The organism is Ercella succinigenes, from assembly GCF_900002895.1.
Window position 1 is genome coordinate 1 of sequence record NZ_CDHP01000043.1, and the last position, 57,671, is coordinate 57,671.

Sequence of the window (57,671 nt, forward strand, 5' to 3'; positions counted from 1 at the left end):
ATAAAAGCCTTTAATGACAAAGATTATTTAGTTGGGTAATAATTTTATATAATTTTTTTAACTATTAACTGTTGCGTATTTTTTAAGATTATGATACTCTTTTGTCACAGGAAAAGTACGTAGAATTATTTGGCTTTACTGTAAATATGTTTAAACTGGCAGAAGAAGAAAAATTAGAGGGATACAGAAATGGATGAAATTAAACTCAATCAAGTAATTGCCTATGCGAAATTATGCCATCCAAAAGATGCACTAAGTATTTCAGATGGATTAGATATTTTCAATTTGGCATTAGAGGATTTTCGTGAAAGTATTAATATATCTCTAGCGCAATTTTTAAAAGAAAAAAATTACGTAAAAGTTAGAGAGGTAACTAATGTGTCAGAAATGGTTTCAGAAATACAAGCGATTATCGATGGATACTCTGTTTCTATAGATGTTTTGCTCGATAACGACGAAGAAATCGAGGAAGAAAATATCGTTGAGGAAGAGAAAGTAATTCCGAACTATGCTGAATATGCCGTTGATAATCTAATCCCACGTAGTCTATATGAAAATTTCACACATAAAAAAGCTAAAGCTTTTTCTTTTGCTGGAAAAAGATATGAGGCAAGGGATTGGAAGGACGTACTAATTCAAACTTGCAATTTATTAGCAGATATTGATTCTGAAAAATTTCGCTCATTGGTAAATGATCCAGATATGAAGGGTCGCAAAGTTTCATATTTTGGATATGAGTTAATTGAAACCAATACCGGAATTAAAAATTGTCAGATGAAAAATTTAGATATTTATGTTTGGACAAATTTAAGTGCAAATCAGATAAGAAATCTTATAAGAAAGCTACTTACAAAATATGGTATTAAGATAAGTGGCTTTTACATTTATTTGAGAGCAGACTACAGCCCTCTTCATGAGAATAAATCTATGCATAAACAAATATAAGGACGTTAAATTTAACAAAAAAGTGTTTTAAATTTGTTTAGTATAATTCATTTCGCAACTTCTATTTTAATGTGTTCGCTTGCATATTAAATTTTGCGGTCATGTAATTTGAGTTTTATTATGATGATTTTATATAAATCTTCTGTTTTTAGAACTTTATAAAAGACGATTTCTAATTTTTAAAAAATAAATAATACTATATAAGAATAATACGATATAATAATCTTATTTAATAATATTAATTATAAACGATGCTAGCAAAAAGAAGAGTCTGTGAATTTTTTTAATTTTTATGCTTTCTGACCTTTGAATATAAATATTTTTAGTTAGACTGCGTACTAATGATAAACATGCTAATAGATTAACATAAGTAATACTTTTACTAGCAGCATAGCATTGTAATTGTGGAAACAAATGTTTTTACAGGTGGGAGGTAAATGTGGGATTAATAAATCATGATCAATCAATTGATGAGATCAACGATATCATGAGTGACAAGTTAATGAACTCTCCGATTCGTATCATAGGAGATATACAATTAACAGAAGATGATTTTAAGATTATCGTTCCAAAACTAAGGTTAGCCCTGAAAGCTGATTTTCAACTAAATTCGAAAAAATATTCCGAAAGTCTAATAATATGTCTCGTGTACAATGCGCAATTTTATTTTAGTAATAATGATTATTGGAATCATGTTGAAAACAAGTTCATGCTGTTCTCTCCTGCTCAGCGCCAAATCATTAGCAAGCAATTCAATAATATATGCATACTATATGGTCTGCCTAAATTTGAATATGAGCGTCAACTTGGATATGCTATCATTACACCAATTATTTGCCATGCAGGTATACCAAGGGCTCAAATGGAGGACTTCTTCAATTTATACGAAGAAGCTGTTCGCGAAGCGGAACAAGCTGGAGGTACTGACTTAGTCGAAGGCATCATAGAATATTTTGAAATGAGAGCGCCAGTATATATTCGTAGATTTATAGACTCTTTAAATGATAATCGTTCTTCTTTTTTCTTGCAATGGCAGGATGTAACTCAGGAGCTTTATCATGATCAATCTACTGCAGATGAGCTCGCCAATAAATTAAGAGATTCGTATGAATCTGACGAAGAAATTCTAATTTCTACTCTATTCCTAAGTCAATACTGCGAATGGCGAAATCGTCCTGTTGATACCACAGTAGCAAAAAATACCAGAAAAATTACATTTGCTTCTCCCAAAATTCTTCTTGATGCTGAAGGTATGGGTATTTATTTGAGACTACCACAGCAAAGAATCCAAGGTGAATACCCTGAAGCAAAAATCGACTGGCTCATTCGTTCAGATAATTATGAAAAAACGGTATCCTGTTCTGTGTTTATAGATAAAAATGAAGGGCAAGCATACTCTGAAGAGGCTTTCATTGTTCTTAAACCAGCAAGTTATTATACTGTAGAGCTTTTCATATCCGATTATACTAAGGAACCTACATCAACTTGGACACTAGACCTAATTAAGAAAGACTACTTATCCTTTAAAACAACCGGCGAGTTAATTAAGTCAGATGCCCTATATGGAAGGGAATCAATAATAATAGTTCCAGACCAATATATTTTAAAATCTAGTTGCCATATAAACGAGTTACCTCGAATCCCATACTGGAGCAATTTTCAAGCAGTGCATATTTCTTACCAACCAGAAGATAAAATATCAATTTGCGATAGATCCACTGAACAGCTAATATATACAATTCCTATAACAACTTCAGCAAAACCAGAATTTCATAAAGGTGAGTTGCTTTTTAATAATTCTGGCGTTTATACATCACTTCCATATATCAAAATTCCTCAGCAAATTGATCTAGAATGGAAGATAACACTGGTTAAGGCATCTGGCCGAATTTCTTTCACAAACAAAGAAGAATGGTCTAAAGAAATACCATTAGATGAACTAATATCACCTAATGAGTATGGTCAATTTGATATTCGTTTAAAATGCAGTAACGGAAGTCGATATCAATTACGATTCTATTATGTGCCACAAATTAATATGACTAATGATTCAAGCCGATGGCCGAACCCTTTGTCTGGCTATCATTCAAACAGCTTTCAACTAATTATGCCTGATATTATTGAAGTCAGTCTCGATTATTATAGTATTGAAACTAATTTAGTTCATGAAAATGAACGACGAATGCTCTTTGCGAGCGATGATTCATTTAATTCAGTTAATGGTCGTATCAAAATGATTATTAACGATAAAACACTTAGCGTTTCATTCAAATTAGCGATTCGACCTATTGTTTGGTCAATTGTTGGTTTATCTACAGCCGATTTAGTTCAAATGACAGCAAGAACTCTTCGTGAGGAGAGTGGTAATTTAGTAAATGAGCAAGAATTATATTTATTGATAACTACTGGTGATCTTGGTGCACCAGCACTTCAAAGTCATCTTTTAGCTCAAAAACCAAACGGGGATATGATTCTGGATAAATCAATTCAGCTAAAGAGCGGGAGTCGCTTTAAGCTAAGTCTAATGGATTTGTTACTATCACCGGAATTAACGGACAACAAGCGCCTCACTATAAGCCTAACAATCAAATCTCCAGATCAGTCAATAGAGAGAAACTTTCCACTAATTATCATCAGTGAGCGCATAAAAGTATCTTCTTTGTCGATCGAGAAAGAAGAGTCAATGATTCGTCTTGATTGGCACGAGACGGGAGATAAGATAGATCGCGTCTTAATATGTCAAAATATTGGTGAACCATGGATAACCGATCTTCAATTCCCTGTGATGGACGGTGAAACATCAATGCGCCTGCCCCTAAATATTTTTCGCAAAAGTTCGTATGCTTGCTCCATTGAACCAACACCAGATATTTCGCCTTTTAGTTTTTTGGAATACAAGCCTGCATCTCTTTCCGAGAAAAAAACATTCTCTCTAGGAAGTGAAAGATTTGAAGACGATCCACTAAGCAATTACAGTAGAAAAGCAATTACTTATCTGCTGAATAAAAAAAATATTGATCTGGCAATGAGTATACAGTCTCTCGATCAAGATGAAGATGTTATTAAATTGGCAAAAGTTTTCTTATTCATCAAACAATTAGCTAAAGATTCTGAGATAGAAAAAAATATTATTATTGTGTAATCTTAAAATATGAACAACTGGCTCGAGGCTGTAGCTTAAGCCCATGTAAAATACTTAAATTATTGTTGAAAGAAAACTTCTCATCGGAGCAGCTAAAGGTATTAATTCGCTTTTTCGAATTGAATTGGCTTAAGGATGAGCAGGTAGATCTAAATTGGACGTTAGAAGATTTTTATAAAATAACTGATTGTTACCCAGAACTCGCATTTATAATTAGTCTATCATCAGGAATATATCTAGAATGGGTAATTCGATGGGTTGGAGAGCTTTATTTATCTGAATTGTTTGAAAAGACAGCTGAACAATCTTTGTATGACCTTCTTAAAAAGCGACTTGTTGAAAAAACGACAGAAAAAACTAATTGGGGATCACATCCGAGTTATTGGGGTTCTGTTAAAGATAATTACGAATTTACATATTTTTTTGCAAAACTTAAACCTTCAGAACAAGACCTGCCTGTAAAAGAACTTCTTAACCTTTTTGAACAAAAGAATATTGAATATAAGCGTAGATTGTTTGACAAGAATTATTTACAACTCTTACAAAAGCTAAAAGAATCGATTTCTAGTTATGAAGAAAATGTAAATAAGATTATTGATTACGTTCAAAAAATAGATCGAGCCCAATTAACAAAATTGAATGATAATTACCCAGACATAATTAAAAAGCTGGAGAATCGAACAGATTATTATGCTAATAAGCTAGATGAGTTGGCCTATTCAATTGGAATGATTGTATTTATTGGAGTACTATATCGTCACGGACTTTGGAAAAAGTATGACAAACCTCTGGTAAGGTATCTCGCACTAATTAATCGTCTTTTTCCAGAATTTTATCGACATGATCTAGTCCTAATTGAATTTTATCTTTTAGGTGGAGGAAACTGATATGAGCATGAATCCAATCACAACAACAGAATCTATTAGAAATCAGTATATAAAGTATCTAAAATCTATGTTTAGTCTTAAAGATAAAGAGTTGGCCGGGCAAGCAGAAAAACTAATCGAGGAGTCTAACCGATTTATTAGAGGGCCATTTATTGAAATTACACCACCGTTTGTGTCTGGTAAATCAATTAGCACATTGATTAAAGATAAGGTGTTAGCGGAAGATTTTTTGAAGGTTAATCAGTCAGAACTTCCAGTTGATCGGCCACTATTTATGCATCAAGAACAAGCAATTTGTAGCATGGTTACTGATCATCGCAATTTGGTTGTAGCAACAGGCACAGGCAGTGGTAAGACAGAGTGTTTTTTGATACCTATAATTAATTATCTGATGAGACAAAAGGAGCATAGTGGTTATATAAAACCTGGTGTTAGAGCATTGCTATTATATCCCATGAATGCTTTGGCCAATGACCAATTGGCTAGACTGCGAAAGCTTCTCAATACATATCCGGATATTACATTTGGACGCTATACAGGAGAAACTGAGGAGACTGAGGAAAAAGCTCTTAGTAATTTCCTCAACTCTAACCCTGGCAAAAAGCGATTAATTAATGAATTACTATCGCGCGATGAGATGCGAAATAATCCTCCTCACATTTTATTAACAAACTATGCAATGCTGGAATATTTGTTGTTGCGGCCAGATGACAATGCATTTTTCGATGGAGGTTTTGCTGACGAATGGCATTTCATTGTTCTTGATGAAGCACATACATATACTGGTGCCAAAGGAACAGAATTATCAATGCTAATATCAAGACTCAAGGAAAGAGTTATGAGAAATAACAATCAGAGTCTGCAGTGCGTTGCAACTTCTGCAACTTTAGGACAGGGCAAAGGTCATTATGATGAGGTATGTCTTTTTGGCAATGACATTTTTGGGGAACCCTTTGAAGCACGTGATATTATTAGGTCAACTAGAATACAATATAATGACCAAACAACCTCTAATAAACTTAATTCAGGCGATTATGACCATTTGCTAGCCCGATACGAGTCAGGTTATCATGAAGAAGTTTTTGATTCATTGTACAAAGATGCTCGTGTTTACACTCTCCGAAAAAATCTTGAGGGATCACCAACTCTCCTTTCTGATGTTGCACGAAATTTGTTTAGAGATGAACCCATATCACAATCAGAGAAGGAACGAGCTTTAGTGACTCTTGTAAGACTATGTGCGGTTGTACGTGAGCTTGAAGAGGATCTTCCCCTACTTCCAGCTCGCTACCATGTTTTTGCAAAAGCTCTAGAAGGAGCCTATGTTGCATTTTATCCTAACAAACGCATGTATCTTGATCGTCATAAAAACCGCGATGAGCAACAATACAGATCCGTGCCTGTTTTTGAAATTGCTAACTGTCAAAGATGTGGTCAAGAGTACCTTTACGGTAAATCTACTGAAAAAGGTGGGATAAGACGTCTTGAACAAGGCGAAATACATGTTGACGAATTTGGATATGTATCTGAGCACACTGAGTACTATTTGCTCTCAAATGAAACGCGACTAATAGAGCTGAACGAAGATGAAACTATTGCAGACGACTTAAAGGAAGATATCTCTACTGTAAACGATTTGACAGAGCACATTTTATGTACCGCTTGCGGTGTTATAACAAAAAGCGAAGCTTCCAATACTGGTTCTTGTTGCTCTGCACCCATGTCTAAACTTATTCGTGTATACAGTCGACAAAAAGGTCGTGGTGCTCTTAACACTTGTTATAGCTGTGGAGCGCATTCAAAAGGAATTATCAAACGTTTTATTTCTTCAGATGATTCAGCTACAGAAGTTTTGGCTGAGTCATTATACATGAGTATCCCTCCTCAGGTATCTTTAATTAGCGAAACGCAAAACAAAACACAGTATTCAGACTCACAAAACCCATTTGCATCACTAGATCTCTATGGACAAAGCACCAATGTTAATGGAACTAAGATAATCGAAAATGAAGCTGGCCGAAAACTACTAATCTTTTCAGATAGTAGGCAAGACGCAGCATTTTTTGCTAGCTTTCTAAATCTGAAATACAATCAAAGTTTATGGCGCTACTGTATTTTGGAATCTCTTAATTCACTATCGTCGAAATATTCTGAAATTAGGCTTAATGACGTAAGCAGAACGCTCATAAATTACGTAGACGATCACAATTTATTCCCTGTGAATATGAGCGAAGCAGATAAAAGACATTTAGCAAATCAATATCTAATGAAAGAATTTCATTCACTAGATCGTAGAATTGGACTAGAAGGCTTGGGATTGATTAGGTTTAATCTACCAAAACCGAAAGTTTGGCCAAAGATTCCAGATCTTGAAAAATCATTAGATGTTGATAGTGATGGTTTATGGTCAGTTTACATTGAATTATTTAACTCTATTCGAGAGTATCAAGGCACGACCTACTTGGACGAAGTTAATCCAATTGATGATTTTTTTGCACCTCGGAATAGACCTGCATATTTTGCGATTAATAACCAAGAGTCTATCGCCGGAAAATCAATTTTGAGCTGGATGCCAGCTGTGGGTTTCTCAAACAGGCGTCTTGACTATATAAAACGTATATTGAAGGCTAATGATAATCCAGAAACATCTCTTGACGTCAAAGCTCGAGAAGTACTCAATAAGCTTATTAGTTTTCCGGGGTTAGTAGAACATTTAATTCGTACATTTAATATACTGACTTATGAAACTGATGTTAGAACAGGGACACTATATAGATTAGATTATGAAGCTTGGACTGTCCAGGTTGATCCTGATAATCTTTATATCTGCGATACTTGTGGAACTCTTACTCAACATCAAGTACATGAAGTATGCCCGCAATACCGTTGTGATGGTAGACTACTTCCATTCAAAAGGGAAAAGAACAGACTTTCTTATTACGTCGATTTGTATAAAAATCGCAAACCAATTCCGATGATAGCCAAGGAGCACACCGCACAACTTCAGAGTCGCTATGCGCTTTCTTTACAAAACGATTTTGAGACTGGCAAGGTTAATATTCTAAGTTGCTCCACCACTTTTGAAATGGGAGTTGATGTTGGCCAACTTGAAGCTGTTTTCATGCGGAATATTCCCCCTGAAACTTCTAATTATATCCAACGTGCTGGTCGAGCTGGAAGACGTACAGAGTCTACAGCCTACGCCTTAACTTATGCCAAGAAAAGATCGCATGATCTTACTTATTACCAAGACCCTAAACGGATAATATCCGGAAGAATAAAAACACCATATATTGTAAAAGAAAACGAGAAAATAATTTTACGCCATATTTACGCAATTGCTTTCGCTTGGTTTTTCCGAAAACATCGAGAAAGTTTTAGAACTGTTCGTGATTTCTTCGGTTGTGGTGGTTGTGGTAATGATTCAACACAATTACTTCATAACGAATTATTGAAGAAACCTATTGATCTATATGAATCAATTTTAAAAGTTGTCCCAGGCGAGTTTGCATTTTTTAGCAAAGTCAATCCTTGGGGATGGGTTAAAATGCTCCTTGATCCTGATACTGGTGCTTTACCATTAGCGCGTGATGTACTCAATGAAACTCTTAAAGAATTATACAACTTAAAAAAAGAGAGATTTGATTCAAAACAAAGAACAGACTCAATAGTTTATATTATAAACACCTATGAGATGAAGCAAACAATTCAATTTCTTTCATCCAATAACATTTTACCCAAATATGGATTTCCTGTTGATGTTGTTGACCTCGAAATACTAAATGACTCACCTGACGCAAAGAGCATTGAAATCAGCCGCGACTTAAAAATGGCAATTGCAGAATTCGCTCCTGGAAGCGAAATTATTGCAAATGGAAAAGTTTGGACGCCATACGCACTAAACAAGACTACATCAAGAGGGTGGCCGACATTTTATTATGCTATCTGTAAAAAATGTAAGCATGTCTATAGATATAGTACTACTTTGGGTGACCCTCGAGAAGATCGCAAATTGGAATGTTGTCACGAAGATTTAAATTACCATTATTATCTCGAACCTCGCTTTGGCTTTTCCACCAGTGTGAGTGCTCCCAAAAATCCCGGGGAAAGCAGAAAATCACGAACATATCCCACAAGTGTCTTTTTTGAGAAATTCAACTTTGCTACTGATGCAAATTCACAAAACGAAGCAAATCAGAATCAATTGAATTCTCTAAAGATCGGGCCAAACCATATTCTATACCAATACTCTGATCACGGCCAACTAATGGTTTTCAATCAGGGGCAAAACCACAGAGGTTTTCAAGTATGTGAGCGGTGCGGTTATATGAAACAAGTCGGTGACGAAGAAACTAATAAGCAGGTCTTAAAAAGTAATAAAAGACAGCCGCAACAGACACATAAAACAAAAATTGGCCGTGCCTGTAATAGTAAAATTTTGAGACATGTACATTTCGGTTATGATTTTATGACAGATGTTCTTGAAATTCGTCTTCCCTTGCCAACTCGCGAAGTAACAAATTATGAGGGGATCGACATATGGTCATCTGTTCTTTTTGCGCTCCTTGAAGGAGCTAGTATGAGTTTAGGTATTGATCGTGGAGAAATAAGCGGATGTCTTTATTATAACGATGCTGATAACGCTGGAGCTCCTTCTATTATATTGTATGATGCAGTTCCAGGCGGCGCAGGGCACGTTAAAAGAATTGCCGAAAAAATACCAGATGTTATTTTTCAGGCATCTGGAAAAGTTTCAGGTCAGTGCGGTTGTGGTGCTGAGACTAGTTGTTATGGTTGTATAAGGAACTACTCAAACCAGTTAATTCATGACAAATTAAGCCGTGGGGCTGCGTATAGCTATTTAATGGCATTACAAAATGATAAAGTAATTGATCGTCTTGTTCCAGAAGAGGAATTAGACATAAATATCAATGTAAAAACTGAACCCAAGTCTTTAACTGGAAATTACAACATATCGAGCTTCGCTAATCACTCCGCAATAAAAGCAATTATAGACGATCAATCCGATATTAATGATGCTTTAGTTGAATGGTCAGAAGCTATCGATTATGCATCGACAGATGAGGCAAAAGAGCTTGCTAAAAGACTAGCAGCGGCCAGACTTATCGCTCCTGATCTAATTGGTGAGGAGCAATATGATAATCAGATTGGTATTATTGGTGAAATAGAGTTTGGATGGAGACAGCAAAAATTAGCATTGCTTACAACAGATCAAGAACCGTCACGAGCAAAACTAATAGCTAATGGATGGAAAGTTATCCTGATTAGTGAAGCAGATCCATCAACTATTGGTAGTATATTTAAGGGTGATTTAGATGTCTGATAGAGAGATAGAAATGCAGTTAAGTTTTTCAGATACCTTTTTAGATTCGTTAAAGTCATTACCCCCAAATATCCAGGCGAAAACCATCGAGGCAATCAGGCGGTTTCGATCAAATCCGAATGCGGGAGGACGCAACCTTGAAAAAATTAGTAATCAAATGATGTCGATACGTATTGATCTGGCTTATCGAGCAATTCTTAGTGAAATTGAAGAGGGAAAAGGATATTTGATACTTTGGGTAGATCATCATGACGAAGCTTATCAATGGGCTGAACGACGTAAATTATGTACATCAGAAAATATTATACAAGTTGTTCGAACGCAGGAGGTAACTGAGAAATCTGCACAAAGTGGTCTATTTACAAAATTTAGCACTCGTCACTTGAGACAGCTGGGAGTTTTAGAGGAACAATTGTCTCTAGTTAAATCGCTAAAATCGAAAGATGAATTGACAAAAGCCATTCATGAATTTCATCCGATCGTTTATGAGGCACTTACTTATCTTGCTGAAGAGTTTCCTGTCGATGAGGTTATAGAAATGATGGGATTGACAGACGCTTCTGAAGGAGTAACATCTGCGAATTTTCTGACTGTCATAAACACTGCTGAAAGCAGGCAGTCAATAGTTACAATAAATAGCGATTTAGATCTTATTCAGATTCAGCAAATGTTTGCCCAACCATTGGAGTCATGGAGATTGTTTTTGCATGCTTCACAAAGAAAACTGGTTGAAGCTAACTTTCGTGGGCCGGTCAAGGTGATTGGTGGTGCAGGAACCGGAAAAACTGTACTGGCAATACATAGAGCGAAATATCTTGCTGAAAATATTTGTTCAAATTCAACTGATCGCATCTTGATAACAACATTTACAGTAAACCTAGCAGCTGAAATTGAAAATAGTCTGCGTAAAATATGTTCAATGTCGGTCTTGGCAAAGATAGATGTAATCAATGTAGATAAACTTGTGGTAGCATTATTTAAAAGATTTTTTCCAACTTACCAGATTGCTTATGATAGTGAAATAAAAGATATATGGGAAAAATCAATTGAGTTAAGCAATTATGTTGGACAACTTTCGATTGATTTTTTTAAAGACGAATGGAGTAGAGTTATTGTTCCTCAAAAGGTGAAGTCTCTCCAAGAGTATTTGCGGGCTGATCGTATCGGTCGAGGGATCAGATTGTCACGTCCTGAAAAAGCAGTCATTTGGTCTATATTTTCAACATATTTGCGATTGACTGACGAAGAGCATATTGTAGATATAGATTTGGCAACAAGTATGTTAATAAAATCGCTAAATCAAGGACAATTAAGACCACAATATGCATCAATCATAATTGATGAAGCTCAAGATTTCAACAAACAAACTTTTGTTTTTCTTCGATCTTTATGTGGTAGGGAACATAGTAATGACTTGTTCATCGTAGGCGATGCACATCAAAGAATATATCGCAACCTGATTCGATTGTCTCAATGTGGCATTGAAACTCGTGGACGAAGTCATGTTCTTCGAATCAACTATCGCACAACTGAGCAGAACAGACGCTGGGCATTTCAATTGTTTAAGGGTCTTTCAATTGATGATTTGGATGATCAGGAGGAAAATGGAAAAGGATATATTTCATTAACTTCTGGACCCGAGCCAGAAGTTAATGTTTTCAAGTCACAGGATGAAGAGATTAACCGAATTGCTCAGATTGTGCTAGAATTAGCTTATGATAAGCAAAATCAGCACAGGATTTGCATAGCTGTTAGAACGGTACAATTGCTACGTCAATATAAACAAGCATTGGAAAGCAAAGGACTTCGATTATATGAAATCAAAGCTAATAATTTTGATCAAGAAACAATCACAGGCGTCCGAATAGCCACCATGCATCGGGTTAAAGGATTAGAATTTGACCACATGATTTTAGGTGCTATTAATGAAGGAGTCGTACCACTAAAAAAAGCATTGTGCCAAGCATCTGATCCTGTTGCTTTAAATGAAGTCGATAATATTGAAAGGGCTTTGCTGTATGTTGCTGCCACTAGAGCTAAGCAAACGCTGCATGTTTTTAGTCATGGAAGACCATCTAGATATTTAGAATGACAAAAATTAAAACGAAACGTATGTAGGCGACTGATAAAGGGTTGTTATTGAAAATGAATACAGTATGCCTTTTCTGATCGCTGATATTAATCTTCAGCTCTTTTGTCGATCCAGTTCTCGCCTTGATGATTTTCTATAGTAGTTATCAAATTAGCTATGTACTGTTTAGCTTTATCTTCCCGAGCATACCAAACTAGAGATTGTCCAAATCCATAAGGGCGTTTTTTGGCAGATGGAACTCGCCATTCTAGTCTGTTGCGCGTTCCATAAGGCAGCAAAAAACAATCTTCTTTATTTGCGACTACGTTATAATATTGAATATAGCCTGTGTCAAATTTAAGTTCTTGATACTCTCTATAAACGGTTGCATTCTTATACCAGCCGACTACAGTGATTCTATTAGGAACTAAAGTAGCACACCAAACCACCAAAACATTATCAACATAGTCTTCTTTCTTTAGCATTTCACAACCCTGAATCTTCTCAATATGAAGCAACTGAGATCTTCTATCTTTTGTATGCTTTGTCTCAACAAAACCAAAACATAATTGTTGACCATCTGCGAATGTAACTGCCTCAAAATTAAATTCCTCATGACCATATCCGTTATCTTCTACGAAACTTCCGCCATTATGCGGCTGGTCATTATTGCAAACACCTTTATAATAATTCATTGCGGAAATCTTACAAAATAATATTTTCATAACCCTCACCTTTACCATTCAATTTTGTGTCCGAAGATCTTATAATCAAGAAATTTTTCCAAATCAGTATAATTCGGATATTTATGTTCTTCAGCTCTAAAAGCAGCGTCGTGGTACTTATAATCCCTATGTAATAGTTCATGGTAGATAACATATTTGATAACTTCCTTATCTACTTGAGACGAGTTCAGAAGACGATTCATTTTCACATAGATTTTTTCATTGCTCCTAGTGCACATGCCATAATATTTGCTTAGCGGTTTTAAAGTCCAATCTATATCTCCTAATCCTTCAAAATGCCCCTCGAACATTTCGTCAATAACTTCTTGTGTAAGAAGTTTCAGGTCGTGATAGTCATCAATTGTGTATGGCTGTAAATCAATAGGTAGCTCAATTGCGCTGCTATTTTGGGGCGGTGCCAGAGAATAATTGATAATACTTATTATAATTTCAGTAAATTTCTGTATTGTTCCAAAAAGTTCTTGAGCCATTGGATATTTGTCAAAAACATCCTTAGTATAATCAAATGGGTATATGCGATCCTTTGTAATTTTGTCAGCTATGACATGTGGATCGACCTAGTCGCGGTCTTCAAACAGAAAAAAATCAGGTTTTGATTGATTGTCTCTTATATTATCCCAAAAAAACATCAAATCTTGCTCTTTTGGAGGTGTCACAAATCTGTCAAAATATAATTTGTTCAAGGCTTTTGCAGAAGGCATTCCGCCTTTAGCCAATTCTCTCCTATCTTTAAACATATTTTCGTAACAAGAATACTGATCTTCAAAAACAATCAGTGGTACATCCTCGGTATCGTCCAGCAAGCTATACCAGCCATAAGGAATTGAAACGCTAGCACTTAATTGTCCGCCAATATAAGCAATACTCTCATAAACATCTTTTACCATTCCCCAAGGTATAAGGTTAATATAGCTTTGCGAGCTAATTGTCTCAGTAATAGGTTGGTCAAAATCATGCTGATTGTTAATCAACCATTGTGGATCAAGCCAACTATTAAAGGTTTCCCACTTATCGCAAAAATCAACAATATATGCTTGTTTAGTACCGCCTGCATATTTGCCTCTCATGGATCTACCGATCATTTGCATTAAGAGAATATCGCTTGAGGTTGGTCTTGTTAAAAAAACTGTTTGAATATCAGGTATATCACTGCCTTCAGTCAAGATATTGATGTTAATCAGTATATCAAGCTCATTTTTTTTGAATCTGCGAATTAATGATGAGTTCTCTTCTTTCCCGTGTAATGAGTAGACAAAATCACAGCTTATATCGTGTTTTTTAAATTCTTCGCATAAGGTAAATGCATGATATCCATTAAGAGCAAAAATAATTGTTTTTCCATATCTGTGTTTGTTTTCAAGATACTGCTTAACTATTAATTTATTTCTCTCGGAAGATTTTGCAACTCGCTCTACAAGACTTTGAGGTAATTCCTTCCAGCGTTTTATATAATTTTTTTCATCAAGGCTAATTATGGTTTCGAAACATTCTCCGGTTTGGACATGTTCGAATACAGGTTCCGCTAGGATGCCTTGCTTAATAAGCTTAGACATTGAAATATTATATATTATCTTATTGTCAAAGAGCCTGTACAAATTTATCTTCTCGTTCTCTTTGATTCTTACCGGAGTTGCAGTAAGTCCAAGAAGTTTGGCCTCTTTGCAGTTTTTAAAAATGAAATCGATAGTTTTGCGATAGCTCTTGGCAACGGTATGATGAGCTTCATCTACTACGACAATGATTTTTCGAGCTAATGCAGTTCTTAAATATTCCAAACTCCTGCAGGTTGATTGCACGGACAGAATCATCAAATCGTCATCTTTTTCTGTTGCTTTGATAGTCTGATGTTGCCCAGAAACGCAGACCATTTTAAACTGTTTTTTTTTCGAATCATATTTTTTTATTGCCGGAGCGTTTTCATAAAAAACAGTTGCTGGCTGATCAATCAGCATATGTCTGTGTGTTAGCCATATTATCTGATACCCTATTGGTATCATTTGCTTAAGCAAAAATGATACAGCTGTTCGAGTTTTACCGCTGCCGGTAGGCATAACCAAGAGTCCTGATTGATTACCCTGATCAACGAAATGATTTTTTAGTGCCTTTATGGCGTCTTGTTGAAAATCATAAAGAGGAATCTCTTTTTCAAAACTTGATTTAAGATCAATAATCCTTTTATTACTGAATTCAGAATATTCTTCAGCGAGGAATTCTCCACCCCCTACTTGATATAAAGCCTTAATGTACAGGTCAATTAGAGAATTGGTTAAAGGTTTTTGAGAAATGTAATTTAACTCTGTGTATGGATTTGCGTTTTTGGGCGCACCGGTTATACCTATCGTTAAATCAGGATTGTACTTCAAAACGTCAAATTCAATCTCTGTGCGATATTTCATCACGAAATCTCTAGTAGGTATCGATGCGATTGATAGCATTGAAGGCATAAGCATATCAATGTCATCTGTTTGAAATTTAGGCTTGAATTCTTGTTCGGTTTTTTCATTATAAACCACATTTTTGATAAATTGAGTGTTAAAATATTCCCAAGTAAATTTTTTCATGTCGTGTCACCCCTTTGTTATATTGTGACTTCATTATAGTATTTGGGAGTGGCTATTAACTGTACAAAGTGTCCGCTATATTTTACCTACTATAACTTATAATTACTTTATTTTTTATTTAATATTCATTATAGATGGCAAAATTGCTTTTAGTCTCTTTCGAAACACTTAAGTTCTTCTTGATAGTCATCGATACTGTCATTATCCTTTATGGCGGCCATTGTAACGGCATCAAAATAACAACTATTGAAATTTAAGGGCTGCCCCATTAGTTCAAAGAGTTTCGCGGATTCGGATATCGATAAATTTAAACCAACACAAACATTACCAACAAACTCTTTTGTAATGTTGCGATCGCCTTTAAGAACTTTGCGAATTGATGATTCAGACATATTGCACTTTACACTAATAAAAACAGCGACATTAGAGGCCTGACTTTTTTGGGCAGCCTTAAACAGGTAATTGGCTAATTCTCTACGCAGTTTATTATCATTATCAGAACAGAACTTCTTTATAGCTCTCTTATCTTGTTCGGTTAATTTATAAGATGGATCAATATAATTATTATATTCCAAAAATTTTGAATTTCGCAAATTTTCTTTTGTTACTAAACTCCAATCTGCCATAAAAATCACCTATTACACAGCACAAAACAATCTATAAAAATCGATTTTAGATCTCCAATATTCTAACATTTGTAAATGTTAGTTTGCAAATGTTATTGATGATAAAAAAGCAAAAAAACAGCCTGAGTACATCTTGACAGCAAATGTAAACTATAGAAAAAGACATACCAAAAATTATTAGGTAGCATAAAATAAATTTACATATTAATTAAGACATAATATTTAAATATTTTCGACATGTATATCATCGACTAAAAGATTACGTATCTTCGGAAGCTCCGATTCTAAGCAAGTTGTCTGAAACCTAATGAAATAAAAGGTATCAGGCATATTTTTTTGTCAAATTTCTGCTAAAAACAGTTGCGAAAAGTAATGTTTTGTGATATAATATATATTAATTTGTCTTAGGGAGGTATTCTAATGTATCTTAAAAAAAGCTTTAGCAACAAAACTGGTAGAACTTATCTGTCGATTGTTCACGGCTACAGGGATCAGCAAGGCAAGTCCAGAACTAAGATCATTAAATCCATTGGATATCTCGATGAATTAGAAAAAGAGTATGAAAATCCAATACAACATTTTACTAATGTTGTAAAAATTATGGATGAGCAAAGAGTTAAGGATACTTATTTGAACATAAAAATCAGATCTGATGAAATAGTTCAAAAGAATAACTCAAACCGTAAAAACTTTGGACATGTTGTGTTCAGTAAGGTTTATCATGAATTGCAACTCGATAGATTTTTTAACAACAAACAAAGACACGAAAATTTTAAGTTTAACTCCAACAGCATAATGAAGGTTCTCATTTTCGCAAGACTTCTCTATCCTTGTTCAAAAAAAGCAACTGTTGAAATCAAAGATCGGTTCTTTGATAAGGCAGAATTTGACTTAGACGATGTTTATGATTGTCTTACTCACTTTGACAAAGTTACATTAGATGTACAGCAATTCCTGCATGAACAGATTGTCAAACAGTATGACAGGAAAACCGATCTTGTATACTATGATGTAACAAATTATTACTTTGAGATTGACAAACCAGATGATTTTAGAAAAAAAGGTTATTCAAAAGAACATCTGCCCAATCCTATTGTTCAAATGGGACTAACCCTTGATAGACAAGGGATCCCTATCTCATATCGTCTTTTTGAAGGAAATACCCATGATTCTCAAACGTTAATGCCTGTCTTAAAAGATATAAAAAAACAATACCACACAAAAAGGATAATTGTTGTTGCTGATAAAGGATTAAACAGTGGTGATAATATTGCATTTAATACTGCCTTGGGTGATGGATACGTATATAGTCAGAGCGTTAGAGGTGCAAGCGAGGATTTCAAATCTTATGTTCTTGATGAAGAAGGTTATACATGGATAGGTAAAGACTATAAACGCAAATCAAGGGTAATTCCCTCTGAAATAAGTGTAACTGTGGGCAAGTACCAAAACGGTAAAAACAAGAAAAAGAAAATTATGGTTGACCAAAAACAAGTCATTTTCTACAGCCGCAAATACGCCGAACGTTCTAAGAGGCAAAGAGAAGCGATTATTGCTAAATCAGTTGACCTCATTGCAAACCCTTCTAAATACCAAAAAACTACGTCTTATGGTGCAGCTGATTATGTCGCTAACATTGAATTTGATAAATCTACTGGAGAAATATTAAATGCAGGCAAAAAACTGTACTTGGATGAAGAAAAGATAAAACGAGACGAACAACTTGATGGCTACTATTCCATAGTAACCAGCGAACTGGATGAATCAGATGACCATATTATCGAAATGTATAAGGGGCTTTGGAAGATAGAAGAGTCTTTTAAAATAACCAAAAGCAACCTAGGCGCAAGGCCAGTCTATCTTTCGAGAAAAGATCATATTAATGCTCATTTTCTCATTTGTTTTATCTCTTTAGTTATTGCTAGGCTTGTTGAAATAAGACTTAACAACAAATATACAATCGAAAAAATTCTAAATACTTTAAGAGCCGTATCTTGCAGTCACATTGATTCAAATCACTATCTATTTGATTATGCAGATGATGTTACAGACAATATTAACGACGCTTTTAATCTAAACATCGGTCAGAAAGTTATGACTCTCGGTGAAATAAAAAAAGTTTTTGGAATGGTTAAAAAATGATGCTTTACCGCTACAATTTTTGGCAAAATATTAACCCCTAAATGCCCCTTTTTCAAAGGCTTTTAGGGGGTTTTTGTATGATTTTGCTTCCGAAGATAAGCAATATTCTAACATTTGTAAATGTTAGTTTGCAAATGTTATTGATGATAAAAAAGCAAAAAAACAGCCTGAGTACATCTTGACAGCAAATGTAAACTATAGAAAAAGACATACCAAAAATTATTAGGTAGCATAAAATAAATTTACATATTAATTAAGACATAATATTTAAATATTTTCGACATGTATATCATCGACTAAAAGATTACTCTTACATAATATAGAATTTTTCTGCAGCTGTATTCTGATTTCAAAAAAATTCCACATGATTCCACAACCGACAGCTGCTAGAATTAAAGCTGCTGTTAAAACAAAGTACCCTGTTGCATAATTGCTATTAATTATATAATTGTAAGCATCGCCTCCTACATATGCATTAACTTGCTTGCTCCACGAATAATCTCCGTTTTCGTATGCAAACATTTTATAAAAGCCCAAAAATAATGGAACAAAAGTGGATACACTAAAAAAAATACCTAAGTTTTTCCAGTTGTTTTTCATGTTTTGATTTTCCATAATTCAATCTCCTTGTCATGTGTTTTTTTATGAACTATAAGCCAACATTAAATTTCTTTATTTTTCAAGATGAAGTCCATTGCCTTTTGTTTCTGAATGTTAATTGTCAGTTATTCTTGCCTGATAAATATCAAAATCATGAATATCTTTATTATAAATCCACTGTTCTATAAGGTTAAATTCTTTGTTTTCGAAAACAATATCATTAAAAGTGCTATCGATTTTATCTTGGTCAGCATTTATTTGAGCTTTGATTAAATTAAGAAGAGCTATTTTAAAAGTATGACGATCTTCTTTTTTCATATCAAAACAGGGATTAAAATCAAAAGCCATCTCATTTAAATACTCAACAGCCTTTTCTATTTCAATAGAATCTGTAGTGCATTCATATAAAGTAGATCTTTTTTGGCTGTCAGAGTTAAGTGCTGCGACTTGCATCGCGTGAGGAATAATTTTTCCCCAATCTTTTTCGGAAGTTGTTTCACCATAACAAATCAGATTTAAGGTAAATAAATCACACTCTATTATTTTGTCTTTTTTCCAAAATTTAGACTCTGGGGGATTATCCGCTGCTGTTATTACTTCAAGGCTGTGTTTATAGCCATAACTAAAATATCCATACCTGTTCGGATCGTTGTCTGACCATACCATATAACCGTTGATTTGCAAAATGTCTCGTATAGATTCCGGCAAAAGTTCTAATTTATCAAGAAAAGACACGAAAGCGTAAGAAGTCCTCGACTCAATATTTAGATAGTATTCACAATCTTTAATATCCCATATATCGAGACTGCTCCACGAGCTGAGATGATTATCATATTCGATTGTATCATTATCTACAATATATGCAGAAGTATATCTTGTAATATTCCCAGAATTATCTATTGCTTCCTGATATATAATAATATCGTTGAAAGTACAAGGTAGTCTGCATTTTTGATCTGCATGTATAAGATCATCAAACAAACTAAATACACCAGCATCTATGAGTGTTGATTTAGCTTTGTAGTCGAACTTGATTTTTAATGTATAGTCCCAAACAGCAGATTGATAACCACCAACAATATTTGTCCAAAGATTATAGTTTATATCATCCAAGCAATTTAGGTTTTCTTCTCTAAAGGTAGTTTTAAGTAATTCAAACATAAGTGCTTTCTCCTTTGACACGAAGGCTTTTTTGTATGTGACAAAAGAGTAGCACAATCAAAAAAAATATGCAACAGAGAATAATTAAAAAAATGATGTTAAGTTGTTTACCCAACTAAAATTTTATCGTATAACCTTTGTTTTTAAGTTGTTTGAGGAGTTTTGGATGTTTTGCTCTTTGATTAATAGATTAATATAGTTTTAATTTTAAATGCACGGACAAATCAGGGATCCTGGAAATTTTTTCAAAGTAGCTAAATTTGTTTTCGAAAATATTGGCAGCAGCATTTCGGCAAATAACATAGCTAATGTCCTTAAGTCTGAAGGTTCTTCAGTTAAATCTGATACAGTTGACAATTATCTGAAGCTCATGTGTGATGCCTATTTACTCTATCATTGCGAACGATTTGATATACGAGGCAAAGCCAGCCTTCGTACAAACGGGAAGTACTATTGTGTTGATACCGGCATAAGAAATCAGATGATCGGGCTTGATCTATCGAATCGTGGACACATTCTGGAAAATATTGTTTATCTTGAACTTGTTCGCAGAGGATACTCAGTGCTGACAGGTAAAAATGGTACATCATCTCTATGGATGAGTATGATTTGTCAGAACAAGGAATCAGGCACTTAAATTTATTTGATTTTCTCTTGTCACGGGTTCCGGATCTGACCGGCAATGAACACTGATTGAAAAGTAAGCGTTAAACCATAATTAGTATAATTCATAACTTATCCATGTTTCTAGTTCTTGTTCTATCCACTAAAAGCATCTCCTCATCACTCTGGTCATATTGATGACAAGAGTGATGAGGAGAGTTGTAATACAGACAGGTGTTTTTGTTTTCGAGGAGGTACCTTATGTTTCTTTGTGAGAGTGAGATCGAGGAATTAAAGGAAACCATAGTTGATGATATCAAAAAGGAAATAATTGCTTTTGCAAATTGTGAAGGTGGAAAACTATATATTGGAGTTCAAGATGATGGAACGATTATAGGTGTGGAAAATCCAGACAGAGCTGCATTACAGATCAGCAACATGGTTCGTGATACGATTAAGCCCGATCTGACAATGTTTATTCATTATGAAACTCAAGAATCAGAAGGGAAACAAATAGTTGCTGTAGATATTCAACGTGGCACTGAGCCCCCATATTGCATTGCCAAAAAAGGGCTACGCCCCGAAGGTGTCTATGTTCGCCAAGGGTATTCTTCCGTACCGGCGACAGATAGTGCGATTCGTCGCATGATAATAGCAACAGATGGTGATAGCTTCGAAGAAATGCGTTCATTGGAACAAAACTTGACCTTTAATACCACTAAAAGAGAGTTTGAACGTCGTAATATCCCATTAGAATCACAGCAGATGCAGTCTTTGAAAATTATTGATTCGAATGGTATATATACAAATCTTGGACTTCTATTGTCCGATCAGTGTGCACACACAGTTAAGATTGCAGTTTTTCAGGGTACAGATCAGAGCATATTTAAAGATCGTCATGAATTTACCGACTCGCTTATGCAGCAGCTTGAGGAGGCCTACAATTATATCGACATGCACAATCAGACCAGAGCAACTTATGAAAAGCTGCTTCGCATTGATACAAGAGATTATCCGGAAGTGGCAGTTCGAGAGGCCTTATTAAATTTGCTGGTGCACCGCGATTATGGTTTCAGTGCAAGCGCCCTGATAAGCATATATAACCGGCATCCGTAAAATCATGAAGTCTTACGAAAATAGCGAAAACAAACCAATCTTTGAAAGTACAGGGAATGCTTTTAAAATAGTTTTGCCAAATATTAATACTCATAATGTTATTAAGAAAAGCACCCGTCTGAGCGAGACAGAGAATAAGGTTATGGTTTTCGTAAATGTTAATGGTTTTATCACTCGTTCAAATGTTGAAAAATTACTGGATGTCAGCCCTGCAACGGCTAATCGTCTGCTGAAGAAAATGACTGAAAAAAACCTGCTCCTAAAATCTGGACGAGGAAACACTACAAAATACGTTTCACTTGATTAGTATATTGTGTACTGGTTGCGTTGACATTCCCCATAGCTAAAGCAAGGGGTTTTACGACACTATCGATAAATTTTTGTTGGTTGGGTCTAGCATAAATTATTATAACCTCAGTCTATTTTCTCAAGCCTGACCGAGTAATGTTTGTACAAAAAAAGATACTATTACGACTGCTGCCGAGATGATAAACCCATGAAGCAAGGGTTTAAATCCGCGATACCCATGAGAAAATAATTACGATGAGGAGGCACTGGGAAAATATCTTGGTTGATCCGTATATAGACATTCTTAACAAAATCTGATGGGTTAGTACATAAGGAAGAACTTCGCTATAATTGATGTTATATCAGGCTTGCCTGTCAGCAGTCGGTATGTATTAGTTTACATATCGATATGAGGCATTTGTATGAATATACTTGAGAGAATGCGACTGGATGGTAAAAGCGTCTTTTACCACTGGTAGCGATTTCGTCATTGAAGGGATCTTCACCTGCATTTAAGTATAGGATTAAGTTGTCACCACATTTAAACATAGGATTTATTATGCCTGAAATTTGGCATAGGATACTTTTGCCCGCATTTAAACATAGGAGGAAGAGAAATGAGTACTTTAACTAAACCGCTATTTTTGACAGTTTCTGCCGGCAAACGCCTGATCGGCAGGGCTATTGCGGAAATGAGCGAAGTCTATGAAGCTATAATGAACCGGACAATTGTGGTGATAGCCGGCACCACTAATAGTTATATAGCTGAGGAACTCCTCAGGAAAATCGGTCAGGAAGAGGGTTTCGAACGGGCTGCTTTCATGCGCGGGATCACGCTGCCACCGCTTTATCAGGTTGGCGAAAACGGACGCGTCTGCGGCAAAGCTTTCATGGGTGATGTGGTTATTCGCGAGGGCAAATGGCTGAAAGGCCTGACGATCATTGATGTCGTCGATGAACTCAAAAAAGGTGACATCATCATGAAAGGTGCAAACGCCGCGAATTTCGAGAAAAATCAGGCCGGTATCCTGATCGGCGATCAAAAGGGCGGAACCATTCTGGCCTCGATGCAGGCGGTAATCGGCCGCAGAGTTGAGCTGTACCTGCCGGTTGGTTTGGAAAAGCGGGTGCTCGATGATCTGCATGCGGTCGCAGGCATAGTCAATAATCCCGATGCCCTAGGGCATCGCCTCTACGTGACCTCCGGCCATATTATCAATGAGATCGAGGCTATAGCGGTTCTCACTGGCCTGCAAGCCACACTGATGGGCGCCGGCGGCGTCTGCGGTGCGGAAGGCGGAATCTGGCTGACGATATTTGGTGAGGAGGAGAAAGTGAAGGCCGCCGACGCTGTGCTCAGTGAGATTGTTAAGGAGCCGCCGTTTGAGCTGTAATTGAAAGGATATTATTTACTCAACACAGGCAATAGTAGATTTATTCATCTGTACACCAAGATCTAAAGCATAACTCATGATATTATCAATTAATCTTGGATTGCCCTGTGGTAACTATATTTTGTTGCTTAACACTTGATAGGAATCTATCCGGCCACTTGGTGGGTTTCTTTTTATTTTCAAGAGATAAGACACATCGAAAACAAAAGTACAAAACTCATACAAAGTTATTGTATTTGTATAAAAGTATGGGGTATACTACTGATGAGGTGAAAATATGGAAGTGAGTTTAGAGAGCCTAATATCTTATGAAAAACTAAAAACTGATCTAGATAATGTGTTTGAGGTTGTCGAGAAAAATGGCAAGGTGGTCATTCTAAAAGATAACGAGCCACTGTACATTCTCTTGAAGTACGACCCAAAGGCAGGTCCTATAGAAAAAATATTAGCTCCTTCGACTCCTAAGCTGACATTACAAGAAGCCATGAAGCTAGTTCTAAAAGATACCGAAGGAAGGAAAATGCATGCCGCAGAGCTTGCGGATGAAATATATAATAGAAAGCTGTATTTAAAGAAGGACGGAACCCAAGCGAAGTATAACCAAGTCCGTGCAAGGTGTGGCCATTATCCAGAGATGTTTGAAGCTTTACCTGGAAATGTCATTCATTTGAAGGAGGGTGTGGAATAATGGATTTCGACAAATTGTGGGATCAGATCTTTCATGCAGCAACCCAGGATACTTTCAATGTATCGACTGTTCCGCAGAATCGTAGAACACCTCTGTGGTTTAAAGTTTATACAAAAAATGAATATTTGTACGTGGGCAACACAACGGATAAAAATCCTTCAGTACAGCTAAGCGGGGCCAGGAGAATCACTAAAGATGATTTTCTAAAGGTCGCTGCATACTATGAACGGTGGAATAATGGAGAAACACATCTGCGTCAGGAAGTAAGAGAGCAATCAATGAATACCGCTTATATCTTTGGGTTGATATCTAAGTTCTTAAATTCATGATTATTATTTTCTAAGAATGGGGAAACTAAATCTACGCGTCGCTATAAAGACGCATAAAAGGTGTTGAATATGAAAGTAGAGAATCTGAAAAAAATAATCAGTCAAGGCGAAAGCATTACTGTAGAATTTAAAGAAAGCAAAAAGAAGATAAACAAAGACGTATATGAGTCTGTCTGTGGTTTTTTGAACCGCTATGGTGGGCAGCTATTTCTTGGAGTCAAAGACAATGGTGACATCGTAGGTGTTGATGGGGATTCAGTAGAACAAATCAAGAAGGATTTTGTGACGTCGATTAATAACCCGCAGACCCTTAGTCCTACCTTTTATCTGGCCGTGGAAGAAGTAGAAGTAGACGGGAAAGTTATTCTCTATATTAACGTACCGGAGAGTTCCCAGGTACATCGCTGCAAAGGGAAAATCTTTGACCGGAACGAAGATGGTGACTTTGATATCACAAATAACACAAATCTGGTATCTGCACTGTATATGAGGAAGCAAGCCACATATACAGAAAATAGGATTTATCCATATGCTGACATGAATGAGCTGGAAGATGAATTGTTTACAAGGGTTAGAAAAACTGTTGGAAACTTGAGACCCGGCCACCCGTGGGTTTCAATGGATAATATTGATCTGCTGAAAAGTGCAGGAATGTATTTGAAAGACCAGAGCACGGGTAAGCAAGGAATAACCCTTGCTGGAATTCTGATTTTCGGCAGTGAACTCATGATTCAAACAGCGTTACCACACTATAGGACAGATGCAATTCTGAGAAGGGAAAACCTCGATCGGTATGATGACCGGGATGATGTTAGAGTGAATCTTCTAAGAAGCTATGAAAGGTTGATGCAGTTTATTGCGAAGCATCTCAATGACAAATTTTATCTCGAGGGTGATCAGCGTGTGAGTTTAAGGGATAAGATTTTCAGAGAAGCGATTTCAAATTTACTGATTCATAGAGAGTTCTCAAATCCATTTCCTGCTAAGCTGGTCGTAGAGAGGAACAGAGTCTATATCGAAAATGGAAACAAGCCTCACGGAAATGGAATGATAGATCCAGAGAATTTTTCACCTTATCCCAAGAATCCCAAGATTGCAAAGTTCTTTAAAGAGATCGGATGGGTTGATGAGCTTGGCTCAGGGGTTAGAAACATATACAAATACAACCGGATTTATTCAGGAGCAGACCCAGAGTTTATCGAGGGGGATGTATTTAAGACGATTATTCCGTTGACCGTCCAAGCTACCAACCAAGATACCGTCCAAGCTACCAACCAAGATAATGAGGATATTAAAGGGTTATTAGAGTTTTGCAGGACTCCACGAACAAGGGAAGAAATGCAACAGTTTATGGGGCTTAATAATAGAGGTCATTTTAGACAGAAAATACTTAATCCTTTAATTAAAGGAGGTCTTCTAAAAATGACCCTTCCCGACAAGCCAACAAGCAGAAATCAAAAGTATTACTCTAACAGATAAATGGAGAGCTCATCACAATGTGGTGGGCTTTATTCTTTACCAAGATGGATAGTGAAACCCATCAAGAAGATATCTAGGCTCTGAAATGTACCGGGCTGAGACGAAATATTAGTGGGTTTTCCAGTTCAGTAGGACTAGAAACGAGATAAACTTATTTAAAAGTGATTTCATGACTGCAAAATGCAGTGTTAAATGATTGAAGGCGCCTTAGCTGTCAATACGTATTTTGTCGGACGCTTACTGTTCATTAACAGGCTCTTTTTTTCTATGACTGAATATGTAATTCGTAAAGAGTTGACTACAACAACTACCGTTTTCAACACAATTATGCTATAATTGTGCCATAAAAGGAGTTGATTATTATGCCATTTATAATGCCAATAAAGAACCTTCGTAATACAAGTGAAATTTCAGAATTAGCACACAAGGCGCAAGAACCGATTTTTATTACAAAAAACGGATATAGCGATCTTGTTGTAATGAGTGCGGAATTGTACGACAGGTTTGCAAAGTCCAATAGAATTGACCAAGCTATTTTCGAATCAGAGCAAGAAATCGCGAATGGCGCAGAAGCCGTAAATGCTGACATTGTATTTGCAGAATTGGAGAAAAAACATTTTGGATAAGTACAAAGTCAAAATTAATCCAAAAGCAATACGCGATTTAGATAACATCTATGAGTATATTGCTTTACAAAAACTTGCCCCTGAAACTGCAAAAAATCAACTTGATAGATTGAAAAAAACTATTTTAAGTTTAGCTGCTTTTCCAGAGTCGCACCAAATAAGAATAGAAGGAAGATATGCGGATAAAGGCTATCGACAGTTACTCGTTGATAACTATGTAGCTATTTTCAGGATAGATGAAAAGACTAACACGGTTTTTGTTATAACATTTCAATATCAAGGTCGAAATTTATAGAAGGTAAATTTATTGGTTCTGATAGAATATGAAGTTTAATAAACTATACTTCTAATCTATTAACTTCACTGTCGATTGCATCGTCTGATTCCCATAAGATTTCTTTCCTGATTGTGAAATCCCGTTTTTCTTCATTAGAAAAGTCTCTTTCAATTAGTTTGCTGTTGGCACTACCAAAATAATTCAATGTGCCTGTTAAGTCTTTGCCTATATAGATTTTCCCGTCTCGTCTCATGCACCCGCAAATACGTTCCAACCACTGGTTTTATTTTTGATGTCGTGCGAAGAAAGCCGAAGCTTTTTTTAATATGCCATTGTTCATAAAAAACAATTGATGCGTGTTATCGTATATGATAACATATAGTCAAAAGAAGCATTCTTTTAAAGAGATATAGGTTGGCATACGATGTTGAATTTTATCAAAAAGAAAATGGGGAAGTACCAGTACGAGATTTCCTAGAGACCTTACCTCCAAAATTAAGTGCTAAGACTTTTCGAGAAATTGAGCTTTTAAAGGATCAGGGGTCTGACCTGAGAGAACCGCATACAAAGTCGATAAAAGGGAAAAATAATAAGAGTATTTTTGAATTGCGTGTAAAGTTCTCAACGGATATTTCCAGAGTGTTTTATTTTGCATACACTGGTAGTAGGTTTGTCTTGCTCCATGGTTTTTTAAAGAAAACGAATAAAACGACTGCAAGAGAAATCGATAGAGCTAGGCAATATAAAGAAGATTATGAAAGAAGGTATAATGATGAGTAAGATGGATATTAAAACAAAATCTGCTGGAGTAAAGTTTGACGTCATCAAAGCACAACTTACGAAAGATGCTGAATTTGAAGATGAATACAACAAGTTAAAGCCGAGGTATGAATTGATCTCACAGATTATCGAAGCGAGAAAAAGCATGAAAATGACACAAGAAGAGCTGGCGAAAAGAGCTGGAACAAGAAAGTCTAATATTTCTAGACTTGAAAGTGGATCTTACAATCCTTCTCTAGACTTTTTGATTAAAATTGCTAATAGCTTAGAAAAAGACGTGCATATTGAAATTCGTTGATTGCAGATATTGACAAAGAAGTAGCATCAAGAAAAAATTTTCAAAAGAGGATCGATAAATGAATGAATACTCGAGGATACTAATTGAGCAATACTGTATGAGCCATAAATCAAAAAAAAGCAGACAGCTATGGGAGTTGTTGCAATTGTCGTATGATATTGAAGCAGAATCTACTGATGAAGATGCGATCTTTTTGGAGAGGATGATACGTAGCGAGAAAAATCTAGAGCTAAAAGAGGCTCTTCAAGATTTGGATAATTTTCTTTTTTGCTGCTGAGTCTTACAAGAATATATGCTTCGTCCAGCCTGTCAGTAAGAAAGCGAATATCTAATTTCATACCTGTAAATGGTAAAATAAAAGAAAAAGTAAAGATAAGAAAGTACGATTGTACTTTTGAACTTAAAAGAAAAATTTTACAGTTGCCTATTTTAAAGAAAATAATTGAAATTGAATGAAAATCCGAAATTGATGAGAGGCTGGACAGGAGAATAAAGGCAGATAGGGAAAAAACTGGTGTTCAACTAGAAATGAACCAGTCGAACCTTATTTATAACATTGTTTCACTTATAAATGACGGCGCAATTAGCTTTCAGGATCTTGCAGAGTTCAGTGATGAGCTGAAGAAAACTGTGAGTGCCTTTGTTAAGAGGTAGTTTGGAGTATACTGAGCTGAAATCGATGGAAGGTAAAAAATGAATAATGAGCGAATGACGTTGCCTAAATTTCTCAAAGAAGTGGATGCACTTTCAAAGAATTTAAGCCATGAAAATATGGAAATGATAATCCACGAGATAGCAAGAACGTGGCCTGAAAATAGAAGAAATAATTTGCTGCAATTGATAAAATCTTATGAAAATATATCAGAGAGCGAATCCTGCTATAAAGACATTGATGATGGAATATCTCAAACAATACTTAACATAGAAAGCATTAAAGAGAGATTAATACAAATCAACTCTGCAGATCGTCTTTTAGAAAGTGAATATAATGAAGAGTGGGATGACTGGTACAATAGTGATGTGGATGAGATTCTCTTCTCTGACCCCAAGGGGATTTTGAATGATATTGATGAAGCAATGGAATTAATTCATACCTGCGTTGATAGGGAATTATATAAAGAGGGATATGAACTTTCTAAAATACTATCCGTATTGGAGATTTCTTCGGGCGGGGATTATTGTGATTATAATGGCTCCCCTTTATATATGTATGAGTTAGATCAATATAATTTATTAGGGTATGCGTATATTCCCTTTGTAAAGGAATGTTTATATCTTGCCTATATGGGAAACCAGCTGGAAGACAGAGCAGATGAAATATATTGTATGATGAACAATTTTAGATGTGATGATGTGAAGTTTGAAGATATCATGCAATCTGGAAATGATGAACTTCCACAGTTTGATACCTTTCTACCGATGTGGATAGAATATCTTGGCACACAAAAAAGTAAATCAGTGGGTAAATTATTAAGAGAAGCTCAATCAATGATTCAGGATGAAAGCTGTCTATTGGAAAATGCAAGAAAATATGTGACGGAGCACCCTTCATTGTATCAGCAGTTTTTAGAGATAAAACTAAATTCTGATGAAAGTGATAGCATGTTTCAAATTGGGATAGAAGCAATGGAGAAAATCCCATCTTCGTATTTAATCAGGAGCAAAATAGCACTTCTTTATCAGGAAACGAAAAATCAAGATAAAAGTCTTTCATACGACATGAATGCCGAGAAAGAAAATCATCTTTATCGAGAGGGCTATTGTAATATGCTGTTTTTTGAAGAACAGTTTGAAAGGATGTACTCTGTAGGTATGAATGAAAAGAATACCCTTGGTTGGTCATCGACGTTTATGAAGCAGGGTCTGGCATTTATGCTTTTGCTGTTGTTTCAAGGAGAAGAATTTCGGGATGGTATGAAGGCAATGCAAGGCAGGGCAAAGTTTGCCTGTGAAATATCTGCTGATAAGTTTTATCAGGGAACGGAAATTAATTCCAAATTAGAGGATAATGAATTGTTTTCACAGCTTTTCAATTCATGGAAGAAAGACGTACAACTGACAGCAGTGGAAACAAAGAAATGGTTAGATAGAATTGAAAAATGGATTGCTGGCAGAGTGACTGGGATTATGGAAGGAAATCACAGAAACTATTATGGAGAGTGTGCTTCTTTTATAGCTGCATTTGGAGAAGTACAGGAGTCTCTTGGTATTCTTGACGCTAAGATGCACATTATGGAGAGATATAAAAGTGAGTATTTCCGGCGAAGAGCGTTCCGCAAGGAATTGGTGGCATATGGAATGAAAAAATAAATGAACCAAAGATATTAAAGCGGTTAAAAGCTTGACGGACTATAAAAAAGTAATCTGCTGATTTCTGCAGCAACATGGTTTGTGATACGATTAAGCGCGATCTGACAATGTTTATTCATTATGAAACTCAAGAATCAGAAGGGAAACAAATAGTTGCTGTAGATATTCAACGTGGCACTGCCCCCCATATTACATTGCCAAAAAAGGGCTACGCCTCCGAAGGTGTATATGTTCGCCAATGGTATTCGTCTGTACCGGCGACAGATAGTGCGATTCGTCGCATGATAATAGCAACAGATGGTGAAAATTATTGATTCGAATGGTATATATACAAATCTTGGACTTCTATTGTCCGATCAGTGCACACACAGTTAAGATTGCTGTTGAAAAATTACTGGATGTCAGCCCTGCAACGGTTAATCGTCTGCTGAAGAAAATGACTGGAAAAAACCTGTTCCTAAAATCTGGACGAGGAAACACTACAAAATGCGTTTCACTTGATTAGTATATTGTGTACTGGTTGCGTTGACATTCCCCATAGCTAACGCAAAGATGGGCAAGATAACAGAAATTAAAAGAAAAGAATCAAAACTTGAAGTTCAGACCTATATAGATAGGTTAAAATATGCAATTAAGAGTGGTTCTGTTACCATTAATTTTCAAAAAGACAGAAATATTGATCAGGGTCGTAATAAGAAATATACAAATAGATATACTATTGGACAATTATTTCCTGATGAAGATGAGGTTGAAGTATTAAAAAGGACTTTTCAGAAATCCTAGACTGGGAAAGAGCTACAATTACAACGTATGAAAACCATCAAGCCCAGGATCGTGCTCATGACGATGTATTAAGAAAAATCAATTCAGATCCTAAATGGTTTCTGCAAATGTTAATTAGAGCTGATTGTACCATTTCCTTTTCTTATGCAGAAAATCTTTCAATACATTAAAAATGTTTAGCTCATCACAATGTGGCGGGCTTTTTGTTTTGCTCAGTAAAAGGGAAAAGTTTCTTTGCAATATAAATCCATATTTCTCAATGTAACACCAAAGATGTTAGATTAAAAGTAAAATAGTTAAATTAAACTTAATATAACAAATTAACTTACAATTTAACAAAAAAGGTGATATATTTAAAGTGTAAATGTTATATTAGGAGGTGATTTCATTGATTGTGGCTGCTGAGCCTTACTTGAAGGAAAATATTGATGAACAGTTAACCTTGAAGCCTTGGGATAAGAAGAATCATTTTCCGCTGTTTTTAAGAAATAGCTATCGTTTTTATGACATGAAGATTCTTGAAACGCAATGTGTTTTAATGGAGGTTCTTCATGAGACACCGAATATCGATCAGCTACAAAAGCACATTAAACAAATTAAGAATATCTCAGAACGTCAAGTGGTTCTATTTTATAAGAGCCTTTCAAGGTATAGAAGAAGAAGTTTAATCGAAAAGAGAATCGCTTTCGTCATTGAAGATGGACAGATGTATTTGCCATTTTTAGGACTTGATTTGAAAAAGGCACAAGAACAAGCCCAGCAAGAAGTAAAACGCTTTACAACACCTGCACAGATTGCGTATTTGTACTTTTTGTATCATAAAGATGAAGTGGTGAATATGACCAGGTTCGCAGAGAAGATGGGGCTTAATTATATGACAGCTTCCAGGGCGCTCAACGAACTGTACCACGCGAATATAATCACTTATGAGGTTGGAGGAAAGACAGGAAGAAGCAAGGAATATAAAAGAATTCCGGATCCAGACTATTTTCTGAATGGAAGGAAATATCTTAAAACACCAGTGAGAAAAACCATCTATACAAGAACAAAACCTTTAGGCGCTTTAAATGCCGGGCTTGACGCACTGGCAGGGTTATCCATGATCAATACGCCCGATCACCCAGTTATGGCAATAGATAAAAAACAGCTCAATGAAGAACAACTAGAAATTGTTAGGAACAAGGATTTGATTAAAGATACGAAGCTGGTTGAACTTCAACTTTGGGATTATGACCCTAAACTGTTTGCAGAAAACCAGCATGTGGATTTACTGTCTTTATACGCATCTTTGAAGGAAGAAACTGATGAAAGGGTTGAGCAAGCACTAGAAGAGGCTTTGCGAGGTGAGCTATGGTACACGGGCTAGAGAAGTTTAAAGAATATTTTGGAGATTATACCAATCAATATGTTTTTATAGGTGGCACAGCCTGTGATCTTCTTATGGATGAACTGGGAGCACCATTTCGAGCCACTAAGGACTTAGATATGGTACTGATTATCGAGGCTCTCGATTCATCTTTTGGAGAGACTTTCTGGAAATTCATTGAAGATGGTGGTTATGAACATCGTGAGAAGAGCGAAGGTGAGCATCAATTCTATCGATTTACGAAACCGAAGGAGGCATCTTTTCCCAAAATGATCGAGCTGTTTAGCAGACAACCTAGTAATTTAGATCTGAAATTTGATACCGGGTTAACGCCGATCCACATCGATGAAAGCATTGTCAGTCTTTCTGCAATACTGCTAAATGACGTTTATTACGATTCGTTGGTGAAAGGTAAACGAACAGTGGATGGTTACTCCATTATTGAAATTGAAACCGTCATTCTTTTCAAAATTAAAGCCTGGCTGGATATGAAAAAAAGAAAAGAAGCCGGAGAGAAAGTGGATTCAAAAAACATTCGTAAGCATAAAAATGATATCTTTAGGCTTTTATCGAATGTGGTTCCTTCCAGCAAAGTTGAAACTGCAGAAGAAATTCAAAAAGATATAATTGAATTTGCAAAGATGATTGTCAATGATAAACCAGATTTAAGGAATTTAGAAATAAAAGGAACTGATCTTGAGGAACTGTTAGAACTACTCAGAGATATTTTCTTAGAAAAATCAGAAGGAAGAGACCTAGTTTTAGATTAACATTTACACCAGTCGAACCTTATTTATAACATTGTTTCACTTATAAAAGATTATTTTGCAATATATTTACCTGTATAATGGTAAAAACATGTGATATGATAGTTTTATCCCGTTGTAGGAGAGAATTAATGATAGAAAGAAGTCAGTATCTCAACAAACTAATACAAGCAATTGATACAGATTTTGTAAAACTGTTGACGGGTGTCAGACGGTCAGGTAAATCCACGCTCCTGAAAATGTTTAAAAAATGGCTCTTAAATAATAGTGTTGATGCATCAGCCGTGATAGAAATCAGTTTTGAGAAGTACGAAGACGAGCAATATAAAAATCAGGATATTTTGCATAATCTGGTAAAAAAGACCTGTCAGAATGCTGAAAAAACTTATTTGTTGATTGATGAGATTCAGGAAATGCCGGAATGGGCTAAAGTGATTAATAGCCTGCATGCCTCATTTAACGTTGATATCTATCTGACCGGTTCCAATGCTAGAATGTTTTCTGGTGAGTATTTAACGTATCTGGCTGGTCGATATCTAGAGATTAAAGTATATCCTTTGTCCTTTGGTGAGTATTTAGATTTTAAAGATGTTCCAAGGCTAGATTTCAAGGCGTCTGACTTTGATGCATACATCATTAACGGATCTTTCCCTGCCTCAGCTCTGAATCAGAATCCAGAACTGAAACAAATTATCAATCAAGGCATGTTTGACTCAATATTCACCCGTGATATCATAATGCACGGTCAAATCAGGGATCCTGGAAATTTTTTCAAAGTAGCTAAATTTGTTTTCGAAAATATTGGTAGCAGCATTTCGGCTAATAACATAGCTAATGCCCTTAAGTCTGAAGGTTCTTCAGTTAAATCTGATACAGTTGACAATTATCTGAAGCTCATGTGTGATGCCTATTTACTCTATCATTGCGAACGATTTGATATAAGAGGCAAAGCCAGACTTCGTACAAACGGGAAGTACTATTGTGTTGATACCGGCATAAGAAATCAGATGATCGGGCTTGATCTATCGAATCGTGGACACATTCTGGAAAATATTGTTTATCTTGAACTTGTTCGCAGAGGATACTCAGTGCTGACAGGTAAAAATGGCACATCAGAAATCGACTTCATGGTGCAGAAGGGAAAAAACAGGTCTTATATTCAAGTCTCCTGGACAATCATGGATGAGCAGACTCGAAAGCGTGAACAAAGAGCTTTTGCTGGATTGCCTGATGCTTACACAAGGTACATCATCTCTATGGATGAGTATGATTTGTCAGAAGAAGGAATCAGGCACTTAAATTTATTTGATTTTCTCTTGTCACGGGTTCCAGATTTGACCGGCAATGAACACTGATTGAAAAGTAAGCGTTAAACCATAATTAGTATAATTCATAACTTATCCATGCTTTTATTTCTTGCTTTATTCACTAAAAGCACCTCCTCATGAAACTCAAGAATCAGAAGGGAAACAAATAGTTGCTGTAGATATTCAACGCAGCACTGAGCGCCCATATTACATTGCCAAAAAAGGGCTACGCCCCGAAGGTGTCTATGTTCGCCAAGGGTATTCGTCCGTACCGGCGACAGATAGTGCGATTCGTCGCATGATAATAGCAACAGATGGTGATAGCTTCGAAGAAATGCGTTCATTGGAACAAAACTTGACCTTTAATACCACTAAAAGAGAGTTTGTACGTCGTAATATCCCAACGGCTAATCGTCTGCTGAAGAAAATGACTGAAAAAAATCTGCTCCTAAAATCTGGACGAGGAAACACTACAAAATACGTTTCACTTGATTAGCATATTGTGTACTGGTTGCGTTGACATTCCCCATAGCTAAAGCAAGGGGTTTTACGACACTATCGATAAATTTTTGTCGGTTGGGTCTAGCATAAATTATTATAACCTCAGTCTATTTTCTCAAACCTGACCGAGCAATGCTTGTACAAAAAAAGATACTACTACGACTGCTGCCGAGATGATAAACCCATGAAGCATGGGTTTAAATCCGCTTTTGGCAAGTTTCGCGAAATCGGTACTCAGACCAATTGCTCCAAGTGCCATTACCATAGCGAATTTGCTGATGGCAGCAAAGTTTGCGGCTGTGTCTGCTATGTTGGCGCTTGTCAGCCAGATTGAGACAGTTCCATAAGCAGATCCGACAGACGTTGTGGCAGCTATTCTCTCAGCTGCGAAATCAAGACTTGTCCTGATAGCTACCATACTGAGAAAAAACAAAATAAACCAGGGAAATATTTTGCCGATTTTGACGTCGGCATTTTTATTATTGCTATCTTTTTCTATGGATTTATACTTTGATACCCATGAGAAAATAATTACAATTGGCACTATGGAGAGAGTTCTGGTAAGTTTAACTATTGTCGCAAACTGACCGGCAGCGTCGGAATAAGCGTAACCGGCGGCAACAACTGATGAAGTATCATTGACTGCTGTACCTGTCCAGAGGCCAAAATTCATATCGCTCATATTCAGTGCTCTGCCTAATACAGGGAAAAGCACAACCATTAACACATCGAAGATGAAGGTTGCCGAAATAGCATAAGCGACATCTGTATCATCGGCATCAATAACTGGCGAAATAGCCGCGATAGCTGAGCCGCCGCAAATGCCTGTGCCTGCAGATATCAGATTAGAGAGTTTCCAGTTCATACCAAAAAAGCGGCCTGCAATATTACCAAGACCGAAGGCAGTGATCAATGTAAACACCATGACTATAAGCGAATAACTGCCGGTGCGCATAACCTGGGTCATGCTCAGTGTCGCACCCATAAGAATGATTGAAAGTTTGAGAATTTTTTTTGAAACGAAATTCAAACCTGCCTGAAAATTAAGCTTTTTTGTTATCAGTGGATAAAACAACATGCCTATCAACATTGCGAAAACGCCGCCGCTTATTATGTTTCCTGAGATAATACCGCTAATCCAGTTGGCAAAAACAGCAAGTAGAGCTGCTGCTGCTATTCCTCCTGCCATTTGCAAATTCCTGCTCATTTATATATACCCTCTTCCATATTCTTTAATTCCAAATCGCCGGCGAAGAGGTTTGAGATATCTAACACAGTTGATTCTAAATTTAGTTTGGCATAAAATCAAATTATTATTAATTATATAATGATAAATAATACTTATGATATATGTGAGGTAAGACAATGCTCGACTACAGAATAGAAACCCTGCTTATTTTGAGTGAAACTCTGAATTATACAAAAACAGCGGGGCTTCTTCACATAACCCAGCCAGCAGTATCACAGCATATTCGTTATCTTGAAAAACAGTACAACTGCAAAATTTTCAAGCAGACAGGGCGAAAGCTCAATATCACCGAGGCTGGATCTCGTCTTATCAGAGCGGCACAAATAATGAGGGCAAACAGCAGGAGAGTTGCAGCCGAACTTATGAGCGAAGATCCGGCAAGACCGCTGCTCAGATTAGGTGCGACAAAAACTATAGGGAATTATGTAATCGCCAAACCTTTAGCAGAATTTATCAAGCTGCATCCTGAATATGATTTGGAGTTGACTGTAGATAATACAAGCGTTTTGCTTAGTAAACTGGATCAGGGAACTCTTGATCTGCTATTTCTTGAAGGTAATTTCGACAAACAGAAATATCATCATGATTTATATCAAGATGAAGATTTTATCGGTGTTTGCAGCCCGGATAATCCTATTGCGTTACTGCCACATGTAAGGCTGGATCAGCTTTTGCCGCAGAGAATAGTTATACGAGAATCCGGCTCAGGTACAAGAGAGATTTTTGAGCAGATTCTGCAACAACGCAGTTATAGTCTTGCGGCCTTTAAAAACACTATTGTTATCAGCCAGTTTGCTGTAATCAAAGAGCTTGTCCAAGCAAATATCGGTGTAAGCTTCATGTATCGCGCGGTGGTGGAAAGAGAGCTGTCAGCAGGCAGTTTATGTGAATTTGCACTCGAGGGCGGTCCATATAAACATGAATTTTCGATTGTCAGATTGCCTGAATCGGTAATTTTACCCGAGATAGAAGCTTTTGCCAATGCTATTTATGCTTTAGCTTTCAGAAAAAATACACCTCTGGAAATTGATGTTTAGTCAAAATTAGAGGTGTATTTTGCAATCTAGTAATTTTCGAAGATGTTTTTAAATTTTCTTTCGCTTCACAAATTATTTTTACCAGATTTTAAGAGTATAAATGGCAGAAGACTATAGACTTAATTTGGCAATTATGCCCAAGTTAAAGTGTTAGAGCAGAATATAAGTGTCATTATTAGTCCGTTTATTATTCCGCCTAAATAAGGATTATTAGTTGCTCTATAAATTTTTCTTGTTATGATTGTTGTTAATGGTATATAGAAAGCGACGGAAATTAACCAAAGAACGAACATGCTTCCTGGATCCGTCCATACCATGTTTCCTGTTAAAAAGAATTTGGAGTATTGAATTGATAGAAGAATCAAAACAGGAAGAGTATTGAAAAGAGAAATAATCGCTGTATTAATCCATTTTCCTTTGCCGTTTTTCATACCGACTTTGTTATAATTCAACGTGTTAGTTGTTACTGATACTGCAACAAAATATATTAAGAATAATACCGCATAAGGGAATAGCGCAGTAGTTACCGTTCTGGAATCAAATGGTTTAACAGCCAATAGCCAAATACGGAAATCTGTCTTGAAGAAGAAATCGGCAAAGAAAACACAACTGTAGGATACTACCACAACTATTAAGGCTAGTAGAACAGTTTTGCCAACATTCTTTAAGTTCATTTTCATACCCATGGAAGATAGACTTATGCCTTTCTTTTTGGCATTGAAATAATAGCTGGCAAGGAGACAAATAATCATGAAAATGCCTGAAATTGCAGCCCAACATCCAATTCCCCAAGGAGAGCTTTGAGGCCAAGGATCTTTAAAAAAGGTGAATGAATTGACATTGTTCATTACTGGTAAGAATATCAGAGCTCCAAATGATGCTCCAACAATTAGACTGCCCCAGAACCATGATTTGCCACCACTTACAAATTTTTGCGGCTCTACAAGTTTTTTTGCTTTCAAAGATGAAAAGAAGTTAGTGAAAATCATTAGAACGGTGAAATTAACAATAAAGATACCAAATCCTACAAATCCTAACAAGTTAAAAAACTCTTTCCATTGCCAAACCTGATTGGTGGATAGAATAGGATTAGGTGCCCCAATTGTTTCTTCAAAAAAATCTATGGTGTTCATTGTGGCTATTTTCGAAAAATGTGACCAAGGATGTGTGATGGCAGGGTTATAGATTACACGAATTGTTTCTTTTCCATCGATTTTCTCACGATAAATTGTCTCGGATAAACGTGTTTCTAATGCTGAAGGGTCGTTGCCAAAATGAAGAAAGGATTGTGCATAATCATATTTTACATAATCTCTGGGAGCAGTAGGATTTCCGTCTTCGCCGGTATGTGACATGAAAAACTCATCATACTGAGCTGCAACGACTCCTACATCTCTATTCCCATATAAATTGAAATATTCTTCATCGTCATTTGTATAAATAGGTTCAAAACAGTTCAGTAAAACAGCAGAAATCAAGTTTGTTCCCATTTCTTCATCTGCTGTTACGGCAGTGTTACAGGACCAGCCACCTAAAGAATGACCGGTAATGCCTATACTGTCTGCATCAACATAGTCCAGAGAAGCGAGCAGTTTTACCGCTTCATACATTCCGTTTAAGACACCACCGATATTGGGAGTGTTCTCAGAAAGTCCATGTGAAGGCATGTCTATTGCAAGCACAACAAATCCTCGTCTCGAAAGTTCGACAAAATTGGCGTCTTGCATTTCGCGATTGTTAAACATTCCATGACTGGCAACTATTGCTGGAGCCTTATTATCGGCAGAAACTCCATCGGGAACAAAAAGATAACCACTTAGAGTAAAACCGGGTTGGGTTTCCCAATTCAAATCTTTAACTGTGACGTTTCCCCATGAATTTTGAATTGAGGATGCAAATACCATACTGAATATCATCAATGCTATTGAAATCAACAACCAAATGGTTGGTTTCTTTTTTGTGTGCTCCATCTTCAATCTCCTTCGTAAAATTAACATATGTTATTTATTGATCTTTTTTTACATCGAGTTGATTAAGCTAATTGAATAATTATTGAGGTTAATCTATTAATTTTCAATCATCTCACTCATTATGATAGAAATAGCCATTGCACCGGCATCTGGATAACTAATACTCCTTTCTGCTAGATAAGTTGCTCTTCCTTTTTTTGCAACAAGGGACTTTGTTACCTCGGCTCCTTCTTTTGCCGCATTTGCTGCTTCCTTAAATGATTCACTTAGAGAAACGCCCTTTGCGACATTTTCTCTCAACGATGCAACTGCAGGTATTAGTGCATCGAGCAGTGTTTTATCTCCTAGCTGAGCACCGCCCTTTTTTTGTATCCCTGCAATTGTTCGTTCAAACATTTCTACAACTTCTTTATCACTTAGCTCGCTTTGACCGGCGAGTGTGCGTGCAGCAGCTTTAAAACCAGAGCCCCAGATAGGGCCTGATGCACCACCACAATTCTCATAAATTACCATAGCACAATCGCTTATGAAAGCTCCAATGTCTTCGGTATTGGCAGAGGGTAAATAATTCAGCACCTCCCTAAATCCCTTTGCCAGAGACATTCCAAAGTCACCGTCACCTGCAGCTGAATCCAGTTCGCAGAAATAGACTTCGTTTTTAATTATTATATGGCACATCAATTCAACATTTCTAATAATTTCCGATATATTAACCGGCATGTAGGCCTCCTTAATTAAGTGCTGCTTCCGAGAAACAAGGAGCTAGCAAATATTTTTTCAATTCTTCGTCGACTTTTAGCAATGTTATTGATGCTCCTGCCATGTCGATTGCAGTCATATAGTTGCCGACATAAGTCTTGAAAATACTTACATTATTATCTTTGAGAATGCTTGTGACATCATGATTGAGTACATATAGCTCCATAAGGGGTGTAGCACCTAAGCCGTTTATCATGACGGCAACTTCTTCATTCTCCTGCAGTTTCATTTCTGCTAAGAGTTTGTCGAGAGTTCTTGTTGCCAAATCATTTGAACTTTCCAGCTGAATCCGCGCAATACCTGGCTCACCATGGATGCCGACACCATATTCCATCTCAGATTCGCCTAGGGTAAAAGTGGGCGTGCCTTTTGCCGGGACTGTGCAGGAGTTAAGTGCGAAACCGAGCGACTTGCAGTTTTTGACAACTTTTTCAGCTATGAGTTTCACCTCTTCAAGTGATTTGCCCATTTCGGCAGCTGCACCGGCAATTTTGTGGACGAGCACAGTGCCAGCAACACCTCTCCTGCCAATAGTATAGAGACTATCTTGCACTGCGATATCGTCATTTACATAGACTTTTGCCACGTTTACATCGTCATCTTCTGCAGCCATCTCAGCAGCCGAATCAAAATTCATGCAATCGCCTGAGTAGTTCTTGATGATAAGTAGGGTTCCCTTTTGGCTCTTAGAAGCTACAATTGCATTATAAATTTGTATGGTTGAAGGTGATGCAAAGACATCGCCACATACAGCAACATCAAGCATACCTTCACCTACAAAACCAGCATGTGCTGGCTCATGTCCGCTGCCGCCGCCGCTGATGAGAATTACCTTATCGGTATTCAGGTTATTGCGGCATATGAATTTATATCTGGTGTCCAGTTTTAGATCTGGCCGCGCATCGACAATCCCCTTACACATTTCGATAACAGTGTTTTCTGGTTTGTTAATAATCTTTTTCATTGTTTTATCTCCGTCTTATACTCTCGACCAATTTGATCTGCAACAATTATTGCTGCAGCAACAGCATCGGTGGTGATGGGAAAAGCCATATTATGCACCGATTCCTCAGGTATACAGGTTTTCTCAGCAACCTGCTGCAACTGATCATCCGTAATCTTGTCAACACCAATATCCTCTAGACATATGGGCAAGCCTACAGACAGACAGAAATCAAGTACTTGCTCAATTTCAACAGAAGGAGCATTCTCCAGAACCAATTGAACCAGAGTTCCGAAAGCTACTTTCTCACCATGGAAATACTGATGTGTACCCTCAAGCACTGTTAATCCATCATGCACAGCGTGAGCAGCTGCTAAACCTCCACTTTCAAAACCAAGACCAGACATCAGAACATTTGCTTCAATAATATTTTCTAGTGCAGCAGTGACTCTATTACAGTCACATGCTTGTTTAGCCTTCAAACCATCATCCAGCAGAGTCTGATAACAAAGCTTGGCCAGTATAAGAGCTGTATTAGTACCAACTGACTTAAGATTCTCATCCTGATTTGCACCACAAGGCAGTCCGGCATTAACATTTGCAAAAGACTTGGCGCAGGCACGTGCTTCAAAATAGGTTGAGAGTGCATCCCCCATGCCGGAAACAAGGAATCTTGTAGGAGCAGAGGCAATAACGGTAGTATCGATTAGAACAACATTAGGATTTTGCTTGAAATAAGCATAGTCTTCAAAAGATCCGTCTGGTGTGTAGATAACTGCAGAATGGCTTGTGGGTGCATCTGTAGCTGCAATTGTGGGGACAATAATTAGTGCATCGCCCTCAGCAACACATTTGGCAGTGTCAATCGCTTTTCCGCCACCAAGCCCAATAATACAATCACATTTTTTCTCATCAGCTACTTGTTTGAGACGGGCGATTTCCTCACGTGAGCATTCCCCACTGAATTCGCTTTCGACAAAAGTTATATCGTGAGATTTAGCCGTTTTAGTCAATTGAGACTTAACTCGATTTACATCATCTCTATGTGCAATCAATAAACCTGATTTACCAAATGATTCAACGAAGTATCCTAGATTTAATATCTCATTCTCTCCCTGTATATACTTAGTAGGGCAAATGAATGATTTTCTCATGTTAATTTCCTCCTTTGGGCTATCTGACTAGTTAGGAATTCCATGTTTTAATTTTAGGTTGTACAGCAGACTTGTTACAAGAGAGGGTTATGTGTATAATTTGTAATTATGAATGGTAATTTCATGATGTTTTTGTTTCTTATTATAATTGTGTGATATAAAATGTGCATATATACAACTTTTTGGTGGGATGTTTTGTGCTATGTGTCTAGCGATAGTTTCTGTTCAATTATTTGAAGAAGCTACAACTAATTGGCAAAATATTCAGAATAGTCAAGAGATAAGAAGGGCAATTATGATTGATAATCTACATATGAGATTAAATCAAATATTAAATCTTGATAAATGGCAGATGTTGCAAGATTCTTTGGCTGAAGCAACAGGTCTTGCTATAATCACGGTAGATTATAAGGGTAAGCCGATTACTAAACATAGTGGACGGCGCAAATTCTGTGAATTTGTTCGCGATAGCTCTGAATTATCACAGTATTGCCAGAAATGTGATTCGAGAGGTGGTCTTGAAAGTGTAAGGAATCAAGCTCCCTATATTTATTTGTGCCATTGTAATATCGTTGATCTTGCCATACCGATAACAATCAATGACAATTATATAGGAGCAGTAATGGCAGGCCAGGTAAAACTACATCCAAAAGAAGAGTCAGACAAATTAGAAAAGATACTCAATTCACCTTCGAGAACCATGTTCTCATCACCAAATTTGAAAGTGCTATATGATGAATTGCCTTATTTGCCACTTGATGATATCTATACAAAAGCACAAATGCTGTTTAGGTTATGTAACTATATTGTTGAGGAAGCAATGAATAAAAATATTATTCTTAGGCTGTACGAAGAAACTTTGCCAAGACGCCACAGGAATGAATTACAACCAATCGAAAATATTGAGCAGATAAAAAAGGAGCTTAACAGCGCCGTCACAAACTCATATATCAAATCAGTTTCAACCGGCTCTTTTGAATGTAAAAATTCAGTACTTAAACCAGCATTTGAATACATATATCATAATAGGAACGAATCACTTTCTCAGAAGAAATTAGCCGAATTATGCCACATCAGTAACGGACATTTTAGCAGATTATTTATGAAGGAAACAGGAGAAAGTGTTACGTCATTTATTGCAAAGCAGAAGATAGATTGGTCTAAACAGTGGCTTGAGAAAACAACTCTCTCAATATCTCAAATTAGTGATAGTCTAGGCTTCAGCTCCCCAGGCTATTTTATAAAGGTATTTAAAAAGCACGAAAACATAACTCCTTTAGTCTACAGAAGCTATTACCAGAAAAAGTAACCATTTAAAAAGCCGACATTGTTCTGCCTGGTAGTTGAGTGAGTTTTTGAGCAATCAGTAGCTGAAAAGTCAGGAGAATTTCATTGTGAAAAAAATTAACCAGATTTTTCATAAGATCTCTTTTGGAAATAAGATTTTTATTCTAAATGCGATGATATTTATTGTTGCTCTGTTTGTGTTGTCAATCTCTGCCAGTCAAGTCTCTACTCGAGCAATTATGGATAAAGCTCAGAGCAGTGCTGTAAGGGAACTTCGGCTCATCGACAAGAATCTTGAAACTATGGTCAAAAGTATCGAGGATTATCTAAGGATGATATCATCTGAATATCGTCTGCAACAAACTTTGCTCTCGATTGATAAGAATAAGAAGAATGGTTTAGAGGAATTACCTCTTGAGACTATCAGGATAAGTTCACTTATGTCATCTATAGTCAGTAATATTGTTGCACCTAGCACACAACTTGTTGGTTCAAGTATTTTAATTGAGGATGAAGTTGTATATAGCGGGTATACTTTAGGTAATTTTGATCCTATCCAAGCACTTGGACATGAATACTTCGAGAAAATTTCAGACTTGGGCAGGCCGGTATGGACCAGCCTGTTCACATTGCCATATGATTCAGGAACGACCAAGAATGCTTTTGCTGTCGGCAAAGCGATTATTGATAAGGATACCGGTATAGAAACTGGTACAGTAGTTGTTTTTGTTGATGAAACTAATATATCGAAAATATATTTGGAAAATAAAACGAATGAAGCTGATAGATTTTTTATTGTTAATTCAGATGGTGTTATAGTTTCTTCAAATGAGAAAACTGATCTGCATAAGCCTGCTGATATAATTCTAGGAATAACCGATGCTGAGTATACTCAATTGATCAATGAAGGCAGCAGAATAATTAAGTCAAATGGGACCCCATATCTGTATTCAGCGCATCATTATAAGGATTTTGACTGGGATGTTGTGAGTATAATATCTTTGGATGAAATTATGCAGGAGAATAGAAATATTACAAAAGCACTCCTGATTGTTACTTCCCTTTGTCTTTTTATGGCATTTGTACTGTCTTACTTCATATCCAATCGTTTAGTTAATCCCATTATTCGATTGACAAATACTACGAAGGATATCATAAAAGGTGATATGAGTATTCGCGCCCGAACTGATGTCGGCGGTGAAGTGGGCATACTGACCGAGGGTTTTAATAATCTGATGGATCGAATAGAGAGTCTGATCGATGAAGTAAATCAGGAAAATAAAAAACAAAGAGAGATGGAGTTCCGGTTATTGCAATCTCAAATCAGCCCGCATTTTTTATATAATGCGCTGGAGACAATTAATTCATTTATAACATTAGGCATGCTGGATAAGGCAAATGAAACGGTCAATAATCTTTCGCAATTCTATCGTATCTGTCTTAGCAAGGGCGATGATATTATTTCAATAAGAAATGAGTTGAAGATTACCTGCAGTTATTTAAATATTCAGAAATTTCGTTATATGGAATTTATGGATTTTGAGATGGATGTAGATGAGAACATTAACAATTATAGTATTCCTAAGCTTACCTTGCAGCCGATCGTGGAAAATGCCATTTATCATGGTTTGAAGAAAAAAAGCCAAAAAGGACTTTTAAGTATAAGGGGATATTTAAAAAATGATGAAATAATCATCGAAATTACCGATGATGGGGTCGGTATGTCATCAGATAAAATATCACGAATTTTGAATGCTGAGGAATCTGGCAGTTCCAGTTACGGTTTGAGCAATATCCAGAACCGTCTGCGTTTGAAATATGGTAATAAAGGCAGAATAGAGATTGAGAGTATTGAAGGGTCAAAGACTACCGTCTCTGTACATATTTTGCCCATAAAGCTGTAAATGAGGTTGCGTGGAGGGGATTACATCATGCTTAAAGTATTTATCGCTGATGATGAATTTTATTTCAGACAGGCTCTCAAGGAGTCCATTGACTGGACAGAAAATGAATTTGTTATTTGTGGTGAAGCCAATAACGGCGATGACACGCTGTCACAAATTAAATTGATGGAGCCAGATATTATTCTGCTTGATATAAATATGCCGATGCTAAATGGGCTTGAGGTCATGCAAATCATCAAGGAAGAAAAATTTAAGTGTAAAGTTATAATTATCTCAGGGCATGATGAGTTTAATTATGCTTTACAAGCAATAGAGCTGGGAGTTCACAGCTTCATACTAAAACCAGTGAATAAGGATAAGCTTTTAAAAGCTCTTATAGAGATAAGAGAACTGATTGATCAGGAAAAAAATATCTCGATAGAGATGGATCAGCTTAAGGAGCGCATAAGTCAAAATCAACCCTTAATACGCAATCAAATGCTGAATATGCTTCTATATGGAAACAGCAGTTTGACACAGGAAATGCTAGCTCGAAAGATCAAATATTTGGAGATTGATCTGCTTTTGCCCAGATTGATGGTTGTAGCTGTTGAAATAGATATAAGTAATAATCAAATATGGGATGAAGCTGAAAAGGCTCTCTGGACTCAGGCGGTGAATGATATCATTGAGCATTCAGTTCTGGATAAAAATCATGGGGCGATATGCACTGACAATTACGGTAAAACATGTATTATTTTAGGCTTTGAGCAAGCTTCTGATGAAGATATTTTGGCAAAAGTTATACCTCAACTGTTTCAGGTTAGGGATGCTGTCGCAGAACATTTGAGTTTTACAGTAACCATAGGTGTAGGAGGTATTTGTAATAAGCTTGAAGAAATCAAAGTATCCTATAATGAAGCAGTAAACGCATTAAGCAATAGAATTATTGTTGGCAATAACAAGATCATACCTTTTCATGCGATATCTGACAGGAGTCTGTCCGAAGTTTATTATACTACAGTTTATCGGCAGCAATTGTTGATTGAAATGAGACTTTGTGAGATTGAGCGAAGTTATGAACTTTTGGATCGTATTTTCGGAGAGATTAGATTAAGATGTACCAGTTCAGCACTACTTAGAGTTACATGCATAGACATAATTTCTACATGTCTTGAACTTTTGGCCGAGATGAAAATGGATGCTGAGGAGTCTGGCTTGAATCTGGTTGATGCTATACAGGAACTGCAATTTATTCACCGTATCGAGGATATGGAAAAATATGTCAAAAACAAAATCAGTTATATAGTCGCGGCTATCTGCAGAACGAAAAAAGCCACATCTTCAAGTTTTGTGGGTAAAGCTTTGAACTATATTCATCAAAACCATTCAGATCCAGAGCTTAATCTGAAAGAAATTGCAGAAAATGTATATGTTAATTATGGACATCTCTGTTATTTGTTCAAGCGTGAAACAGGGGTAACAATGAATGATTATATATCGGATTATAGATTAAACAAGGCAAAAGAACTAATTGACAATGGCTATGATTATGTCATGGATATAGCAAATCAAGTTGGATTTAGTAATGCGAATTATTTTGGCAAGTGCTTTAAAAAGCGTTTTGGAATATCTCCGAGAGCCTATATTGAACAGATTCAGGTTAACAGCCGATAATTTTACCTGTGAGCCGATAATAGAACCTTTACCTTCATTTTCTGAAAATGTAGCATGATATACAGTTGTACCGGTTCTAATAATAAATGGAGGTTAGGGTTCATGAAGAGAAAAAAATTACTGAGTATTCTGATTATTTTGACAATGATTCTGATGCTCGCGTCCTGTGGAAAAGTTGAGACAACAGGTGAGACAAGCCAAGGTTCGACAACTGAGGATGCTGCAAATGATCAAACAACAAATGATGAAACAACAAATGATGAACAGATTACGCTGAGGCTTCTGACTCTCAGTACTGACGAAAACAGAATAGCTATTATGAATGACTATATCGCTCCTAAGATCAAGGAAGCATTTCCGAACGTAATTATTGAGTTTGAGGAAGGCGGCGGTGGAGAAGATTACAACAACAAGGTTAAGACATATAATTCAACCGGTGATCTGCCTGATGTTTGGTATTCAGATGCTACATTTGCATCAGCCGTTATGACTGCCGGAAATATGCTTGATATGACTTCTTATGTAAAAGAAAGTGGATTCCTTGATAAATGTGCTGTTCCGGAAGCAATGTACTACAAGGGTGGTATCTATGCTCTAGGTTCTGGTGCTGACACTTATTTCACACCAAGAATATTCTATAATAAAGCAATTTTCGAAGAGTGTGGTGTTACGGTGCCGACAACTTTCGATGAGCTGCTGAATGTCTGTGCCACTATTGCAGATAAAGGATATACTCCTGTAACTACTGTCGGTAAAGGCGGCTGGGCTCCTAAGCTATTCTTGTTCCAATCCATGGTTACAATTGAAGATCCTCAGGTTATGCTTGACCTGCTGGATAATAAGACTGATTTTTCCAATCCCGTTATTTTTAATGCACTTGATAGAATTGATAAGTTAGCCGAGAATGGAGCTTTCCCTGAAGGTATTGCAATGCTTGATTATGGACCGGCAAAAGAAATGTTCACATCAGGTCAGGCTGCTATGTACTGGATGTTTACATGGGAACTGCCAAGTCTTGATGCTCTGGAAGATATTGATGTAGACTTTTTCCCATGGCCGGCTGCTGGCGATGCCTATGATCCTAATGATGCTATCCAATACTGGGGATCTCCTGTGAACGGATACTCTGTTTACAGTAAGAGCGAGCATCCAGAGATGGCAGTGAAGTTAGCCGAGTTTTGTGCCTTGCAGGACGCTCTGTTCTATCAGGCTAGTGGTACGCTTGTTACTCTGGATACCGGAGAAAAAATGGTTGACCAGTCACCTCTGATGGTTAGAAATATCGATCAATACAGTGGCTGCAGCAAAAAAATTGCCTCATTAACACTAAACGGTATGGACGCAGCAACTAATGCTGAGTTTGAAACACTCGGAGCTAGTTTGTTGACAGGCGAATTCTCAGCGCAAGAATTTGTTGATGAGTTCGGACCAATCTGGAAAGATAATACATACTTCGATTGATTTTAATTAGCATGCCTTATGATAAAAGCTCTTCTTATAGAGGTTAATAATCCGGGAAGAGCTTTTATCTATGCGTACTTATTGAAGCGCTATGGCTGTTTCCTAATGGATTCAAAATACAGGTATACAAAATGAATAAATTTTTTAGCTCGAAATTAGCAATATTTGTTTTCGCATTTCCAGCACTGCTGCTTTTTACTACTTTCGTTGTTTATCCATTGATTCCACAGGTGTTGATAAGTTTTCAAGAGCATGATGGATTTGCTATGCATAAGTGGGTAGGTTTCAACAACTATATCCAGACATTGACGTCAAAAAACTTCTGGTCGGCAGAAAAAAACACAATGATTATTGTGCTGCTATCAATTTTTGTTGCATTGCCGATCTCACTATTTCTTGCTCTGGTGCTTGATTCTCAATCAGAGCGCATCAGAAGATTTTTCAAGGCGTCAATACTATTTCCAGCAGTTTTATCTGTCACGGTTATATCCCAGATGTGGGTTGCAATATATGAACCCAGATGGGGCGCTCTAAATTCATTTTTGCGTAGTATCGGACTTGATGCATGGACACGTTCCTGGCTATCAGAAAAAGAAACAGTAATGTTCTGCATAGCTTTTGCATTTCTCTATCAATATGTGGGTCTTAATGCACTTCTTTTTTATTCCGGTATCAAATCAATTCCCAAATCATACTTTGAAGCTGCGCGTATCGATGGTGCGGGATTTTTGGCTGCATCGATCAGGATAACCATACCGTTATTGCAAGAGGTTATCAAATATGTTCTGGTAATATCGACTCTTGGCTCAATGGGTCTTTACTCCTATATACGAGTTATGACTTCAGGAGGACCTGGGCGTTTATCCAGAACTGTTGTATACGAGATGTTCTTCACAGCTTTTTCAAAATCTGATTTTGGAATTGGCAGCGCCATTGCGGTTTTGTTTGTGCTGCAATGCTTATTTGTTAGTTTTGTGATCAATCGTTATGTTGCAAGAGAAAAAATAACGTATTAAATAATAACGTATTAATAGAAAAGTGAATTGGTGATTATGAGAATTTTATCAAAAGGGCTTAAGAAATTATTTTTTGTGTCGGTGGGAGCAGCTTTTCTATTTCCGCTGTTCTGGATGATTTCCTTATCACTTAAGTCTAAATCTGAAGTATATGTGAATCCTTTTGGGCTGCCAAAAGAATGGTTGTTTTCAAACTATGCCGAGGTTTTAGAGAAGTATAGTATCTTCTCGTATTTTAAGAATAGTCTTATTTATACTGGTGGTACGATTATTATTACTTTGCTTCTTGGAGGGATGTTGGCGTACTGTCTGAGTCGTATGCGGTGGAGGGCAAACAAGCATGCACTTAGCTTCATTGCAATGGGCTTAATTGTTCCCGTTGAGGTCGTTATGATCCCCTTATATATGTTAATTGGGCAAATAGGTATCAAGGATACATATTGGGGACTTATTTTACCTTATTCCGCGTTTAGTCTGTCATCTTGTGTTCTGATGATGTATGCGTTTCTTAGAAATCTGCCAACTGAGCTTGAGGAAGCCGCTTGCATTGATGGCTGTAGTATCTATCGCTGTTATTTTTCGATTATACTTCCCAATATCAAGCCCGCTCTCTTTATACAGGCTGTTTTGATATTTATGCGTATCTGGAATGAATTTGTTCTGGCTCTCATAGTTGCCGGCCCGGAAAAACTACGTCCCTTGTCGGTTGGTTTGATGAGCTTTTTTGTCAGTATAGGTGTTTCACACTGGGGGCTGATAGGCGCTGCTATGATCATAACAAGTTTGCCAACAATAATTGTATACCTGTTTGCGAATGAGCAAATTGAACGTTCGTTAACAGCGAGTTCCATGTTGAAATGAGGAAGTTGTCAAATAAGGAAGAGTTCTAATTTAGGTTTCTTTCTTCATTTGCATTAGAAAAATCAATAGCCGGATTTAGAGTGCTTTCAATAAAAGTTTGAGAGATGGTGCCCATTTTGTGATTGTCTTCCACCATACCGTTTTTCATCCATGTCATCAGTAATTGAAACATGCCTCCTTATTTCCTGAGCAAAGAATATCCTGGCAGATGTCATCATTTTTAATGTAATAAATTAACAATTATTGATATAATAAAAAACATACTAAAAGCAAAACTATTTTAACAAACATTTATGTATCGAAATTAGCTTTCATGCGAATTTTCAAGGTAATAGGGAGGTAAAGTAGTGCTTATTAAATATGTAATTTGCGTGTTCTTTTGCGTTTTTCTTATTGCTGGCAGCATTTCATCTACACTAGTTTATAATGGCAATGCAAAATGACTAATTTGCAACGCTTGGGAATTATGATTTATATACTCGTCATCATACAGAATGTTGCTACGTTGACGATTTTTTTTGTTCGAGTTAAACCTTCTGCTGCACGTCGTAGTTTAGTTATCAGTCAGTTTTCTATAATCTTATGGTTGTTTTTAGGAGTTTTTGAAATTTTATTTCAGCGCACTGAATTTCTTCCTGTTATAGTGCGTGTGATAATAATAAATCTTTATTTTATTGGTCCGTTATGGTTTATTTGTACGCTATATATATTAAAGTTGTTTTCCAAGCATTTGCGCTGGATTCGTTGGGTTGTACTTTTTCCGGCTTTTATTTCTGCTTTACCTTCTTTTTTTGATCAATTAAGCCATCTTGCGATTCGCCGAATTGAAAATATGGAAATTGTAGCAGACTGGGGAATAATACTATATATTAATACCGGTCTGCTATTTGTTTATATCTTAACCAGTTCATTACTGATACTGCTATATTCGAGCAGAGAGCGTCTGAATTTTTGGATTAGATTATTACTGGTACTTTCAATGTTTATACCTGTTGTAACGATTATACTTAATCATTACAGTCTAATTCCAGATGCAGGTATTAATAGCGTGCCTGTAACATTAGCTTTTTTTACTGCCATTATTGCCTTGGCAATTCTTCGCTACGAGATGATTGATATTCGACCAGCTGCTTCATATGCAGTATTTAGAAATATTCATGAAGCAGTTTTGATAATTGATCGCAATGGGAATATCTTAGACCAAAACCCAGCAACTCAAAGTTTTTTTTCTGAGTTCCAGACGCCTGAAACACCACAAAATTTGCCCGATTTTCTCAAACTTCTTGGAGAAGCTTGCGGAGACAGTACGATTCAGAAGAAAATCTGCGAATCATTAAAATATAGAAACCCTCAATTTTTAGATGACCCCGTCAAGTTGCTGCAAAAAAATGGTTCAATTATCGAGCTTAGCTGTTCTGTTTTGCCTCTGTTTGATGAGCACAATAATAGTTTACTAGGTCATATTATTTGCTTTAGTGATGTAACTATTTTGCGTGAGGCAACTATCAATGCTGAAAGAATTCGTTTGGCTAGTGATTTACATGATAACATAGGACATAGTCTCAATTCGATTAGCTTGAATGTTGAATATGCACTTAGCCAGCAGTTGTCAAGAAATCATATATCTTCGATGCTTAATATAGCGTATGAAAGAAGTCAGCAGGCTTTGCTTGATCTTCGTCGTATTGTCGAAGAACTTAAGCCAATAGATATAGATTATTTTGGGCTTCTAGATTCGTTAGAACAAATGTCTTCGCGATACAATCATTTGCCTGTCAATATTCAATTATCTTTTGAGGGTGTTAATGAGGCTCTCATTCGACAGACTCAAACTGGTGAATCAATTTACTTTATTTGCATGGAAGCTGTAAACAATGCGATCAGACATGGTAAAGCACAATCCATAGATATTATTTTAGCTTATCGCCAAGGTCGGATTCTACTGCTAATTTCTGATGATGGTCAGGGAGGTGAAAAGCTTGTCGAAGGGAATGGCCTAAAAAATATCAAGCGACGTGTTTGCTCTTTAGGTGGTATTTGTGAATATGGTTATATTTCTGAGGGAGGGTTTAATATAATGATCAATTTGCCGGCTAAACAGGTAAAAGAAAAGGGGTTCATCAAATGATTCGTATACTGATTGTAGAAGATGAAAGAGATACCGCAAATGCCCTGAAGCTAAATCTTCATGGCCGTGATGATATCTATGTTTTAGGATTGGCATACAATGGACAACAGGCAGTTGACATGTGCAAGGTATATAAGCCGGATTTAGTGTTGATGGATATTCAGATGCCGGTTATGAGTGGCATTGAGGCTTGTCGAATTATTAATCAGGAAAACTCTTCAGTAAGAATTATATTTTTAACATTATTTTCAGATAAAAATTTGATTGATGGAGTTAGAGGCCTTAAAAATAATGGATACATACTTAAAGGCAGACCTATACCTATCATAATAAGTTGTATTAAACAGGCGATGATTGGACTTCATGTTATCGATCAAATAGTTGCAGAACGCCTTCATGAATCTCAATTCAGCTGTCATATCGAGCCGGCTGAACAGCTAAAACTTGAATTGCTAACAGCGAGTGAAAAAAGAATTATTCACCTTATTGTACATAGCAAAACAACATTAGAAATTTCAAAGGCGTTAGAGTTGTCTAATGGAACTATACGTAATCAGATATCCGAAATTCTCTACAAACTAGAGTTGCCAAACAGCAAAGCATTGGCTGTTTGGGGATTTAAAATGGGTTTGTAGGCAACTTGTACAAAGATTTGCTTAAAATATTTTCAAAAGTTTTCCTACACATGACTTTTGTCACTTTACCATCAATACAAAGATATTTATGATTATTATAATGTAATTTGTACAAAATTATTTGGAATTGCTATTGAGATGGGTAAGGAGATTTGATATGTATTGTTCAAATTGCGGTATGAAAATGGATGAAAATGAGGTATGTGTAAATTGCCAGACTCAGACAGCAAGAGTTTCCTCAACACAAACCATTTCTATACCTAATCATGTAACAGCATCAATTGCCGATAAAACTCGCACCAGTGCGAATATCTGGACGGTAATTGGTATCATGCAGATATTTTTAGGCTTGTTTATGCTAATTTTTGGCGTTGGCATTATTACTATTTTAATTGGTATTTGGAATCTTGTTGCGAGCGGAAATAATCGCCAGTTGGCTCGTCAGATTGATGCCTGTAATAACCCTCAAGCGGGAGCCATGATTGTTGCAGCTTTTGATCGGTGTTTGACTATTCATATTATATTTATATTTATCAATTTATTTTTTGGTGGTGTTATTGGTGTAATCGGCAACCTTTATCATATAAGTCTGCGCAGCGAAGTGCTCAGCAAACGGCAGATGTTCGGGGTAATGTAATCTGCTGCTATTCTATTATCATATTTGATCAATTTTGAATCTGTTGAGGTTACCAAAGAAACACGGAATATATATCGGTGCAGGGGGGAATTATGTTTTGTACAAATTGCGGATTTAAGCTGAACAAGGAAAATGCATTTTGCCCAAGTTGTGGAACCAAGAGAGAAGTAGAAAATTCGTCTACTACAGTTAGTGACTCTAGCAGCATACATTATGATTCAGAGCTTACCCTGAATCAGCAAGAGGTAGAACCAAATACAATCGTGGAGTTTTCCTCTGAAGAGCCTTTACAGCCAAATATTGAGAGTGGCACTGAGCGAGGAACATATAATGCTCCAGAAGAACTGAACAGTAAACCTGATAATTTTGCAAATAAACCTTTATGGGTAAAAATTAGCATTGCTTCTGTTTTGATATTTTTAGTAGTGATTTTCGTTTTTGTGTCCGTGCAAGCAAGTCCAGTAAATAAATATAAACGGGCATTTAAGGATGAAGATCTTAGTCGTATGAATAGTATATATATCGAACATATCAGGGATAGCGAAACTAGTCTTGAAAAAATTATAAATTATCTTGAAGCAGAAGCAGAGAATGTTATTGATCGTTTTGAAAATGAAAAAATAATTTATGCCGAGGCATATGATCAGTTGCAGTTTATATATAGTTCTAATATGCTGTCACATTTTTATCTGGATGATGTCTGGCAACGTCTTAATTATGCTTATGAAGCACGTTCAAATTATGAGCAAGGGAAAGAAGCTCTGGATAGTGAAAATTATCAAGATGCCATAATTTATTTATCTCAAATTAGTTCTGAGAGTAGCTACTATGAAAAGGCAAAAAAAGACTTGTTTGTTGCTAGGGAAGCATATCGAGATCAGGTGTTGGCAAGTGTAGATGATTTTGTCAAAGACAATGACCTAGATTCTGCTATTTATGTACTGAACAATGCAATCTCTCGTTACCTTTCAGAAGATATTCAGATCATACAGCGTAACATTGAGGTTATGGCTTTGCATGAAGAGAATAAGATTAAAGAAGTAATTGAGCAGGCTAGATCGTTTAGCGAACCTTCTGATTCATTAAACAGATTGAGAGAAGCGCGAAATACATATCCTGATAACAAATCTTTAGAAAAAGAGTTTGATAAATATCTTGAACTATACATAGATAATCTTATTAATTATGCCAGCGGTCTTGTGGAACAGGGCAATTTGTCAGGTGCCATAGACTTTTTCAATGGTGATTTTGCATTTGTTTCCAGTGATGATCCAAGAATTGAAACTGTTCGATCTGGTTATATTGAAACATATGTAGGAAAAGTTATAGATGAATCAGAAGTGAAATTTCAAGAGGAAAAAGATTATGAAGGTGCCTTTAGCGTAATAAATAGTGCGGTTGCACTCCTACCTGATAATCAGGAATTGCAAGATAAAAAGGCTGAACTAACAGACCGCATGCCTATTTTTCTGAGTGATATGGATTATTTTGATAAAAACATTAATATGTATATAAATGATTTTTCTGAGATGAAAGATAATTTAGGAAATGAGTACATTACTAGCATGGATTTTTCTAATGGCGAATATGTTGAATATTTTCTAAACAATCAGTATAAAAATATTAGTGGTGTTGTTGCTGTGCCGTTTAGTAGTCGTGACAAACGGGGAGAAGGTGAAATTGAAATATATGGAGATAATATACTTCTCTTCAAGTCAGACAGATTTAAAAGAGGGAGTCTACCACAAGAATTCAATCTTGATATTACAGGTATAGAAATGTTGCGAATTGAACATGCGTATTATGATGATGGGCTTTTTTATTATCCATTTGCTGTCATCTGGGATGTGGTGTTAACAAAATGATTAAATTTGTAAATTTAAGTTCATGTAAAAAAACTATTTTCATTATTTTAGCTGCAGTTGTATTCGGTGTTGCCATAATACTGCTTGCGATTTTTATAATTCCGGGATTGCTAACCAGTTCAAATCAGAGTGTTGAGAATGACATTAAATCGTACATTGCACAACTAAACACCGATCTCAAATACGATTATGTGGCCGAAAATGAATTGCTGGATTATTTGCATGAGACCTATACACTTGAAATCACTTCGATCAATAAAGATGAAAGCGGATCGATTGCACAATGCAAAATTTCCTCTCCGGATATGACAGTTGTCCTGGACGAGGTCTATCAGGAACTCGAGACACAAGATGCCGAGATCTTCTTTGAAGATGTGCAAAAACTGATTATGATGGCTATCCGGGCTGCGCCTTTTTTAGAAACTGATGTGGCAGTGACTCTTATTGCTGGGGAGAACGATCAGGTTATACCCGAGATCAGTGAAGCGCTGCTGGATGCGATCTATGGTGGCCTGATCAGCTATGCCTACGATTTTTTGAAATGAGTCGAACGAATGGAGAGTAGTTGTGCGTAAATATATTGTTCGAATTATCAGCTTTATCCTAATAGTCAGCTTTTTGATGTTAACACCGCAAAATATCATTCATGCGGAACCGGCTTTAGAGGTATCATCTATCCAGATTAACACTGGTGAAGATTCTGATCCTAAATCTTACTCCGTAATTGTTAGACAAAATGAGCTATTCATAAAATCACGCGATCTTGAGGCGATAACGCGCTTTCGTGTTGGTAGGACACAGGATAAGCGGCTAATGTTTATGCTTGGTCAAAAACAGGTGTTTGTTGATCCAGGCCAAAAAACATTGACATTTCGTGGATACACTACAACCATAAATGAACCGATATACCATGAAAAAGATTTTTGGCTGCCAATGTCACAATTACTACCTTGGCTAAATACATATTGTAATGTTGAAGATGGAATATTAAGTGTTACATCGGATCCGATTTCGATCTGGGAAGTAAAAAATTCATTGGATCTGAACCTAACAAAATATCTGTTTGATGTCGAGGAAGAGTATAACGGTCGTAAAAGTGCTGCAATTCAAATGTTTTCCATGTTTTTGTTTGACACTATTTTAAAAGGGCGACTGTATCGTGCAATACCATATAAAGGTGACAGTTTGCAGGATTATATTACCTATATGGATACATTTCGTGAGTTCGCAGTGGATGATTATCTTAAACTTGAAACGGTTGAAAACACGGTCAGTTTGCTGGATGGCTTTGACAAGATCAACACGATCACGAAGTATTTTCAAGAAAATCTGTCAGGTGCTTCTAATGATGCAGGTAATATATTGGAAGAGGTTTCTGAAGCACTTGGGGAAGTAAATGAGGCAAGTGACCTTCTCAAGTTAGATGTAGGTAATGCATTGGGAAAGGTGTCTGAAACATTGGAGGAAGCAAATGAGGCAAGTGACATTGTCAAGTTAAAGGAGTTGGCCTCTGCGATGACATACATTGAAGCGTCTTACCTGACATCAGAGGAATACTATCTTACATTCAAATATGTCTATAGAGCTGACAAACCTGGACGTACACTTACAGTAGCCCAGGAAGCGGCCAAGCAATCCTACAAGATTTATCGGAGCGTGCAGGAGGCTACTGAATATGCTATAAAGGATTACCTGTTCAACAGTCTGCTGTCAAGCCTTGAGAGTGGTGCTGAAAAAAAACTGCTTGATAACAAAGTGATCTATCTGAAAGCAATTGATACGGTTCTGGGACTAACTTGGCCTATTAACAAGGCTGCGCAGGAAACCGCCCACCTGCCTGTTTATGTCAATATTCAGCATGATGCGCTTGACAGCTACCACCAATATGAGAGTAAAGCTAATCCTGCGCAAGACGATATAACTGCTATACGCTTATCTGCGATGATGTTTCTTAAAGCAGGGAAAAAAGCAG

49 protein-coding genes and 1 pseudogene (1 of these 50 running past the window's edge) are annotated in these 57,671 nt (G+C 36.5%); 38 read left to right on the forward strand and 12 right to left on the reverse strand.

From position 1 onward, the window contains the following. Positions 1-189 precede the first annotated feature (189 nt). The 5 genes from AC0KSB_RS10475 to AC0KSB_RS10495 all read left to right on the forward strand — a co-directional run bounded on the left by AC0KSB_RS10475 (position 190) and on the right by AC0KSB_RS10495 (position 12,410). Entirely contained in the window at positions 190-945 is a 756-nt protein-coding gene (locus AC0KSB_RS10475) for a hypothetical protein (RefSeq protein WP_472309018.1), read from the forward strand. 439 nt (positions 946-1,384) lie between these two features. Then, complete coding sequence (locus AC0KSB_RS10480; RefSeq protein ID WP_472309020.1) at positions 1,385-4,087, forward strand: hypothetical protein; 2,703 nt, start codon at positions 1,385-1,387, stop codon at positions 4,085-4,087. Between the two features lie 62 nt (positions 4,088-4,149). Then, a complete protein-coding gene (locus AC0KSB_RS10485; protein ID WP_472309022.1) occupies positions 4,150-4,974 on the forward strand; it encodes a hypothetical protein in 825 nt (274 codons plus the stop codon). Between the two features lies 1 nt (position 4,975). Next, on the forward strand, positions 4,976-10,318 hold the full coding sequence (locus AC0KSB_RS10490; protein ID WP_472309024.1) for a DEAD/DEAH box helicase: 5,343 nt from the start codon (positions 4,976-4,978) through the stop codon (positions 10,316-10,318). Next, on the forward strand, positions 10,311-12,410 hold the full coding sequence (locus AC0KSB_RS10495; RefSeq protein WP_472309026.1) for a UvrD-helicase domain-containing protein: 2,100 nt from the start codon (positions 10,311-10,313) through the stop codon (positions 12,408-12,410). Before AC0KSB_RS10490 ends, AC0KSB_RS10495 begins: the two co-directional genes overlap by 8 nt. Before the next feature lie 86 nt (positions 12,411-12,496). On the opposite strand, the gene AC0KSB_RS10500 is transcribed toward AC0KSB_RS10495, so the two are convergent. From AC0KSB_RS10500 to AC0KSB_RS10515, 4 genes are all read right to left on the reverse strand, one after another. Beyond that, positions 12,497-13,114: a hypothetical protein gene (locus AC0KSB_RS10500; protein ID WP_472309028.1), complete on the reverse strand. Its 618-nt coding sequence runs from the start codon at positions 13,112-13,114 to the stop codon at positions 12,497-12,499. An 11-nt stretch (positions 13,115-13,125) separates the two neighbouring features. After that, entirely contained in the window at positions 13,126-13,605 is a 480-nt protein-coding gene (locus tag AC0KSB_RS10505; RefSeq protein WP_472309030.1) for a YgjP-like metallopeptidase domain-containing protein, read from the reverse strand. Positions 13,606-13,692: 87 nt separating this feature from the next. Further along, the gene (locus AC0KSB_RS10510) at positions 13,693-15,696 is read right to left on the reverse strand and encodes a DEAD/DEAH box helicase (RefSeq protein WP_472309032.1); all 2,004 of its coding nucleotides are present in this window, start codon (positions 15,694-15,696) and stop codon (positions 13,693-13,695) included. Positions 15,697-15,845: 149 nt separating this feature from the next. Further along, complete coding sequence (locus AC0KSB_RS10515; protein ID WP_472309034.1) at positions 15,846-16,322, reverse strand: hypothetical protein; 477 nt, start codon at positions 16,320-16,322, stop codon at positions 15,846-15,848. A 420-nt stretch (positions 16,323-16,742) separates the two neighbouring features. Here AC0KSB_RS10515 and AC0KSB_RS10520 point away from each other — a divergent pair, with 420 nt between their 5' ends. Beyond that, complete coding sequence (locus tag AC0KSB_RS10520; protein ID WP_472309036.1) at positions 16,743-18,464, forward strand: IS1634 family transposase; 1,722 nt, start codon at positions 16,743-16,745, stop codon at positions 18,462-18,464. 267 nt (positions 18,465-18,731) lie between these two features. Here AC0KSB_RS10520 and AC0KSB_RS10525 read toward each other — a convergent pair whose 3' ends face one another. Together AC0KSB_RS10525 and AC0KSB_RS10530 are read right to left on the reverse strand one after the other, a co-directional pair. Beyond that, positions 18,732-19,079: a hypothetical protein gene (locus AC0KSB_RS10525; protein ID WP_472309038.1), complete on the reverse strand. Its 348-nt coding sequence runs from the start codon at positions 19,077-19,079 to the stop codon at positions 18,732-18,734. 99 nt (positions 19,080-19,178) lie between these two features. Continuing rightward, on the reverse strand, positions 19,179-20,225 hold the full coding sequence (locus tag AC0KSB_RS10530; RefSeq protein WP_472309040.1) for a hypothetical protein: 1,047 nt from the start codon (positions 20,223-20,225) through the stop codon (positions 19,179-19,181). Between the two features lie 211 nt (positions 20,226-20,436). Here AC0KSB_RS10530 and AC0KSB_RS10535 point away from each other — a divergent pair, with 211 nt between their 5' ends. The 9 genes from AC0KSB_RS10535 to AC0KSB_RS10575 all read left to right on the forward strand — a co-directional run bounded on the left by AC0KSB_RS10535 (position 20,437) and on the right by AC0KSB_RS10575 (position 27,043). Further along, positions 20,437-20,862 (forward strand): DUF4143 domain-containing protein, encoded by a 426-nt coding sequence (locus AC0KSB_RS10535; protein WP_472309042.1) that lies wholly within the window; start codon positions 20,437-20,439, stop codon positions 20,860-20,862. A gap of 227 nt (positions 20,863-21,089) precedes the next feature. Continuing rightward, complete coding sequence (locus tag AC0KSB_RS10540; RefSeq protein ID WP_472309044.1) at positions 21,090-21,944, forward strand: AlbA family DNA-binding domain-containing protein; 855 nt, start codon at positions 21,090-21,092, stop codon at positions 21,942-21,944. 142 nt (positions 21,945-22,086) lie between these two features. After that, on the forward strand, positions 22,087-22,251 hold the full coding sequence (locus AC0KSB_RS10545) for a hypothetical protein (RefSeq protein ID WP_472309046.1): 165 nt from the start codon (positions 22,087-22,089) through the stop codon (positions 22,249-22,251). A 598-nt stretch (positions 22,252-22,849) separates the two neighbouring features. Continuing rightward, positions 22,850-23,626, forward strand: coding sequence for a hypothetical protein (locus AC0KSB_RS10550; protein WP_472307666.1), 777 nt, complete (start codon positions 22,850-22,852; stop codon positions 23,624-23,626). Positions 23,627-23,903: 277 nt separating this feature from the next. After that, entirely contained in the window at positions 23,904-24,314 is a 411-nt protein-coding gene (locus tag AC0KSB_RS10555) for a hypothetical protein (protein ID WP_472309048.1), read from the forward strand. Continuing rightward, entirely contained in the window at positions 24,314-24,643 is a 330-nt protein-coding gene (locus tag AC0KSB_RS10560) for a hypothetical protein (RefSeq protein ID WP_472309050.1), read from the forward strand. Before AC0KSB_RS10555 ends, AC0KSB_RS10560 begins: the two co-directional genes overlap by 1 nt. A 69-nt stretch (positions 24,644-24,712) precedes the next feature. Then, positions 24,713-26,122, forward strand: coding sequence for an RNA-binding domain-containing protein (locus tag AC0KSB_RS10565; protein WP_472309052.1), 1,410 nt, complete (start codon positions 24,713-24,715; stop codon positions 26,120-26,122). A gap of 362 nt (positions 26,123-26,484) precedes the next feature. Next, positions 26,485-26,748, forward strand: a complete 264-nt coding sequence (locus AC0KSB_RS10570; protein ID WP_472307668.1) for a type II toxin-antitoxin system prevent-host-death family antitoxin — start codon at positions 26,485-26,487, stop codon at positions 26,746-26,748. Further along, entirely contained in the window at positions 26,741-27,043 is a 303-nt protein-coding gene (locus AC0KSB_RS10575) for a type II toxin-antitoxin system RelE/ParE family toxin (RefSeq protein WP_472309054.1), read from the forward strand. The genes AC0KSB_RS10570 and AC0KSB_RS10575 overlap by 8 nt, the downstream gene beginning before the upstream one ends. A gap of 43 nt (positions 27,044-27,086) precedes the next feature. On the opposite strand, the gene AC0KSB_RS10580 is transcribed toward AC0KSB_RS10575, so the two are convergent. After that, complete coding sequence (locus AC0KSB_RS10580) at positions 27,087-27,278, reverse strand: GIY-YIG nuclease family protein (RefSeq protein ID WP_472309056.1); 192 nt, start codon at positions 27,276-27,278, stop codon at positions 27,087-27,089. Positions 27,279-27,439: 161 nt separating this feature from the next. On the opposite strand from AC0KSB_RS10580, the gene AC0KSB_RS10585 reads away from it, so the two are divergent. The 10 genes from AC0KSB_RS10585 (at position 27,440) to AC0KSB_RS10630 (ending at position 35,132) form a co-directional block, all read left to right on the forward strand. Further along, a complete protein-coding gene (locus tag AC0KSB_RS10585; protein ID WP_472309058.1) occupies positions 27,440-27,805 on the forward strand; it encodes a type II toxin-antitoxin system RelE/ParE family toxin in 366 nt (121 codons plus the stop codon). Next, positions 27,798-28,103: a helix-turn-helix transcriptional regulator gene (locus AC0KSB_RS10590; protein WP_472309060.1), complete on the forward strand. Its 306-nt coding sequence runs from the start codon at positions 27,798-27,800 to the stop codon at positions 28,101-28,103. The genes AC0KSB_RS10585 and AC0KSB_RS10590 overlap by 8 nt, the downstream gene beginning before the upstream one ends. 58 nt (positions 28,104-28,161) lie before the next feature. Then, positions 28,162-28,380 (forward strand): hypothetical protein, encoded by a 219-nt coding sequence (locus AC0KSB_RS10595; RefSeq protein ID WP_472309062.1) that lies wholly within the window; start codon positions 28,162-28,164, stop codon positions 28,378-28,380. Positions 28,381-28,796: 416 nt separating this feature from the next. Continuing rightward, positions 28,797-30,413, forward strand: coding sequence for a hypothetical protein (locus AC0KSB_RS10600; RefSeq protein WP_472309064.1), 1,617 nt, complete (start codon positions 28,797-28,799; stop codon positions 30,411-30,413). Between the two features lie 74 nt (positions 30,414-30,487). After that, a complete protein-coding gene (locus AC0KSB_RS10605) occupies positions 30,488-30,727 on the forward strand; it encodes a hypothetical protein (RefSeq protein WP_472309066.1) in 240 nt (79 codons plus the stop codon). A gap of 238 nt (positions 30,728-30,965) precedes the next feature. After that, positions 30,966-31,196: a hypothetical protein gene (locus tag AC0KSB_RS10610; RefSeq protein ID WP_472309068.1), complete on the forward strand. Its 231-nt coding sequence runs from the start codon at positions 30,966-30,968 to the stop codon at positions 31,194-31,196. A gap of 388 nt (positions 31,197-31,584) precedes the next feature. Further along, a complete protein-coding gene (locus tag AC0KSB_RS10615; RefSeq protein ID WP_472309070.1) occupies positions 31,585-32,562 on the forward strand; it encodes a MarR family transcriptional regulator in 978 nt (325 codons plus the stop codon). Beyond that, positions 32,547-33,332, forward strand: coding sequence for a hypothetical protein (locus AC0KSB_RS10620; RefSeq protein WP_472309072.1), 786 nt, complete (start codon positions 32,547-32,549; stop codon positions 33,330-33,332). Before AC0KSB_RS10615 ends, AC0KSB_RS10620 begins: the two co-directional genes overlap by 16 nt. Positions 33,333-33,460: 128 nt before the next feature. Further along, on the forward strand, positions 33,461-34,684 hold the full coding sequence (locus AC0KSB_RS10625) for an ATP-binding protein (RefSeq protein WP_472309074.1): 1,224 nt from the start codon (positions 33,461-33,463) through the stop codon (positions 34,682-34,684). A 61-nt stretch (positions 34,685-34,745) separates the two neighbouring features. Beyond that, on the forward strand, positions 34,746-35,132 hold the full coding sequence (locus AC0KSB_RS10630) for an AlbA family DNA-binding domain-containing protein (RefSeq protein ID WP_472309076.1): 387 nt from the start codon (positions 34,746-34,748) through the stop codon (positions 35,130-35,132). A 120-nt stretch (positions 35,133-35,252) separates the two neighbouring features. Here AC0KSB_RS10630 and AC0KSB_RS10635 read toward each other — a convergent pair whose 3' ends face one another. Continuing rightward, entirely contained in the window at positions 35,253-36,344 is a 1,092-nt protein-coding gene (locus AC0KSB_RS10635; RefSeq protein ID WP_472309078.1) for a YeiH family protein, read from the reverse strand. Positions 36,345-36,502: 158 nt separating this feature from the next. Here AC0KSB_RS10635 and AC0KSB_RS10640 point away from each other — a divergent pair, with 158 nt between their 5' ends. Beyond that, the gene (locus AC0KSB_RS10640; RefSeq protein WP_472309080.1) at positions 36,503-37,423 is read left to right on the forward strand and encodes a LysR substrate-binding domain-containing protein; all 921 of its coding nucleotides are present in this window, start codon (positions 36,503-36,505) and stop codon (positions 37,421-37,423) included. A gap of 131 nt (positions 37,424-37,554) precedes the next feature. Here AC0KSB_RS10640 and AC0KSB_RS10645 read toward each other — a convergent pair whose 3' ends face one another. From AC0KSB_RS10645 to AC0KSB_RS10655, 3 genes and pseudogenes are all read right to left on the reverse strand, one after another. Next, a complete protein-coding gene (locus tag AC0KSB_RS10645) occupies positions 37,555-39,393 on the reverse strand; it encodes an alpha/beta hydrolase family protein (protein ID WP_472309082.1) in 1,839 nt (612 codons plus the stop codon). A gap of 96 nt (positions 39,394-39,489) precedes the next feature. Beyond that, positions 39,490-41,116 (reverse strand): annotated as a pseudogene (dhaK, locus tag AC0KSB_RS10650) (dihydroxyacetone kinase subunit DhaK). After that, positions 41,113-42,249: a glycerol dehydrogenase gene (locus tag AC0KSB_RS10655; RefSeq protein ID WP_472309084.1), complete on the reverse strand. Its 1,137-nt coding sequence runs from the start codon at positions 42,247-42,249 to the stop codon at positions 41,113-41,115. Before AC0KSB_RS10655 ends, dhaK begins: the two are co-directional and overlap by 4 nt. Before the next feature lie 295 nt (positions 42,250-42,544). Between AC0KSB_RS10655 and AC0KSB_RS10660 the strand changes: the two genes are divergently transcribed. From AC0KSB_RS10660 to AC0KSB_RS10685, 6 genes are all read left to right on the forward strand, one after another. Next, a complete protein-coding gene (locus AC0KSB_RS10660) occupies positions 42,545-43,558 on the forward strand; it encodes a PocR ligand-binding domain-containing protein (RefSeq protein ID WP_472309112.1) in 1,014 nt (337 codons plus the stop codon). 85 nt (positions 43,559-43,643) lie between these two features. Beyond that, positions 43,644-45,440: a cache domain-containing sensor histidine kinase gene (locus AC0KSB_RS10665; RefSeq protein WP_472309086.1), complete on the forward strand. Its 1,797-nt coding sequence runs from the start codon at positions 43,644-43,646 to the stop codon at positions 45,438-45,440. Between the two features lie 27 nt (positions 45,441-45,467). Continuing rightward, complete coding sequence (locus tag AC0KSB_RS10670) at positions 45,468-47,096, forward strand: response regulator (protein ID WP_472309088.1); 1,629 nt, start codon at positions 45,468-45,470, stop codon at positions 47,094-47,096. A 102-nt stretch (positions 47,097-47,198) separates the two neighbouring features. Continuing rightward, complete coding sequence (locus AC0KSB_RS10675; RefSeq protein WP_472309090.1) at positions 47,199-48,557, forward strand: ABC transporter substrate-binding protein; 1,359 nt, start codon at positions 47,199-47,201, stop codon at positions 48,555-48,557. A 131-nt stretch (positions 48,558-48,688) separates the two neighbouring features. Further along, positions 48,689-49,573, forward strand: a complete 885-nt coding sequence (locus AC0KSB_RS10680) for a carbohydrate ABC transporter permease (protein WP_472309092.1) — start codon at positions 48,689-48,691, stop codon at positions 49,571-49,573. Positions 49,574-49,609: 36 nt separating this feature from the next. Continuing rightward, on the forward strand, positions 49,610-50,434 hold the full coding sequence (locus tag AC0KSB_RS10685) for a carbohydrate ABC transporter permease (protein ID WP_472309094.1): 825 nt from the start codon (positions 49,610-49,612) through the stop codon (positions 50,432-50,434). Between the two features lie 25 nt (positions 50,435-50,459). Here AC0KSB_RS10685 and AC0KSB_RS10690 read toward each other — a convergent pair whose 3' ends face one another. Further along, on the reverse strand, positions 50,460-50,606 hold the full coding sequence (locus AC0KSB_RS10690) for a hypothetical protein (protein ID WP_472309096.1): 147 nt from the start codon (positions 50,604-50,606) through the stop codon (positions 50,460-50,462). A 333-nt stretch (positions 50,607-50,939) separates the two neighbouring features. On the opposite strand from AC0KSB_RS10690, the gene AC0KSB_RS10695 reads away from it, so the two are divergent. The 6 genes from AC0KSB_RS10695 to AC0KSB_RS10720 form a co-directional block, all read left to right on the forward strand. After that, positions 50,940-52,562, forward strand: coding sequence for a histidine kinase N-terminal 7TM domain-containing protein (locus AC0KSB_RS10695; RefSeq protein ID WP_472309098.1), 1,623 nt, complete (start codon positions 50,940-50,942; stop codon positions 52,560-52,562). After that, complete coding sequence (locus AC0KSB_RS10700; RefSeq protein WP_472309100.1) at positions 52,559-53,197, forward strand: response regulator; 639 nt, start codon at positions 52,559-52,561, stop codon at positions 53,195-53,197. The genes AC0KSB_RS10695 and AC0KSB_RS10700 overlap by 4 nt, the downstream gene beginning before the upstream one ends. 157 nt (positions 53,198-53,354) lie before the next feature. Continuing rightward, complete coding sequence (locus AC0KSB_RS10705) at positions 53,355-53,834, forward strand: hypothetical protein (protein ID WP_472309102.1); 480 nt, start codon at positions 53,355-53,357, stop codon at positions 53,832-53,834. A 92-nt stretch (positions 53,835-53,926) separates the two neighbouring features. Then, complete coding sequence (locus AC0KSB_RS10710) at positions 53,927-55,699, forward strand: NPCBM/NEW2 domain-containing protein (RefSeq protein ID WP_472309104.1); 1,773 nt, start codon at positions 53,927-53,929, stop codon at positions 55,697-55,699. Next, positions 55,696-56,244, forward strand: a complete 549-nt coding sequence (locus AC0KSB_RS10715) for a hypothetical protein (protein ID WP_472309106.1) — start codon at positions 55,696-55,698, stop codon at positions 56,242-56,244. Before AC0KSB_RS10710 ends, AC0KSB_RS10715 begins: the two co-directional genes overlap by 4 nt. A 22-nt stretch (positions 56,245-56,266) precedes the next feature. Then, positions 56,267-57,671: the 5' portion of a hypothetical protein gene (locus AC0KSB_RS10720; protein WP_472309108.1), read on the forward strand. It continues 1,277 nt past the right edge of the window; 1,405 of the gene's 2,682 nt are visible here — the first part of the coding sequence; its start codon is at positions 56,267-56,269; its stop codon lies off the right edge, out of view.

Coding starts and splice junctions, on each gene's coding strand:
- AC0KSB_RS10685 (WP_472309094.1), top strand. CDS start 49,610: ATGAGAATTTTATCAAAAGGGCTTAAGAAATTATTTTTTGTGTCGGTG.
- AC0KSB_RS10680 (WP_472309092.1), top strand. CDS start 48,689: ATGAATAAATTTTTTAGCTCGAAATTAGCAATATTTGTTTTCGCATTT.
- AC0KSB_RS10515 (WP_472309034.1), bottom strand. CDS start 16,322: ATGGCAGATTGGAGTTTAGTAACAAAAGAAAATTTGCGAAATTCAAAA.
- AC0KSB_RS10525 (WP_472309038.1), bottom strand. CDS start 19,079: ATGGAAAATCAAAACATGAAAAACAACTGGAAAAACTTAGGTATTTTT.
- AC0KSB_RS10540 (WP_472309044.1), top strand. CDS start 21,090: ATGTTTCTTTGTGAGAGTGAGATCGAGGAATTAAAGGAAACCATAGTT.
- AC0KSB_RS10670 (WP_472309088.1), top strand. CDS start 45,468: ATGCTTAAAGTATTTATCGCTGATGATGAATTTTATTTCAGACAGGCT.
- AC0KSB_RS10600 (WP_472309064.1), top strand. CDS start 28,797: ATGAATAATGAGCGAATGACGTTGCCTAAATTTCTCAAAGAAGTGGAT.
- AC0KSB_RS10550 (WP_472307666.1), top strand. CDS start 22,850: ATGAGTACTTTAACTAAACCGCTATTTTTGACAGTTTCTGCCGGCAAA.
- AC0KSB_RS10505 (WP_472309030.1), bottom strand. CDS start 13,605: ATGGCTCAAGAACTTTTTGGAACAATACAGAAATTTACTGAAATTATA.
- AC0KSB_RS10475 (WP_472309018.1), top strand. CDS start 190: ATGGATGAAATTAAACTCAATCAAGTAATTGCCTATGCGAAATTATGC.
- AC0KSB_RS10490 (WP_472309024.1), top strand. CDS start 4,976: ATGAGCATGAATCCAATCACAACAACAGAATCTATTAGAAATCAGTAT.
- AC0KSB_RS10555 (WP_472309048.1), top strand. CDS start 23,904: ATGGAAGTGAGTTTAGAGAGCCTAATATCTTATGAAAAACTAAAAACT.
- AC0KSB_RS10620 (WP_472309072.1), top strand. CDS start 32,547: ATGGTACACGGGCTAGAGAAGTTTAAAGAATATTTTGGAGATTATACC.
- AC0KSB_RS10675 (WP_472309090.1), top strand. CDS start 47,199: ATGAAGAGAAAAAAATTACTGAGTATTCTGATTATTTTGACAATGATT.
- AC0KSB_RS10635 (WP_472309078.1), bottom strand. CDS start 36,344: ATGAGCAGGAATTTGCAAATGGCAGGAGGAATAGCAGCAGCAGCTCTA.
- AC0KSB_RS10705 (WP_472309102.1), top strand. CDS start 53,355: ATGTATTGTTCAAATTGCGGTATGAAAATGGATGAAAATGAGGTATGT.
- AC0KSB_RS10595 (WP_472309062.1), top strand. CDS start 28,162: ATGAATGAATACTCGAGGATACTAATTGAGCAATACTGTATGAGCCAT.
- AC0KSB_RS10520 (WP_472309036.1), top strand. CDS start 16,743: ATGTATCTTAAAAAAAGCTTTAGCAACAAAACTGGTAGAACTTATCTG.
- AC0KSB_RS10560 (WP_472309050.1), top strand. CDS start 24,314: ATGGATTTCGACAAATTGTGGGATCAGATCTTTCATGCAGCAACCCAG.
- AC0KSB_RS10610 (WP_472309068.1), top strand. CDS start 30,966: ATGGGCAAGATAACAGAAATTAAAAGAAAAGAATCAAAACTTGAAGTT.
- AC0KSB_RS10715 (WP_472309106.1), top strand. CDS start 55,696: ATGATTAAATTTGTAAATTTAAGTTCATGTAAAAAAACTATTTTCATT.
- AC0KSB_RS10700 (WP_472309100.1), top strand. CDS start 52,559: ATGATTCGTATACTGATTGTAGAAGATGAAAGAGATACCGCAAATGCC.
- AC0KSB_RS10660 (WP_472309112.1), top strand. CDS start 42,545: ATGATTGATAATCTACATATGAGATTAAATCAAATATTAAATCTTGAT.
- AC0KSB_RS10690 (WP_472309096.1), bottom strand. CDS start 50,606: ATGTTTCAATTACTGATGACATGGATGAAAAACGGTATGGTGGAAGAC.
- AC0KSB_RS10535 (WP_472309042.1), top strand. CDS start 20,437: ATGCACGGACAAATCAGGGATCCTGGAAATTTTTTCAAAGTAGCTAAA.
- AC0KSB_RS10580 (WP_472309056.1), bottom strand. CDS start 27,278: ATGAGACGAGACGGGAAAATCTATATAGGCAAAGACTTAACAGGCACA.
- AC0KSB_RS10590 (WP_472309060.1), top strand. CDS start 27,798: ATGAGTAAGATGGATATTAAAACAAAATCTGCTGGAGTAAAGTTTGAC.
- AC0KSB_RS10495 (WP_472309026.1), top strand. CDS start 10,311: ATGTCTGATAGAGAGATAGAAATGCAGTTAAGTTTTTCAGATACCTTT.
- AC0KSB_RS10645 (WP_472309082.1), bottom strand. CDS start 39,393: ATGGAGCACACAAAAAAGAAACCAACCATTTGGTTGTTGATTTCAATA.
- AC0KSB_RS10625 (WP_472309074.1), top strand. CDS start 33,461: ATGATAGAAAGAAGTCAGTATCTCAACAAACTAATACAAGCAATTGAT.
- AC0KSB_RS10530 (WP_472309040.1), bottom strand. CDS start 20,225: ATGTTTGAATTACTTAAAACTACCTTTAGAGAAGAAAACCTAAATTGC.
- AC0KSB_RS10710 (WP_472309104.1), top strand. CDS start 53,927: ATGTTTTGTACAAATTGCGGATTTAAGCTGAACAAGGAAAATGCATTT.
- AC0KSB_RS10500 (WP_472309028.1), bottom strand. CDS start 13,114: ATGAAAATATTATTTTGTAAGATTTCCGCAATGAATTATTATAAAGGT.
- AC0KSB_RS10605 (WP_472309066.1), top strand. CDS start 30,488: ATGGTTTGTGATACGATTAAGCGCGATCTGACAATGTTTATTCATTAT.
- AC0KSB_RS10565 (WP_472309052.1), top strand. CDS start 24,713: ATGAAAGTAGAGAATCTGAAAAAAATAATCAGTCAAGGCGAAAGCATT.
- AC0KSB_RS10640 (WP_472309080.1), top strand. CDS start 36,503: ATGCTCGACTACAGAATAGAAACCCTGCTTATTTTGAGTGAAACTCTG.
- AC0KSB_RS10655 (WP_472309084.1), bottom strand. CDS start 42,249: ATGAGAAAATCATTCATTTGCCCTACTAAGTATATACAGGGAGAGAAT.
- AC0KSB_RS10570 (WP_472307668.1), top strand. CDS start 26,485: ATGCCATTTATAATGCCAATAAAGAACCTTCGTAATACAAGTGAAATT.
- AC0KSB_RS10510 (WP_472309032.1), bottom strand. CDS start 15,696: ATGAAAAAATTTACTTGGGAATATTTTAACACTCAATTTATCAAAAAT.
- AC0KSB_RS10545 (WP_472309046.1), top strand. CDS start 22,087: ATGGTTTTCGTAAATGTTAATGGTTTTATCACTCGTTCAAATGTTGAA.